52 protein-coding genes (2 of these 52 only partly in view) are annotated in these 55,910 nt (G+C 67.3%); 23 read left to right on the top strand and 29 right to left on the bottom strand.

From position 1 onward, the window contains the following. Positions 1–17, top strand: the 3' end of a protein-coding gene (locus tag QSJ34_RS09180; RefSeq protein ID WP_309568728.1) for a glutathione peroxidase. Its footprint begins 451 nt before the window's first position; only the last 17 of its 468 coding nucleotides appear in the window; the start codon falls outside the window, past its left edge; its stop codon occupies positions 15–17. Here QSJ34_RS09180 and QSJ34_RS09175 read toward each other — a convergent pair whose 3' ends face one another. Then, positions 18–725, bottom strand: coding sequence for a MarC family protein (locus tag QSJ34_RS09175; RefSeq protein ID WP_285574225.1), 708 nt, complete (start codon positions 723–725; stop codon positions 18–20). It abuts the gene before it with no gap. 6 nt (positions 726–731) lie between these two features. Between QSJ34_RS09175 and QSJ34_RS09170 the strand changes: the two genes are divergently transcribed. The 3 genes from QSJ34_RS09170 to QSJ34_RS09160 all read left to right on the top strand — a co-directional run bounded on the left by QSJ34_RS09170 (position 732) and on the right by QSJ34_RS09160 (position 2,173). After that, positions 732–1,346, top strand: coding sequence for an acyltransferase (locus QSJ34_RS09170; protein ID WP_285574223.1), 615 nt, complete (start codon positions 732–734; stop codon positions 1,344–1,346). A 175-nt stretch (positions 1,347–1,521) separates the two neighbouring features. After that, positions 1,522–1,827 (top strand): hypothetical protein, encoded by a 306-nt coding sequence (locus QSJ34_RS09165; protein WP_285574221.1) that lies wholly within the window; start codon positions 1,522–1,524, stop codon positions 1,825–1,827. 145 nt (positions 1,828–1,972) lie between these two features. Continuing rightward, positions 1,973–2,173, top strand: coding sequence for a hypothetical protein (locus QSJ34_RS09160; protein WP_285574219.1), 201 nt, complete (start codon positions 1,973–1,975; stop codon positions 2,171–2,173). 19 nt (positions 2,174–2,192) lie between these two features. Here QSJ34_RS09160 and ribF read toward each other — a convergent pair whose 3' ends face one another. The 3 genes from ribF to QSJ34_RS09145 all read right to left on the bottom strand — a co-directional run bounded on the left by ribF (position 2,193) and on the right by QSJ34_RS09145 (position 4,528). Beyond that, a complete protein-coding gene (ribF, locus tag QSJ34_RS09155; RefSeq protein WP_285574216.1) occupies positions 2,193–3,131 on the bottom strand; it encodes a riboflavin biosynthesis protein RibF in 939 nt (312 codons plus the stop codon). Beyond that, complete coding sequence (locus QSJ34_RS09150; RefSeq protein ID WP_285574214.1) at positions 3,128–4,072, bottom strand: TerC family protein; 945 nt, start codon at positions 4,070–4,072, stop codon at positions 3,128–3,130. Before QSJ34_RS09150 ends, ribF begins: the two co-directional genes overlap by 4 nt. Positions 4,073–4,171: 99 nt before the next feature. Next, positions 4,172–4,528, bottom strand: coding sequence for a hypothetical protein (locus QSJ34_RS09145; RefSeq protein WP_285574212.1), 357 nt, complete (start codon positions 4,526–4,528; stop codon positions 4,172–4,174). A 192-nt stretch (positions 4,529–4,720) separates the two neighbouring features. Here QSJ34_RS09145 and QSJ34_RS09140 point away from each other — a divergent pair, with 192 nt between their 5' ends. The 5 genes from QSJ34_RS09140 (at position 4,721) to QSJ34_RS09120 (ending at position 10,418) form a co-directional block, all read left to right on the top strand. Then, positions 4,721–5,449, top strand: coding sequence for an RsmE family RNA methyltransferase (locus QSJ34_RS09140; RefSeq protein WP_285574211.1), 729 nt, complete (start codon positions 4,721–4,723; stop codon positions 5,447–5,449). A gap of 234 nt (positions 5,450–5,683) precedes the next feature. Continuing rightward, complete coding sequence (locus QSJ34_RS09135) at positions 5,684–6,181, top strand: type 1 periplasmic-binding domain-containing protein (RefSeq protein ID WP_285574208.1); 498 nt, start codon at positions 5,684–5,686, stop codon at positions 6,179–6,181. 53 nt (positions 6,182–6,234) lie between these two features. Beyond that, entirely contained in the window at positions 6,235–7,845 is a 1,611-nt protein-coding gene (locus QSJ34_RS09130; RefSeq protein ID WP_285574205.1) for a M28 family peptidase, read from the top strand. A gap of 65 nt (positions 7,846–7,910) precedes the next feature. Continuing rightward, a complete protein-coding gene (locus QSJ34_RS09125; protein WP_285574203.1) occupies positions 7,911–9,230 on the top strand; it encodes a pentapeptide repeat-containing protein in 1,320 nt (439 codons plus the stop codon). Between the two features lie 36 nt (positions 9,231–9,266). Next, positions 9,267–10,418: a DUF2235 domain-containing protein gene (locus tag QSJ34_RS09120; RefSeq protein ID WP_285574200.1), complete on the top strand. Its 1,152-nt coding sequence runs from the start codon at positions 9,267–9,269 to the stop codon at positions 10,416–10,418. Here QSJ34_RS09120 and QSJ34_RS09115 read toward each other — a convergent pair. The 3 genes from QSJ34_RS09115 to zwf are packed head-to-tail and all read right to left on the bottom strand — an operon-like array spanning position 10,415 to position 13,412. Further along, a complete protein-coding gene (locus QSJ34_RS09115; RefSeq protein WP_285575175.1) occupies positions 10,415–11,257 on the bottom strand; it encodes a MurR/RpiR family transcriptional regulator in 843 nt (280 codons plus the stop codon). The two genes, QSJ34_RS09120 and QSJ34_RS09115, sit on opposite strands and share 4 nt — an antisense overlap. 2 nt (positions 11,258–11,259) lie before the next feature. Further along, complete coding sequence (pgl, locus tag QSJ34_RS09110; protein WP_285574198.1) at positions 11,260–11,949, bottom strand: 6-phosphogluconolactonase; 690 nt, start codon at positions 11,947–11,949, stop codon at positions 11,260–11,262. A gap of 2 nt (positions 11,950–11,951) precedes the next feature. After that, positions 11,952–13,412 carry a glucose-6-phosphate dehydrogenase gene (gene zwf / locus QSJ34_RS09105; protein WP_285574195.1) on the bottom strand — a complete coding sequence of 487 codons (1,461 nt, stop codon included), beginning with the start codon at positions 13,410–13,412 and terminating at the stop codon, positions 11,952–11,954. Positions 13,413–13,519: 107 nt separating this feature from the next. On the opposite strand from zwf, the gene edd reads away from it, so the two are divergent. The 5 genes from edd (at position 13,520) to QSJ34_RS09080 (ending at position 19,946) form a co-directional block, all read left to right on the top strand. Next, entirely contained in the window at positions 13,520–15,367 is a 1,848-nt protein-coding gene (gene edd / locus QSJ34_RS09100) for a phosphogluconate dehydratase (protein ID WP_285574192.1), read from the top strand. Continuing rightward, a complete protein-coding gene (locus QSJ34_RS09095) occupies positions 15,364–15,996 on the top strand; it encodes a bifunctional 4-hydroxy-2-oxoglutarate aldolase/2-dehydro-3-deoxy-phosphogluconate aldolase (RefSeq protein ID WP_285574189.1) in 633 nt (210 codons plus the stop codon). The genes edd and QSJ34_RS09095 overlap by 4 nt, the downstream gene beginning before the upstream one ends. A 29-nt stretch (positions 15,997–16,025) precedes the next feature. Continuing rightward, positions 16,026–17,024, top strand: coding sequence for a type I glyceraldehyde-3-phosphate dehydrogenase (gene gap, locus QSJ34_RS09090; RefSeq protein WP_285574186.1), 999 nt, complete (start codon positions 16,026–16,028; stop codon positions 17,022–17,024). A 68-nt stretch (positions 17,025–17,092) separates the two neighbouring features. Continuing rightward, positions 17,093–18,358, top strand: coding sequence for a glycosyltransferase (locus QSJ34_RS09085; RefSeq protein WP_285574183.1), 1,266 nt, complete (start codon positions 17,093–17,095; stop codon positions 18,356–18,358). A 115-nt stretch (positions 18,359–18,473) separates the two neighbouring features. After that, positions 18,474–19,946 carry an AGE family epimerase/isomerase gene (locus tag QSJ34_RS09080; RefSeq protein ID WP_285574180.1) on the top strand — a complete coding sequence of 491 codons (1,473 nt, stop codon included), beginning with the start codon at positions 18,474–18,476 and terminating at the stop codon, positions 19,944–19,946. 130 nt (positions 19,947–20,076) lie between these two features. Here the strand turns inward: QSJ34_RS09080 and QSJ34_RS09075 are convergent, their stop codons facing one another. From QSJ34_RS09075 to QSJ34_RS09025, 11 genes are all read right to left on the bottom strand, one after another. Continuing rightward, a complete protein-coding gene (locus tag QSJ34_RS09075) occupies positions 20,077–22,356 on the bottom strand; it encodes an alpha-amylase family glycosyl hydrolase (RefSeq protein WP_285574177.1) in 2,280 nt (759 codons plus the stop codon). Between the two features lie 15 nt (positions 22,357–22,371). Beyond that, the gene (gene glgP / locus QSJ34_RS09070) at positions 22,372–24,024 is read right to left on the bottom strand and encodes an alpha-glucan family phosphorylase (RefSeq protein WP_285574175.1); all 1,653 of its coding nucleotides are present in this window, start codon (positions 24,022–24,024) and stop codon (positions 22,372–22,374) included. 65 nt (positions 24,025–24,089) lie between these two features. Continuing rightward, a complete protein-coding gene (locus tag QSJ34_RS09065) occupies positions 24,090–25,787 on the bottom strand; it encodes an alpha-amylase family glycosyl hydrolase (RefSeq protein WP_285574172.1) in 1,698 nt (565 codons plus the stop codon). Positions 25,788–25,858: 71 nt separating this feature from the next. After that, complete coding sequence (locus QSJ34_RS09060) at positions 25,859–26,290, bottom strand: pullulanase-associated domain-containing protein (protein ID WP_285574170.1); 432 nt, start codon at positions 26,288–26,290, stop codon at positions 25,859–25,861. 52 nt (positions 26,291–26,342) lie between these two features. Then, positions 26,343–27,233, bottom strand: a complete 891-nt coding sequence (malG, locus tag QSJ34_RS09055) for a maltose ABC transporter permease MalG (RefSeq protein WP_285574168.1) — start codon at positions 27,231–27,233, stop codon at positions 26,343–26,345. A gap of 12 nt (positions 27,234–27,245) precedes the next feature. Further along, entirely contained in the window at positions 27,246–28,775 is a 1,530-nt protein-coding gene (gene malF, locus QSJ34_RS09050; protein WP_285574165.1) for a maltose ABC transporter permease MalF, read from the bottom strand. Positions 28,776–28,845: 70 nt separating this feature from the next. Further along, positions 28,846–30,042: a maltose/maltodextrin ABC transporter substrate-binding protein MalE gene (malE, locus tag QSJ34_RS09045; protein WP_285574162.1), complete on the bottom strand. Its 1,197-nt coding sequence runs from the start codon at positions 30,040–30,042 to the stop codon at positions 28,846–28,848. A gap of 57 nt (positions 30,043–30,099) precedes the next feature. Further along, on the bottom strand, positions 30,100–31,197 hold the full coding sequence (locus QSJ34_RS09040) for an ABC transporter ATP-binding protein (protein WP_285574158.1): 1,098 nt from the start codon (positions 31,195–31,197) through the stop codon (positions 30,100–30,102). Between the two features lie 81 nt (positions 31,198–31,278). Beyond that, a complete protein-coding gene (locus QSJ34_RS09035; protein ID WP_285574156.1) occupies positions 31,279–32,949 on the bottom strand; it encodes an alpha-amylase family glycosyl hydrolase in 1,671 nt (556 codons plus the stop codon). Positions 32,950–33,022: 73 nt separating this feature from the next. After that, a complete protein-coding gene (locus QSJ34_RS09030; protein WP_285574153.1) occupies positions 33,023–34,396 on the bottom strand; it encodes a maltoporin in 1,374 nt (457 codons plus the stop codon). A gap of 78 nt (positions 34,397–34,474) precedes the next feature. Then, positions 34,475–36,157 (bottom strand): alpha-glucosidase, encoded by a 1,683-nt coding sequence (locus tag QSJ34_RS09025; protein ID WP_285574150.1) that lies wholly within the window; start codon positions 36,155–36,157, stop codon positions 34,475–34,477. Positions 36,158–36,595: 438 nt separating this feature from the next. On the opposite strand from QSJ34_RS09025, the gene QSJ34_RS09020 reads away from it, so the two are divergent. Continuing rightward, the gene (locus QSJ34_RS09020; RefSeq protein ID WP_285574148.1) at positions 36,596–37,630 is read left to right on the top strand and encodes a glucokinase; all 1,035 of its coding nucleotides are present in this window, start codon (positions 36,596–36,598) and stop codon (positions 37,628–37,630) included. Positions 37,631–37,737: 107 nt separating this feature from the next. After that, positions 37,738–38,712 (top strand): LacI family DNA-binding transcriptional regulator, encoded by a 975-nt coding sequence (locus QSJ34_RS09015; RefSeq protein WP_285574146.1) that lies wholly within the window; start codon positions 37,738–37,740, stop codon positions 38,710–38,712. Positions 38,713–38,731: 19 nt separating this feature from the next. Here QSJ34_RS09015 and QSJ34_RS09010 read toward each other — a convergent pair whose 3' ends face one another. Both QSJ34_RS09010 and QSJ34_RS09005 read right to left on the bottom strand, forming a co-directional pair. Further along, positions 38,732–40,033 carry a transcription antitermination factor NusB gene (locus tag QSJ34_RS09010; protein WP_285574144.1) on the bottom strand — a complete coding sequence of 434 codons (1,302 nt, stop codon included), beginning with the start codon at positions 40,031–40,033 and terminating at the stop codon, positions 38,732–38,734. Positions 40,034–40,074: 41 nt separating this feature from the next. Beyond that, entirely contained in the window at positions 40,075–41,256 is a 1,182-nt protein-coding gene (locus QSJ34_RS09005) for a CsgG/HfaB family protein (RefSeq protein WP_285574141.1), read from the bottom strand. Between the two features lie 137 nt (positions 41,257–41,393). Between QSJ34_RS09005 and QSJ34_RS09000 the strand changes: the two genes are divergently transcribed. The 6 genes from QSJ34_RS09000 (at position 41,394) to ribD (ending at position 47,481) form a co-directional block, all read left to right on the top strand. Continuing rightward, positions 41,394–41,840 carry an OsmC family protein gene (locus QSJ34_RS09000; protein WP_285574138.1) on the top strand — a complete coding sequence of 149 codons (447 nt, stop codon included), beginning with the start codon at positions 41,394–41,396 and terminating at the stop codon, positions 41,838–41,840. Between the two features lie 14 nt (positions 41,841–41,854). After that, positions 41,855–42,439 carry a transcriptional regulator NrdR gene (nrdR, locus tag QSJ34_RS08995; protein ID WP_285574136.1) on the top strand — a complete coding sequence of 195 codons (585 nt, stop codon included), beginning with the start codon at positions 41,855–41,857 and terminating at the stop codon, positions 42,437–42,439. Between the two features lie 27 nt (positions 42,440–42,466). After that, positions 42,467–44,878 carry an endopeptidase La gene (gene lon, locus QSJ34_RS08990; protein WP_285574134.1) on the top strand — a complete coding sequence of 804 codons (2,412 nt, stop codon included), beginning with the start codon at positions 42,467–42,469 and terminating at the stop codon, positions 44,876–44,878. A gap of 105 nt (positions 44,879–44,983) precedes the next feature. Then, positions 44,984–45,361: a hypothetical protein gene (locus QSJ34_RS08985; protein ID WP_285574127.1), complete on the top strand. Its 378-nt coding sequence runs from the start codon at positions 44,984–44,986 to the stop codon at positions 45,359–45,361. Positions 45,362–45,386: 25 nt separating this feature from the next. Beyond that, on the top strand, positions 45,387–46,361 hold the full coding sequence (gene ftsY / locus QSJ34_RS08980) for a signal recognition particle-docking protein FtsY (RefSeq protein ID WP_285574125.1): 975 nt from the start codon (positions 45,387–45,389) through the stop codon (positions 46,359–46,361). Continuing rightward, on the top strand, positions 46,354–47,481 hold the full coding sequence (gene ribD / locus QSJ34_RS08975; RefSeq protein ID WP_285574123.1) for a bifunctional diaminohydroxyphosphoribosylaminopyrimidine deaminase/5-amino-6-(5-phosphoribosylamino)uracil reductase RibD: 1,128 nt from the start codon (positions 46,354–46,356) through the stop codon (positions 47,479–47,481). The genes ftsY and ribD overlap by 8 nt, the downstream gene beginning before the upstream one ends. Before the next feature lie 6 nt (positions 47,482–47,487). Here the strand turns inward: ribD and thiS are convergent, their stop codons facing one another. Genes thiS through rpmH form a run of 9 tightly spaced genes read right to left on the bottom strand, consistent with a single transcriptional unit; the run spans position 47,488 to position 54,550 of the window. Then, positions 47,488–47,688: a sulfur carrier protein ThiS gene (gene thiS, locus QSJ34_RS08970; protein WP_285574119.1), complete on the bottom strand. Its 201-nt coding sequence runs from the start codon at positions 47,686–47,688 to the stop codon at positions 47,488–47,490. Beyond that, positions 47,685–48,878: a trans-sulfuration enzyme family protein gene (locus tag QSJ34_RS08965; RefSeq protein ID WP_285574116.1), complete on the bottom strand. Its 1,194-nt coding sequence runs from the start codon at positions 48,876–48,878 to the stop codon at positions 47,685–47,687. The genes thiS and QSJ34_RS08965 overlap by 4 nt, the downstream gene beginning before the upstream one ends. Before the next feature lie 36 nt (positions 48,879–48,914). Then, positions 48,915–49,202 (bottom strand): hypothetical protein, encoded by a 288-nt coding sequence (locus tag QSJ34_RS08960; protein ID WP_285574111.1) that lies wholly within the window; start codon positions 49,200–49,202, stop codon positions 48,915–48,917. 21 nt (positions 49,203–49,223) lie between these two features. Continuing rightward, positions 49,224–50,684: an Asp-tRNA(Asn)/Glu-tRNA(Gln) amidotransferase subunit GatB gene (gene gatB, locus QSJ34_RS08955; RefSeq protein ID WP_285574108.1), complete on the bottom strand. Its 1,461-nt coding sequence runs from the start codon at positions 50,682–50,684 to the stop codon at positions 49,224–49,226. A gap of 19 nt (positions 50,685–50,703) precedes the next feature. After that, positions 50,704–52,008 carry a tRNA modification GTPase gene (locus QSJ34_RS08950; RefSeq protein ID WP_285574105.1) on the bottom strand — a complete coding sequence of 435 codons (1,305 nt, stop codon included), beginning with the start codon at positions 52,006–52,008 and terminating at the stop codon, positions 50,704–50,706. 9 nt (positions 52,009–52,017) lie between these two features. Next, a complete protein-coding gene (locus QSJ34_RS08945) occupies positions 52,018–52,482 on the bottom strand; it encodes a R3H domain-containing nucleic acid-binding protein (protein ID WP_285574102.1) in 465 nt (154 codons plus the stop codon). A 9-nt stretch (positions 52,483–52,491) separates the two neighbouring features. Beyond that, on the bottom strand, positions 52,492–54,042 hold the full coding sequence (yidC, locus tag QSJ34_RS08940; protein WP_285574099.1) for a membrane protein insertase YidC: 1,551 nt from the start codon (positions 54,040–54,042) through the stop codon (positions 52,492–52,494). Continuing rightward, on the bottom strand, positions 54,039–54,380 hold the full coding sequence (locus QSJ34_RS08935) for a ribonuclease P protein component (RefSeq protein WP_285575174.1): 342 nt from the start codon (positions 54,378–54,380) through the stop codon (positions 54,039–54,041). The genes yidC and QSJ34_RS08935 overlap by 4 nt, the downstream gene beginning before the upstream one ends. Before the next feature lie 35 nt (positions 54,381–54,415). Further along, positions 54,416–54,550 (bottom strand): 50S ribosomal protein L34, encoded by a 135-nt coding sequence (gene rpmH, locus QSJ34_RS08930; RefSeq protein ID WP_005035876.1) that lies wholly within the window; start codon positions 54,548–54,550, stop codon positions 54,416–54,418. A gap of 215 nt (positions 54,551–54,765) precedes the next feature. On the opposite strand from rpmH, the gene dnaA reads away from it, so the two are divergent. Continuing rightward, a protein-coding gene (gene dnaA, locus QSJ34_RS08925) for a chromosomal replication initiator protein DnaA (RefSeq protein WP_285574096.1) crosses the window boundary here: on the top strand, positions 54,766–55,910 show its 5' portion. The gene runs 235 nt beyond the window's last position; 1,145 of the gene's 1,380 nt are visible here — the first part of the coding sequence; it begins with the start codon at positions 54,766–54,768; the stop codon falls past the right edge of the window.

Here is a 55,910-nt window from a genome sequence, read left to right as displayed (position 1 = left end):
AGGCCGCCCTGAAGTAGTTACTTCATCGATACGACGGCCGTTGGAGGGCCCTGCTGCATCTCGATGTAGAGGGCCTTCACGCCGTTGATGAGGAACTGCATGGCCACGGCGGCCAGGATGAGGCCCATGAGCTTGTTCACCACCTTGGTGCCGATGGCGCCGATGAGGGCGAACACGGCCGGGGCCTTGCGCAGGAAGAGGTAGGTCGCCCACACGTTCAGCAGGATGGCCATGAGTACCACGCCGTACTCGCGCCAACTGGTGCCGGCGATCATGCCCATCACCGTGGAGATGGTGCCCGGGCCCGCCAGCAGCGGAATGCCGAAGGGGATGATGGCGAAATCCTCGGGCGCTTTGAGGCTGGCCTCGGCCTTCTCGTCCTCCGTGCTCCGCTCGCGGGGATCCTCGCCGTAGAGCATGGAGATGGCCCGGTAGAGCACGAGCACACCGCCGACGAAGCGCATGGCCAGGGCCGTGAAGCCGAAGAAGCTGAAGATGAACTGGCCCACGAGGGCGAAGACGATCATCGCCGCGCCGGCCGTCAGCGCGGCCTTGCGCGCGCTGCGCCGGAGGGCCGCCCGGTCCATGCCCACCGTGGCGCTGGCGAAGATCGCCGCCGCGCTGATGGGGTTGAGCACCGAGAAGAGCGACGTCGTCACGCCCAGGGCGAAGGACCAGGAGGGCAGGGGGCCGAGGTGGGGCATGCGGTACTGTAGCGCTAGCATGAACCCATGCGTGATCCGGAATCCCTGCGGGAACAGCACAAGCGACGCCTCTCCTGGATGCCCTGGCTCTACTTCGCGCTGAAGGCGCGGCACCGCGGCTGGGCCGAGGCCTGGCAGGCGGAGGTGCAGGCGCGGCTCCTGGCCCAGGAGACGGTGGAACTCGGTACGGGCTGCTTCATCGCGCCGGAAGCTGCCATCTTCGGCGAGCCGGGCCGGGCCGTCGTGCTCGGCGACCGCTGCGCCATCGCCGCCCAGGCCTTCCTTCACGGCCCCATCACGCTGGGGAATGAGGTGAGTGTCAACGCCGGCGCCCGGCTGGACGGCGGGCGCAAGGGGCTCATCGTCGGCGACGGCACCCGCATCGCCAGCGGCGCGGCCCTCTACGCCTTCGACCACGGCCTGAAGCCCGACCGCGACATCAAGGACCAGTCCGTGCGATCCCACGGCATCCGCATCGGGCGGGACGTCTGGATCGGCGCCAACGCGGGCGTCACCGATGGCGTCGTCATCGGGGATCACGCCGTCGTGGCCATGGGCGCCGTGGTGACGAAGGACGTGCCCGAATGGGCCATCGTGGCGGGCGTGCCGGCCAGGGTCGTGGGAGACCGTCGGGACAAGTGAGAGGGGTTTGCCCATTGGCGGACCGCCACACCGTGGCGATCCTCTGTTGCAATTCGCGAACACCTCTTCCGCCTAGACCTTGAAACCCCGCACAGAACCTCGCTTTGGGCTTTGGCACGGCTCGTGAATCTAGCTGCCATGGGGTGGTCGATCCCGCCCCGGCGAAGGAGGTCCCATGCGACGCCTGGTTCTGCTCACCCTCGTGGCCCTCGCGGCCTTTCCCCTCTCGGCTCACGACCACTGGCGGGGCCCCCGCCGCATCGTGGTGGTCGAAGCGCCCCGCTGCGCCCCCTACCGCGGCTGGGAAGAACGGCGCTGGGAGGCGCGCCACTGGGATGATCGTTGGGACGACCGCTGGGAGCGGCGCGAACGGTACGAACGGTATCGCCAGGATGGCTGCGGAGAAGGCCGTGTCGTCTTCATGCCCCTGCGGCCGCTGGAGGCCCCCTTCGAGGGCCGAGTGGAGCTCCGGTTCCGCTGATCGTTCGGATGCGACAACCACTGTCCAATGTGAATTCGAATACTGGGAGGGCGCCCGAATTTGCCCTCCCGTTTATTTTCGCTTTTGATCTTGACAAACACGAAAATAAAACGAATCATAGATGAACGGAACAGATGGAGCCCTCATGCGGACCCCTCTTCGCAGTTTCGGTTACAAACTCAGCGGCTACTTCATGGAATACGGCCCCATCGAGGCCGATAGCCTGGACGCCGCCAAAGCCCAGATCCGGCAGCGCCTGAGCGTGGGCCGCCTGCCCCAGGGCCTGCAGATCTGGGACCTGGCCGAGCGCCCCCTCACCCGCTGGCGGGTGGACGCCGCCAGCTGAGGCGTATCGAGCGGGTCGACTAGGCCTTGTGCGCCTTCCACCAGGCCCAACCCTCGGCCACATCCTGGCCGATCTGAACCCTCAGCTCGTCCACCGAAGCGAACTTCGCTTCGCCGCGGATGCGGTGGAGGAATCGCACGCTGAGACGGGCCCCGTACAGGTCGCCCTCGAAACCTGGCAAGTGCGTTTCCACCGTGAGACGGCGGCCGTCGAAGGTGGGCTTCTCCCCCACGTTCGTCAGGCCCAGGTGCATGCCCCCGTGATGAGGCAGCACGACCTCCGTGACATAGACGCCGTTGGCCGGCAGCTGCTCCTGCTCCCAGGCCAGGTTGGCCGTGGGAAAGCCCAGATGGCGACCCCGCCGGTCGCCTTCTACCACCACGCCCGTCAGCGTGTAGGGATGGCCCAGCAGCTGCGCCGCGCCCTCCGCATCGCCCAGATCCAGCGCCTCCCGGATCCGCGTGCTGGACAGGCGGCCCCCGTCGGGGGCGCGCAGCGCCAGGGTGTGCACGCGGCAGCCATGGGCCGCACCCCAGGCCTCCAGGGTTTCCACGGTGCCGCTGCGGTCGCGGCCGAAGCAGAAGGCCCGGCCCACGTGCAACTCCACGGGAGAAAGGATCCGTTCCAGCCGGTCCAGGAAGTCCATGGGACTCAGTTCGGAGAAGGTGCGGCTGAAGGGGATCACCCAGGCCAGATCCATAGCCTCGGCCTCGAAGGCCGCCAGCCGCTGGTCCAGGGTCATCAGCAGCTTCGGCCGGCGCTCGGGGGCGACGACGACGGCCGGATGGGGATCGAAGGTCACGACGGCCGCCCGGTGCCCCAGCGCCTTGGCGCGGCCCGAGGCCACCTGCAGCAGCTCCCGATGCCCCGCGTGGACGCCATCGAAGGTGCCCAGGGTCACGACGAAAGGTCCCGAGGCGGGGGCGGTCTCGAGGTCGTGGTGCCAGACCTCCATCATTCGGGACCGTCCTGTTCCAGGGGCCAGGCCAGGCTCGCGACGACGCTGCCCGCCAGGATGGCCGCGATGACCAGCAGGCTGTACTGCACGGGGATCTTCACCCATTCCGCGATGCACATCTTCACGCCCACGAAGGCGAGCACGACGGCCAGTCCCGTCTTCAGGCGGTGGAAGCGGTCCATCATCTTGGCCAGCAGGAAGTAGAGGCTTCGCAGGCCCATGATCGCGAAGATGTTCGACGTGTAGACGACGAAGGGATCCCGGCTCACGGCCAGCACGGCCGGAATGGAATCCACGGCGAAGACCAGGTCCGTCACCTCGATGGTGATGAGCACCACCAGCATGGGCGTGGCGAAACGGCGGCCCTGACGCACGGACCAGAAGCGTTCGTGACCTCCGGTTTCGTCGTAGGGCACGAAACGACGGAAGGCCCGCACCAGGGGGTTCTGGGTGGGATCGGCTTCCGCCTCTTCCACCAGCAGCATCTTCAGTCCGGTGTAGACGAGGAAGCCGCCGAAGACGTACATCATCCATTCGAAGCGGTTCAGCAGGGCCGTGCCCGCCAGGATCATGGCGGCGCGCATGACCAGCGCTCCGAACACGCCCCAGAAGAGCACCCGGTGCTGGTGGCGCAGATCCACCTGGAAGCTGCGGAAGACGAGGACGAAGACGAAGAGGTTGTCGACGCTGAGGGACTTCTCCAGCACGTAGCCCGTGAACCATTCCAGGCCCTTCTGCGTGCCCCCGGCCTGGAAGATCAGGCCGTTGAACAGCAGCGCCAGGCCGATCCACACGGCGCTCCAGATGCCCGCTTCACGCATGGTCGGCGCGTGGACCCGGCGGTTGAAGACGCCCAGATCCAGGGCCAGCATCAGGAACACAAAGGCGTGGAATCCGGCCCAAGCCCACCAGGGCGCGGCTTGGAGTAGGGCGTCGACCAAGGGTCCTCCAGAACCACCAGCTTATCTGGGTTGGCCAGCCCCGGCCCAGCGCCACGAGGAAGGGGCCCCGCGGGGCCCCATCCAGAACAAGCGCCTCGCCTACTTGGTGGTCTGGGCGTCGTGCTTCTGCCGGTGGATGCGGCGGCTTTCCTTGTTCTGCTCCTTCTGGATCTTGGCGGCTTCCTTCTTCGTGATCTTGCCGTCGGCCTCGGCCTTGGCGATGTCCTTGTTGACCTTCCCCTCCTGGCGTTCGAGGCGGGCGGTCTCCTTCGGGGTCAGCGAGCCGCTGGCCACGCCCTGGGCGATGCGCTTCTGCTGGCGCTCCGCGCGCTTTTCCGCGTGGGCCTCGCGCTTGGGGGTGCTGGTCTGGGTGCCCGGCTCGGGGCTCTGGGCGAAGAGCGAGGCGCCCATGAGGAGCATTCCGAAGGCGGCGACGGAGAAACGGCGAACGTTCATGGCGGTTCCTTTCGATCAGGGGCGACGGCCCCGGGGGTTCCTGGTCACAACCCGTGCCAGTCGGGTATCTGACTTGACCCCAAGCCTTCGCAAAAGGTTGAGGGAGGCCCGCGTGGAACCTTGCCTCAGCGGATGCTCCGCCTGTGGCAGCCTGCCTCGCCAGGAGGGCCCGGAATCGCCCATCATGTCCCCATGAGCCTGCCCCGCCTCTTCCTCGATGCCCAGCCCGCGGTCGAAAACACGCTGATCCCCCTCGGGCCCGAGGCCGCCCGGCACCTGAAGGCCCTGCGCCTGAGGCCCGGGTCGGCCCTGGAACTGGTGCTGGGGGACGAGGCTTGGACCGCGGACCTGGCGGAACTCGACCGGGGCCGCGCGACAGCCCGCCTCGTCACCCCCCTGCTCGAGGACCGGGAGCCGCCCTTCGCCCTCCAGGCCTGCCTGCCCCTTCCCGCCCAGCTCAGCCTCTTCGACGAATGGCTGCCGCCCCTGGTGGAGCTGGGCGTCACCCTCATCCAGCCCGTGGTCTACGCCCGCAGCGAGTACGACGCCGCCAAGACCGAGGCCCGCATGGAACGCTGGACCCGCCTCATCCAATCCGCCTGCGAGCAGAGCCACCGGAGCCGCCGCCCCGACCTCCGCGCGCCGCTGCCCTTCGCGTCGCTGCTGACCTGGGAGGCGCCCCAGAAATGGGTGGCCTACGAGCTGGCCACGGGCGAAGCCAATCCTACTTTCCGCGCCGAAGCCCTGGCCTTCACCAGCGGGCCCGAGGGCGGCATCAGCGACGAGGAATTCGCCGCCCTCCGCCAGTCCGGATGGCTGCCCGTCAGCCTGGGCCGCAGCATCCTCCGGGCCGTCACAACCCCCGTGGCCCTGCTGGGCGCCGTGCAGTTCCAGCTGGGCCGCTTGTCCGAGCCTCACTGAGTCAAGGGTCGCTGAGCCCTGCTCAAAAATTCAACCCAAACGAAATCTGTTTTTATGGCTTTCGTCCCAAGACAAGTCGACTGGTTTACCCGGATGAAGGTCACGATTTTTACCTTTTTTTTAAATTAAAATAAAACAACATTTAGTCTGTTCAAGAATTGTTTGCGGCGGCCGATGAGACTCCTTGTGCCCAGTCCGGCGTGTGTCCGGACAGCCCCTAGAGGAGATCCTTTCATGAAGCTTGTCACCCTTCTGTCCACTGCCGCCCTCCTGACCGCTCCCCTGGCCGCCGGCGACTACGATGCCCTCGGCAAGGCCATGCGCAGCGCCTGGCCCCAGGTGTCGACCGTGGCAGTGGTTTGCGATTCCGCCAGCAACCGGGGCGCCCTCGATTCGATCTCCGCGGCCATGCCCGGCATGAAGCTCATCGTCGTCGACGTGAAGGGCCCCCAGGACATGGGCAAGGCCCTGGGCACGCTCGGCACCCGCCGCCCGGACGCCGTGGTGCTCGTGGCCGGTGACCGCATCGCCGGGGATGGCACCAGCGCCGCCACCTTCCTCATTCAGCGCATGGCCGCCGCCAAGGTGCCCACCGTCTCGACGACGGAAGCCGGTGTCCGCCAGGGCGCGGTGCTCGGCATGGGCCCCGGCACCGGCGGCAAGCTCCTGGCGAATGCCAAGGTCGCGGGCGTGGCCGGCGTCAGCATTCCCTCGGGCGCCAGTCAGATCTAGCCCGAATTCACCACAGCTTGCGAGGTATGCTGAAGGCTCCCCCGGGAGCCTTCATGCGTTTCATGCTGCCTGTACTGGCCGCGGCCGGCCTGCTTGCCCAGGGGGCCGTGCCCGCCCCCAAGGTCCAGGAGGCGACCCTGCGCGCCCACCTCGCCTTCCTCTCCGATGACCTGCTGGAGGGCCGCGGCACCGGTCAGCGCGGCGCCGATCTCACGGTGCGCTACCTGGAGACCCAGCTCCAGGCCCTGGGCCTCAGCCCGGTGCGGGGTTCCTACCGCCAGGCCGTGTCCCTGCTGGGCCTGCGGACCCTCGTGCCGCGCAGCACCATCAGCTTCATGGGCGGGGGTGCCTGCGCCACGCCGCGGTTCGGATCCGAGATCGTCTTCGGATCGGGCCGGGCCGAGACCGAGCAGACCTTCGACGCGCCCGTCGTGTTCGTGGGTTTCGGCATCGAGGCGCCCGAGTACCGCTGGGACGACTACAAAGGCGTGGACCTGCACGGCAAGGTGCTGCTCATGATGGTCAACGAGCCCGCCCCCACCGCCGAGGAGCCGGGCCTCTTCGAGGGGCCGAACCTCAGCGCCTACGGCCGCTGGACCACCAAGTTCGAGATGGCCGCCCGGCGCGGAGCCGCGGGCGTGCTGCTGATCCACACGACGCCTTCCGCCACCTACGGCTGGTCCGTCGTGCGCACCGGATGGGACGCGGAACGCTTTTCCCTCGCCAAGGAGGCCGCGGGCGCCCCCCTCAAGGGCTGGGTCACCGAGGACACGGCCAGGGCCCTGGTGAAACAGGGCGGCCAGGACCTCGACACCCTGCGCGCCCGGGCCCTGCGGCGGGATTTCCAGCCCGTGCCCCTGGATCTGCAGATGAAGGGCCACCTCAGCAGCTCCGTGCGCACCCTCGAGCAGTTCAACGTGGCGGGCCTGGTGCCGGGCACCGATCCGGCCCTGAAGGATGAAGTCGTGATCTACTCCGCCCACTGGGATCACCTGGGCCGGGGCACCGATCTGGCCGTGGACACCCATCCCCAGTCCGAACCGGGCCACGAGGACGACACCATCTACAACGGCGCCATCGACAACGCCTCAGGCTGCGCGGGCCTGCTGGCCATGGCCCAGGCCGCCCGCCACGCGCCCGCGCGGCGCAGCCGGATGTTCCTCTTCGTCTGCGGCGAGGAGCAGGGCCTGCTGGGATCCAAGGCCTACGCGGCGGATCCCCTGTGGCCGCTGGCGAAGACGGCCGCGGACCTCAACCTGGACTGCCTCAACTTCGTCGCCCCCACCCGCGACATCGGCCTGCCCTTCGGCGAGCGCAGCACTCTGGGCGAGGTCGGCGCCGCCGTGGCCAAGGCTTCGGGCCTCATGATCGCCCCCGCCCGCCCGGATACGGGCGGCGGCTACTTCCGTTCGGACCACTACAGCTTCGTGCAGGCCGGCGTGCCCGCCCTTTCCGTGGGCGGAGGCCACGACTACCTCGGCGCCGATCCGGCGGCCTTGAAGGCCAAGGCCGCGACCTACGGAAAGCGCTACCACCAGGTGACGGACGAGTACGACCCGACCTGGGATCTGCGCGGCATGGCGCAGCAGGCCCAGTTCACCTTCGACCTGGGCCAGGCCCTGGCCAACGCCGACACCCGCCCCGCCTTCAAGCCCATCCGGTAGACATTTCTCACGGACTTTTCCCAGTCGCGCTCTGATAGGCTGGGCCGGATCACCCGGAGTCCGAGGTGCTGACCGATCCCAAATTCATCAAGGCCCTCGTGGACGCCGGCACCCTGGCGTTCACGATCCTGGCGGGATTCATCGGCGCCATTTGGGCGCTCGTCCGCTATTTCGATCAGAGGCAGCAGGACCGCGCGCAGCGGGCGAAGGCCGACAAGGACCGCCTGGACCAGCAGCGCCTCGACGAGGAGGGCCGCCGCGCCGAGCGGGTGGCCAACCTCCTCGCGGCCTTCAACCAGGCCCCTGACGCCGAGAAGAAGACCTGGATCATCCTCGCCCTGTCGCTCTACCCGAAGGAGACCGGGCGCCTCCTCACCATGTCCCTGGGCCGTTTCGACGAGGAGATCAGCAAGTCGGTGCTGCTGGCCCTCGTGAGCATGGGCCCCGAGGTGCTACCCGAACTGATCCGTCTGAACCGCATCGCCCAGGTCTTCGAGGCCGAAACCTCCAACACGATCCTTCAGGCCGGTGACATCTATGACGGCGAGCGCCTCGCGGCCCGGACCAAGGTGGCCATCCAGAACCTCCTGATCCAGGCGGATGGCGGCTCCACCCAGCAGTACGACCTCGCGGACGTGGACCTGTCCAAGTGCATCTTCCTCGGCCTCAAGCTCCAGGGCGCGAACTTCCGGAAGTGCAACCTCCGGGGCGCGGTTCTCAAGCAGGCCCGCATCCGGGAAGGCAACTTCCGCGGCGCCGTGCTCGAAGGCGCCGTCTTCACGGACGCCCACCTCCAGGGCTGCGACCTCACCGGGGCCAAGGGCCCCCTGCAGGCCGTCCACCTCGTGCTGAAAAAAGGCACCTTCGATCACGCCGATCTCGACCACTCGCATTTCGACGGCGCCCACCTGGAGGCCGCGACCTTCCTGAAGGCGAGCCTCGTCCAGGCCGAGCTGCCGGGCCTTCACGTCACGGGCTGCCGCTTCGACCAGTCCGACCTCCGGAAGGTCCACGCTCCAAAATCCCATTGGGTTGAGTCCGAATTCCGCCACGCCAAGCTCACCGCCTCGGACCTTTCGGAGGCCGAGTGGTCCCACGACCGCTTCGAGGACTGCGAGCTGATGGGGCTGAACGGACAGGCGGCCGTGGTCCAGAAGACCGCCTTCCTCCGTTGCGATTTCGGCGGCTCCAGGTGGCCCTCCGCCACCTTCACGGACGCCACCTTCGAAGGCTGCCGCTTCGGCGGTGCGGATTTCCGAACCTGCGCCTTCATTCACCCCACCTTCATCGACTGTGTCATCGACACGGGGCTCTTCGACCTCGATGTGGCCAGCCTGAACCGCACCCACCCCGGACGGCGGAAGACCGGATCCCACCCCCACTGACCCGCCCGCCCTCGAGCGGCCCCCCTGGAGACAGACATGTCGAAACAGATCGTCTTTTGCGCGGACGGCACCTGGAACAATCCGAACGAAGACGAGAACCACGATCAGACCTCGGATCCGACCAACGTCTACAAGCTCTTCGTGGGCCTGGATGGCGCCCTGTCCGACGCCTCCCTGCTGCTGGCGGACGAACAGGAGAAGGAACTGCAGCAGGACGGCGCCACCATCCAGATCGCCAAGTACCTCCACGGCGTCGGCGATTCCCGCAACCCCATCATCAAGCTCATGGGCGGCGCCTTCGGCGCAGGGATCATTTCACGCATCGTCCGCGGCTACACCTTCATCTCGCGCAACTACGCGCCGGGCGACGCCATCACCATCCTCGGCTTCAGCCGCGGTGCCTACACGGCCCGCGCCCTGGCGGGCCTGATCGCCTCCCAGGGCCTGCTCAATCCCGCCCTCACCGCCGATCACGAGAAGGCCTACCGCTGCGGCGCCGAGGCCTGGTACCGCTACCGGCGCGCCGCCCTGCGCAATCCCTTCAGCCTGGCCTGTCTCGGCGAGATCATCGCCGACCTGCCGGCCTTCCTCTCCCAAGGTTCCCTCAAGGACGCGGACCTCGTGCCCGTGCCGACCCTGGCCGCCGTCGGCGTGTGGGACACCGTCGGGGCCATGGGGATTCCCGATTACGACGCCGGGCAGCGCCAGGACGCCTTCCGCTTCGCCGACACCAAGCTCAGCGACAAGGTGCTGAACGGCTTCCACGCGGTGGCCCTGGACGAACGGCGCGACGACTTCGTGCCCACCCTCTGGGATCCGGCCGACCGCATCCGCCAGGTGCTGTTCCCGGGCGCCCACGCGGATGTGGGCGGCGGCTATCCCTCGGCCAACGGTGAAAGCGGCCTGTCGGATGGCGCGCTGAAATGGATGGCCCAGCAGCTCGGCCAGGTGGGCCTCACCTTCCGCCCCGGATGGCTCGATGGCATCCAGCCCAACGCGACGGCGACGGCTCATCAACCCTGGGCCGCCCTGCCCTGGTGCCTGCCGGGCGTGCGCCTCGGGCCGCGCACGTTCCCAAGCGGGTTGAGCCTGGACGCTTCGATCCAGGAACGCCAGTCCGCCTCGGCGGTGCTTTGCGAACCCGACCGGACACCGGCGCCCTATCGTCCGACCAACCTTCCGGCCTAGCGGGGCTCGCGCGTGGCCTGGAGCGAGGCCTTGGCCACTTCCATGCGCGTGATGGCGGCGGGCCCTTTGCGCAGGGCCAGGGCCACCGTCAGCACATCGATGATGGCGAGGTGGACGAGGCGCGAAACCATGGGCGCGTAGACTTCCGGATTCTCCTGCACGTCCGCGGGCAGCAGGATGTCGGCCGCCTCGGCCAGGGGCGAGTCCGAGCGGGTGAGGGCGATGATCGTGGCCCCTGATCGCCGGGCGAGGGCCGCCACGTCGAGGAGCGATTTCGTCCGCCCGGAGTTCGAGATGACGAGCACCGCGGCATCCCCGGGCAGCAGGGCCGCGGCGACGCGCTGGATCTGCGAATCCGTGCAGACCACCGTGGCCGTGCCCAGGCGGAAGAGCTTCATCTGGGCGTCCTGGGCCGTGATAGCCGAATTGCCCAGGCCATAGCACTCGATGCGGCTGGCCCGGTCGAGGGCCTCCACCGCCCGGTCCACGGCCTCGGGCGGCAGGGCGTTCCGGCCCCGGGCCAGGCCCGCCACCGCGTGATCGAAGACCTTTCCGATGAGCTGGCTCAGGTCGTCCCCGGGCGCGAGACTCGCATGGACGAAGGGGATGCCCGCGCCCAGATCGCCCGCCAGCTTGAGCTTGAACCCGGGCAGGCCCGGACATTTCAGGCGGCGGCAGAAGCGGATCACCGTCGGCTGGCTCACGTCGGACCACTGGGCGATCTGCGAAATGGGCGCCGAGACCACCTCCACGGGCCGGTTCAGCACCAGCTCCGCCACCCGCTTTTCGGAGGGCGGGAGGTCGGGGAGGAGGGCCTGGATGCGGCTGAGAAGGGACATACTCACGGGGCCCAGAATACCGAAACCGGCACGCCGTTCTGGCGCAGGATGGCGCGCACAGGCAATTCCTCCTCGGACCCCTGGCCCAGCGCGCGCTCGTAGACGCGCCGCTTGGCTTCGCCCGTGATCAGCAGCACGATGTCGCGGGTGTTCAGCAGCGCATGCAGCGACAGGCTCAGGCGTGCGTGGGGCGCGAGCGTCGGATTGACGGCCAGGGCCGAGGCCCGGGTCGACAGCCCCGCGGCCAATTCGGGCGCCCCGGGGAAGAGGGAGGCGATGTGGCCATCCTCGCCCATGCCCAGGATGACTTCGCTGAAGGGGTGCGGCAGCGCGTCCAGCACCCGGGACAGGGCCGGGGCGGCCGTCTCGGGCACCGCGTCGCCGTTCCAGAAGGGCACCATGAGCGCCGTCGCCGCGCGGTCCTTCAACAGGTGGGTGCGGACGAGGGCTTCGTTGCTGTCGGGATGATCGGGCGGCACCCAGCGCTCGTCGGCCAGGGTGACGGCCACGCGGCTCCAGACGAGGGACTGGGCCGACAGGGCGTCGAAGAGGGGCACCGGGCTCTTGCCGCCGGAGACCGCCAGCACCACCTGCTCGTGCTGAGCCAGATCGTCGCGCAGGCGCCACGCCACGCGCTCGGCCAAGGCGGCCGTGAGCGCGGCCATGTCCGCGAATTCGTGCAGCCTTGCCACCTTCAGTCCTCCTCGTTCCAGGCGAGCCCATCGCGGGACAGCAGGGCGCTGGAGGCCGCTGGTCCCCAGCTTCCCGCCGTGTAGTACTTGGGCCGCTCCTCGCTGCTAGCCCAGTTCTCGAGGATGGGCTCCACCCAGCGCCAGGCGGCCTCCTGCTCGTCGCGCCGCACGAAGAGCGTGAGCTTGCCGCGGATGGCATCCATGAGGAGGCGCTCGTAGGCCTCCAGGCGGCGGGCGCGAAAGGATTCCGCGAAGTCCAGGTTGAGGTTCACGGGCTGCAGCGTCATGGCATCGCCGGGCTGCTTGGCCACAAGGTAAAGCCGCATGCTTTCGTCGGGCTGCATGCGGATGATGAGCCGGTTGGCGCGGCCCCCGTGGGCGGCTTCGCCGAAGATGGGATGGGGCACGGGGCGGAAGTTGATGACGATCTCCGCCAGCTTGTCGGGCATGCGCTTGCCCGTGCGCAGGAAGAAGGGCACGCCGGCCCAGCGCCAGGTGTCGATCTCCGCCTTCACCGCCACGAAGGTCTCCGTGCGGCTGTCCGGTGCCACGCCCGGCTCCTCCACGTAGGCGCTCACGGGCCCGCTGCCCACGGCCCCGGCCTTGTACTGGCCGCGCACGGTCTTGGTGGCGACATCCATGGGCGTGAAGGGCTTGAGGGAGCGCAGCACCTTCAGCTTCTCGTCGCGCACCGCGTCGGGATCGCTGCCCGTGGGCGGCTCCATGGCGACGATGCAGAGCAGCTGCAACAGGTGGTTCTGCAGCATGTCGCGCAGGGCCCCCGTGTGCTCATAGAAGTCGCCGCGGCCTTCGACCCCCAGCTGCTCGGCGACGGTGATCTGCACGTCCTGCACCCATTCGCGGCGCCAGAGCGGCTCGAAGAGCACGTTGCCGAAACGCAGCGCCAGCAGGTTCTGCACGGGCTCCTTGCCCAGGTAGTGATCGATGCGGAAGATCTGCCGCTCGGCGAAATGCTGGCCCACCGCGTCGTTGATCTCCCGCGAGGATTCCAGGTCGTGGCCCAGGGGCTTCTCCACCACCACCCGCGAGCGCGCGGTGATGAGGCCCGCATTGCCCAGGTGGGCGGAAATGGCGGCGAAGAATTCAGGCGCGGTGGAGTAGTAGAAGACGCGCACGCGGTCAGGATGCTGACCCAGGGCCTCGCCCAGCACCGCGTAGCTCGCCGCGTCCTGCGCATCCACCGAGAAGTAGCTGACGCGTTCGGCGAAGGCCTTCCAGGTGGCCGCGTCGTAGGCCTCGCCCAGGAAGGGTTTGCAGGAAGCCTCCGCCAGGTCGAGGAATTCGGCTCTCGAAAGCTTGCGCCGCGCGGCGGCGAGGATGCGCGACGCGGGGCTGACCGTGCCCGCCTTCACCTGCTGGTAGAGGGCCGGCAGCAGCTTGCGCATGGCCAGGTCGCCGGTGCCGCCGAACAGCACCATGTCGAAATCGGGCAGGGGTTTCATGCGCACTCCGAATGTAGAAATACTACGATATTTGTGATGGAATCGGCGTCGCGAAGTAATAATATTACATCCGCCGAGGCGTTGCCGGGCACCAGAAGGAACATGTCATGGCCTTGAATCCCCACGTGGCTGCCATCACAGACCGCATCCGCGCGCGCAGCCGGACGAGCCGGGAGGCCTACCTGGCGCAGATCCGCGACGCCGCGTCGGCCACGCCCCACCGCTGCGAGGTCTCCTGCGCCAACCTGGCGCACACCTTTGCCGCCTCGGGCCCCGACAAGCCCGCCCTGCGCGAAGGCAAGCAGCCCAACCTCGGCATCGTGACGGCCTACAACGACATGCTCTCGGCCCACCAGCCCCTGGGCGACTACCCGGCCTGGATCAAGGAGGCAGCCCGCGCAGCCGGCGCCACGGCCCAGGTGGCCGGCGGCGTGCCCGCCATGTGCGACGGCATCACCCAGGGCCAGCCGGGCATGGAGCTCTCACTCTTCTCGCGCGATGTCATCGCCATGTCCACGGCGGTGGCCCTCTCCCACAACGTCTTCGACGCGGCCCTCTGCCTGGGCGTCTGTGACAAGATCGTGCCGGGCCTGCTCATCGGCGCCCTGCAGTTCGGGCACCTGCCCGTGATCTTCGTGCCCGGCGGCCCCATGGTCACGGGCATCTCCAACGAGGAGAAGGCCAAGGTGCGCCAGCGCGCCGCCGCGGGCCAGGCGGACCGCACGGAGCTCCTGGAGACCGAGGCCAAGTCCTATTCGGCGCCGGGCACCTGCACCTTCTACGGCACGGCCAACAGCAACCAGATGCTCATGGAGATCATGGGCCTCCACCTGCCGGGCACGGCCTTCGTGCCCGCGGGCAGCGCGCTGCGCGAGGCCCTCACGCGCCGCGCCGCCGAACGCGTCGCGGCCCTGGTGGCGGGCGGCCCCGAGTACACGCCCCTGGGCCTCGTCATCGACGAGCGGGCCATCGTCAACGGCATGGTGGGCCTGCTGGCGACGGGCGGTTCCACCAACCACACCCTGCACCTCGTGGCCATCGCGCGGGCCGCAGGCATCCAGATCGACTGGAGCGACTTCGATGCGCTCTCGGCGCAGGTGCCCCTTCTCACCCGCGTCTACCCCAATGGCCAGGCGGATGTGAACGCCTTCCACCGCGCCGGGGGCATGGGCTACCTCATCCGTGAGCTGCTGGAGGCGGGCCTGCTGCACGGCGACGTGCTGACCGTGGCCGGGCCGGGCCTGAACCCCTACACCCAAGCTCCTGAGTTGGCACCCGAGCTGGGTCCCGGCGGTCTCGTCTGGCGCGAGGCGCCCGCCACCAGCGGCGATGAGGAAGTGCTGCGCCCCGCACTGCGGCCCTTCTCTCACAACGGCGGCCTGCGCCTGCTCACGGGCAACCTGGGACGCTCGGTCATCAAGGTGTCCTCCGTGAAGCCCGAGCACCGCCACATCCTCGCCCCGGCGCGCGTCTTCGACAGCCAGGAGGCGCTGCAGGAGGCCTACCGCGCGGGCGAACTCAACCGGAACGTCGTGGCCGTCGTGCGCTTCCAGGGGCCCCGCGCCAACGGCATGCCCGAACTGCACCAGCTCACGCCGCCCCTCGCCAACCTCCAGGACCGCGGCTACCGCGTGGCCCTCGTGACGGATGGCCGCATGTCCGGCGCCTCGGGCAAGGTGCCCGCCGCCATCCACGCCTCGCCCGAGGCCCTGATGGGCGGCCCCCTCGCCAAGATCCAGAACGGCGACCTCATCGAACTGGATGCGGAGCGCGGCACCCTGGAGATCCGCGTGGATCCCGCCGAATGGGCCGTGCGCCCCCTGGCCCAGCCGCCCACCTCAAGCCAGGGACGGGGCAGCGGCCGCGAACTCTTCGGCCTCTTCCGCGCCCACGCGACCACCGCCGAGGCCGGGGCGACCTCCTTCGGATCCAGCTTCGACCGGAGCCTGTCATGAGCGCCGGGCAGCTGGAGCAGATCCTCCGCGCCTCCCCGGTGATGCCCGTCATCGCCCTGGACCGCCTCGACCAGGCCCTGCCCTTGGCCGAAGCCCTGCTGCAGGGCGGGATCTCCACGCTGGAAGTCACGCTGCGCACCCCCGTCGCCCTCGAGGCCATCCGCCTCATCAGCCGCACCTTTCCCAAGGTCCACGTGGGCGCCGGCACCGTCACCACGCCAGAGGCCCTGCGCCGGGTGGAGGACGCGGGCGCGGCCTTCGCCGTGAGCCCGGGCCTGACGGACCCCCTCGTCACCGCCGCGGCCCAGGGCGCCATCCCCCTGCTGCCGGGCGTCATGACGCCGTCTGAAGTGATGCGCGCGGTGGATGCGGGCTTCCGGTTCCTGAAGCTCTTCCCCGCCGAGCAGGCGGGCGGCCTCGCCATGCTGAAGGCCCTCGCGGGACCCTTCCGGGAGCTGCACTTCTGCCCCACGGGCGGCATCACGCCGGCCTCGGCCCCCACCTACCTTTCCCAGCCGAATGTGATCTGCGTAGGCGGATCCTGGCTGACCCCCAAGGCTTCACTGGACGCTGGCGACTGGAAGGTCATCATAGATTTGGCCCGTCAGGCCTCCGCCCTCGCCCACTGAACGACCTTTCTTTTTCTAGGAGAAGACGCATGGCGATCAAAGTCGGCATCAACGGTTTCGGCCGCATCGGACGCATGGTGTTCCGCGCGGCGGTGCAGAACTTCCAGGACATCGAGATCGTGGGCATCAACGATCTGCTCGAGCCCGAGTACCTGGCCTACATGCTTCAGTTCGACTCGGTGCACGGCCGCTTCAAGGGCACCGTCGCCGTGGAGGGCAACACCCTCATCGTGAACGGCAAGAAGATCCGCCTGACGGCCGTCAAGGATCCCGCCGAGCTCAAGTGGAACGAGGTGGGCGCAGAGATCGTCGTCGAATCCACGGGCCTCTTCCTCACGAAGGAGACCGCCGAGAAGCACCTCGCCGCGGGCGCCAAGAAGGTGATCCTGTCGGCCCCCAGCAAGGACGACACGCCCATGTTCGTCTTCGGCGTGAACGACAAGACCTACGCGGGCCAGACGATCATCTCCAACGCCTCCTGCACGACGAACTGCCTCGCGCCCGTCGCCAAGGTGCTGCACGACACCTTCGGCGTGAAGCGCGGCCTCATGACGACGGTGCACGCCACCACCGCCACCCAGAAGACCGTGGACGGCCCCAGCAATAAGGACTGGCGCGGCGGACGCGGCATCCTGGAGAACATCATCCCCAGCAGCACCGGCGCGGCCAAGGCCGTGGGCAAGGTCATCCCCGAGCTGAACAAGAAGCTCACGGGCATGTCCTTCCGCGTGCCCACGTCCGATGTCTCCGTGGTGGACCTGACCGTTGAGCTGAACAAGGAAACGACCTACGAGGCCATCTGCGCCGCCATGAAGGCCGCCTCCGAAGGCCCCATGAAGGGCATCCTCGGCTACACCGATCAGAAGGTCGTCTCGACCGACTTCCGCGGCGAAAGCTGCACCTCCGTCTTCGACGCCGAGGCCGGCATGGCCCTGGACGGCACCTTCGTGAAGGTCGTCTCCTGGTACGACAACGAGTGGGGCTACTCCAGCAAGGTGCTCGAGATGGTGCGCGTCATCGCGAAGTAGTCACCGCCTGATCTGAGGGACGTTCAACCCCTCCCTGGATCCGAGGGTCCATGGGAGGGGTTCTTCTTTTGCGCATCCTTCTCACCAACCACACCCTGGCGGGCCGCACCGGCACGGAGACCTTCATCCGCGACCTGGCCCTGGGGCTGCTGGGCCGCGGCATGCACCCCATCGTCTACTCGCCGGATCTGGGGCCCCTCGCCGAGGATCTGAGGCAGGCCACCGTGCCCGTCGTGAGCCACCTCGGCGACATCTCCGAGGCGCCGGAGATCATCCACGGGCACCATTGCGAAGAGACGGCCCGGGCCCTGCTGCGCTTTCCGAAGGCGCCAGCCCTCTTCGTCGTCCACGATTGGCACAGCTGGCACGACACGCCCCTCGCCTTTCCCCAGATCCGCCGCTTCGTGGCCGTGGATCAGACGCGGCGGGACCGCCTCGTCTTGACCCAGGGCGTTCCGCCCGAGCTCGTCACCATCCTGCCCAACACCGTGGACACGCGGCGCTTCAGCCCCAGGACGCCCCTCCCATCCAGGCCCCAGACGGCGCTGCTCTTCAGCAACTACATCCGCTCCCACGCGGACTACCGGGATCTCGAGCGGGCCTGCCAGCGCCAGGGCCTCTCCCTCAGCCTGGCGGGCGCGGGCTTCCAGCGTTCGCTGGCCCGTCCCGAAGACGAACTCGGCCGCTACGACCTCGTGTTCGGCCTGGGACGCAGCGCCATGGAGGCCATGGCCAAGGGCAACGCCGTCATCGTCTGGGGCCTGGAGGGCCTGGGCGGCTTCGTCACAGACGGGCGCTTCCAGACCTTCCTGAACTGCAATTTCGGACGGCGCCTCCTCCGACCCGCGACGCCGACGGATCTGGAGCGGGCCATCGCCGAATACGATCCCCAGGAGGCGCGCAGCGTGCAGGCGCGGGTCCGCGAGGCCTTCAGCCTCGAACACATGGTGAGCCATTACCTCGCCCTCTACGAGGAGCTGCTGGCGGAAAGCAGCGCCAAGCCCGTCCCCCTGGAGCTGACCCTGAGGGCCGCGGCGGATTACCTCGATCACTGCGTCTCGCGCCCCCAGGTCGAAAGCCTGCTGGGAAGGAAGGGCGCCAAGAGCGCGCGCCGCATCCGGCGCCTGATGGACGCCTTCGTCTACCTGGGCAGCCTGGCCGTCCTCCTCTGCGGCTGGGCCCTGCTTTCCGAGCGACAGCCCACCTGGCTGCGCGTCGCCATCCCCGCCGCCTGCGCCGCCATGATCGGCACCCTCGCCTACTTCGGCGCCCTGGTGCGGGCCCGCTCCGGCCAGTTGGGACTACTCGGTTGGCGGCGGCTGCTGCAGCTCTGAGCGGCTTCCGGGAGCCGACCTCCCGCGTTCCGCGCCGGGAACCGGAGTGGTAGGTTGGGAGCACCCCGTGCGATCCATTCCACCTTTTCGGTGCCCCGAGCCCCCGGAGCCGACGATGCTGAAACCCACGCTTTGCCTATTACTCGTGCTCTCCGGCGCCGGACTTCCGGCTCAATCTCCGGCCCCTTCCGCGCAGGCCCAGCTTCCCGCAGACCTGCCCACGGGCGAGCGCTGGCTGAAGCACTTCAACGAGGACCTGCTGCCCTTCTGGAATCAGCCGGACGCCTGGGGCCAGCCCCGGGGCGACTTCCCCACCTTCCGCTCCAACGATGGCCACGCCGTGGATTGGACGAAGCCCCCTGAAGAACTCGCCACGGCGCCGGGCTGGATCAAGGAGAACTTCGGCCGCGAGTACGTGCGCATGAAGTCCCGCCAGACCTACTTCTACGGCGTCGCCTACCACCTCACGGGCGACCCCAAGATGCTGGAGCTGGCGCGGGACGGCGCGACCTTCATCCGCAAGAAGGCCCTGGATCCGAAGACCGGTAGCGCCGTCTCCTACTGGGAGAAGGGCGAAGCCAAACCCGAGGTACTCGCGCGCACCACGCAGGATCTCGCCTACGCCGAGCTGGGCCTGGCGATGTACTACTACCTCACCCGCGACGAGGCCATGCTCCGCGACATCAAGAGGCTCAAGGCGCACATCTTCACCGAATACTGGAACCCCCAGTGGCAGGCCCTGCGCTGGGTGAAGAAGGCATCCCCCGACGGCGAGCACCTGCGCCAGGAACTGGTGGCCCAGCTGGACCAGGTCAACGCCTACATGCTGCTGCTCACGCCCATCCTGCCGGAGCGGGACCGGAAGGCGTGGACCGCGGATCTGAAGCGGCTCGCCCAGGTGATGGTGCGCGACTACCAGGACGCCGACCGCCACCTGTTCTGGGGCACCCTCCACGATCCCGCCCAGAAGAAGCTGGGCTCGCGACACACGGATTTCGGCCACAGCGCCAAGGCCTACTGGATGCTCGAGCGCATCGGCCGCCTCACCAAGGATCCGGCCCTGGTGGACCTCGCCACCACGGGTGCCCAGGCCGTGCTGAAACAGGCCTACCTGCCGGATTCAGGCACCTGGGGCTCGCGGCTTCGGCCCGATGGATCCGTGGATTCAGGCAAGGAGTGGTGGATCTACGCGGAGCTCGATCAGCTGGCCGAAACGCTGGCGCTGCGCGACCCTGCCCAGGCCATGCCCCTGCCGCGCACGGCGGACTTCTGGTTCCGCGTGATGGTGGATCATCAGGGCCACGAAGTCTGGGGTGGGGCCGGTGGCCCCGACATGCAGCCCTGGGAGGGCCCCAAGATCCATCAGTGGAAGAGCGGCTACCACTCCGCCGAGCACGCCCTCGTGGGTTACCTCACGGCCCAGGCCCTGCACGGACAGCCGGCCCATCTCTATTTCGCGCCACCCAGCGCCAAGGCCCTCCTGCGCCCCTACTTCTTCGAAGGCACCGTCGGTAGCCGCAGCAGCCAACCCCTGCCGGGCTTCCCCGGACACCAGAAGGTGGATGTGGCCTTCACGGGGCTGCAGTAGCGCCCAAAGGAATTCAATAAGCGGAGGAGAGCGGAGAGGCTGAGGAAAGCTGAGGAATCATTTTCTCCGCTTTCCTCCGCTCCTCCGCATCCCTCCGCTTGAAGCTTCCTTCCTCGCCTTACCTCAGCCCCTACTTGCGCAGGATGGCCGAGGTCAGAGGCTGGAGCGTGACGGTGCTGGCGCCGGCCGTGGTGACGACGGATACGCCCGTGGGCGCGGCGATGGGCGTGAGGCCCGCCTGGGCGCCATCCACCAGCAGGGCGGCGGCGTTCAGATCTGCGCCCACATTGAAGGACTTCGCGGTGGTGTCGGCGTTGTGCAGCACGTAGAAGGCCGTGCCGTCCGTGGCCACGGCCTTGTAGCCGAAGGCGAGGGTGCTGCTGCCGAGGCCGAAGGGATCGATGCGACTGAGGTTGGCCGCGCGCGAGGCATCCGGCAGCCGGAAGGCGTTGCTGCTCTTGCGCAGGGCTGCCAGCCCCTGCACGTAGGCGTAGAGCTTGTATCCGTTCGCCGTCGTGTCGTAGTTCGTGAAGCCACCGGCCATGGGATCGCTGGCGTAGACGTTGGACCACTTCACCAGGTTGATGGCGTCCGAGGCGTTGTAGGAGTTGTCCACGAAGGAACGGAACGAGGTCGAATTCGACTTGGTGTTGGCGTAGCCGCCCGTCGTCTCCTTGGTGCGGAACATCTCGTCGCCCGCATGAATGAAGGCCAGGCCCTGAGAGGTCAGCAGCACGGCGTAGCCCATCTTGGCTCGTTTGAGGATGTCCGCATCGCCCGCGGCGCCCTTCAGGGCCCCCGTGCCCATGGCCAGGACATCGTAGAGGCAGAGGTTGTCGTGGCAGGTGAGGTAGCTCACCACGCTGTTGGTCGATCCCGGCGCGAAGGTCGGGTTGGTGTTGGTGGGCAGGCCCGCCACGTTGGAGAAGAGGGCGGCCGGATTCTGGGGCGTGCCCGTGAGGAAGGCCGGGGCGCCGTCATTGGGATAGCCGTTCTTGAAGATCTGGCGGTAGCTGTCGGAGAACATGGCGATGTTCAGGCCGTTGAACTGGGCCGAGTTCCCCTGGTCGGCGCCCGTGATGGGGTCGCCGTTGTAGTCCGTGGTGGGGCCGGTGTAGAAGCCGTTCCAGCCCTCGCCGAGGAAGAGCGTGTTGGGATTGAGGGCCTTGGCCGCGCCGTAGGCCGCCTTGAGGGTCTGCGAATCCAGCACACCCATGAGGTCGAAGCGGAAGCCGTCCACCTTGTACTCGCCCACCCAGTGCACCACCGAATCCAGGATGAGCTTGCGCATCATCTTGGCCTCGGACTTCACGTCGCGGCTGCCCGCGCCGTTGTTGGAGCTACTGCGGTAGAAGTAGCTCTGGATGCCCGTGTCGCCCAGCACGGCGTTGTTGGCCGTGTGGTTGTAGACCACGTCCAGGATGACGCCCATGCCCTGCTTGTGGATCTCGTTGATGAGCGTCTTCAGCTCATTGATGCGCGCCGCTGCGTTGTCCGGTGCGGCCGAGTACATGCCCGTGGGCGTGAAGTAGTTCTGGGGATCGTAGCCCCAGTTGTAGTTGGCGCCCGAGGTCCTGGTGATGTCGAGTTCCCGCGTGCCGATCTTGGTCTGGTCGTAGTTGTAGTTGGCCAGGGGGCAGAGCAGCTGGACGTGGGTGACGCCCAGCTTCTGGATGTGGGGCAGCAGGTCCACCAGGCCCTTGTAGGTGCCCCAGGGATGACCTGATGAGAAACCTGTGAGGACCGGATCCACCGTGAGATCGCGCACCCCGGCCTCGTAGACGATGGCGTCGCGGTTGGAGGCGTAGGCGTAGGGCGCGGCGGTGGCTCCGTCCGGCCCCTTCATCCTCGAGCCGTCGAAGTAGTTGGCCGATCCCGCAAAAGCCCAGCCGCCGTCGGGTGCCGAGGCCCCAGGGTCGAGGATGGCGCCCTTGCCGATGCTGTCTCCAGCGATGGCGCTGCCGTTGGCATGGACCCACTGGGCCATGGACTTCGCGTAGGGATCCAGCACGTAGTCGCTGCCGATCTTGTAGACGTAGTAGGGCTGGGCTGGGACGGACATTGGCCCCGTCGTCCAAACGCCTCCCGCTCCCCGCGTGAGGGCCTGGGTGGCCGCGGGCGCGTTGAGGGCATCGTTCCAGTGGGCGTAGAGGCAGAGCGTGACGCCGCTGGCATTGGCGTTCCAGTAGTTGAAGGTGACCTGGCCGCCACTGAAGAGAACGCCCAACGGGTTGCTCGGCACCTTGAAGTAGGCCGCATCCGCCGTCGGCGTGGCGTTGGGATCGTTGTCGATGGCCAGGGCCGGCGGGGGCGGCGCCGACGCGGAAGATCCTCCGCCACCACAGCCGCAGAACAGCACCAGGCCTGAAGCAAACAGGGGGGCAAGCAGGGAGGCGGGGCGGCGGGTCATGGGAGCTCCGATCGGCTAGCGGGTGGTGCGCCGGTACATCCGGCTGTAGTACTCGTCGAGCATGCGCTGCATGCCGAAGGCGTCGCGGGTGCTCTGGATGGAGGCCACCATCATGTCCATCCAGGCCTCGCGGCGCTCGTAGTAGGTGGGCAGCACCTCGTCGGCCAGCACCTTCTTGAAGGCCTTGAAGTCGTGCTTGTCCAGCACGGCCTCGTCCTCGCTCTCGAAGCCGTCGCCGAACTGCCAGCCGTTCACGCCGTGATTGCAGGCCTCGGGCCACCAGCCGTCGAGGATGGAGAGGTTCAGCACGCCGTTCATGGCGGCCTTCATGCCCGACGTGCCCGAGGCCTCCTTGGGGCGGCGCGGGTTGTTCAGCCACACGTCCGAGCCGCGGGTCAGCATGCGGCCGATCTCCATGTCGTAGTTCTCCAGGAACACGACGCTGTTCGGATACTTCTGGGTCATCTCCAGGATGTTCTCGACGATCTTCTTGCCGTTGTCATCCAGCGGATGGGCCTTGCCGGAGAACACGATCTGGAGCTTGCCGCTCTTGAGCAGGGGCTCGATGAACTTGCGGTCCGTGAAGATGAAGTTCGACCGCTTGTAGGGCGCCGCGCGGCGGGAGAAGCCGATGAGCAGCTTGTCGGCGTCGAGCTTCACGCCCGTGCGACCCTCCACGAAGGTGATGAGCTTCTTCTTGTTGTCCATGTGCGCCTTCCACAGCGCCTCCTTGGCCTTCTTCGAGCCGTCGCAGGCGGCGGACAGATCGAGCATGCGTTGGTCCACCCAAGTGGGCCGGTGGATGGCGTTGGTGATGCCGATGATCTCGCAGCGGCCCTCCACCTTCTTCCACATGCTGTTGGCCGTGACGCGGTGAAGATCCGCCACTGCATTGGCGATGCGCGACATCCGCAGGGCGCCCACCGTCATGTTGAAGGGGCTACCGCCGAGCTGCTTGAGCTGGGCCTTGCTGATGCCGAGGTTGGCGCCCATGTAGAGGAAGCGGTCGATGGGGTGGGATTCGTTGCCCTGCACGATGGGCGTATGGGTGGTGAAGACCACCTCGTCGCGCGTCTTGGCCAGGGCCGCCTCGAAGGTGGCGCCCTTGGCCATGCGCTGGTGGATGAGCTCGAAGCCCGCGAAGAGGGCATGCCCTTCGTTGAAGTGGTAGACCTCGGGCTTGATGCGCAGGGCCTGCAGGGCCCGCACGCCGCCGATGCCGAGCACCATCTCCTGGGCGACGCGCTCCTCGCCGAACCAGCCGTAGAGCTGGCCCGTGATCCAGCGGGATTCGCCGTCGTTCTCCTCGATGTCGGTATCGAGCAGATAGAGGGAATCCACGCCGAAGCTGTTCACGCGCCAGACCTTGATCTTCACGGGCTTGCCCTTGATCTCGATCTCGACGATCACGCCCGTGTCTTCCAGGAACTCATGGTTGCCGTTCTTGTAGGCGTCGTAGACCTTGCCGGACTGTGCGTCCACCATCTGCTCGCCGTAGCCCTGCTTCCAACGGATGCCGATGCCCACCATGGGGTAGCCGTGATCCTTCACGCCCTTCAGGTAGTCGCCGGCCAGGATGCCGAGGCCCCCCGCATAGATCTTGAAGGGGCTGTCGAGGGCGTACTCCATGCAGAAATACGCGACCCGGGAAAGTTTCTTGGTGGCCATGCGGGCTCCTTCGTCATGCATCAAAGCTGTGCGCTGCGCCGTCCAGTCGGACGGGGATGATTCCATCAATGGGTTTCGACCTGCACGCGTTCGAGCAGGACCGTTTGTTCGGCCTGGAGGGCGACCTTGCCGCCCACCACCTTGGCCGTGCGGCCCGTGTAGGCATCGAGCACGGTCTGGCCCTCTTCGAAGACGCCAGCCACGGGGAGGCTGACGGCGCCCTTGGCGCCGAGGGCTACCACCACACGGTCGCCGCTGGCGGGCTCCACGCGGCTGAAGGTGTAGGGGGCGTCGCCCAGTTGCTTGTGCTCGCCGGTAGCGAGGGCGCGATGGCGGGCGCGGAAGCGGCCCAGCTTGCGCCAGTGGGCGAGCACCTTCGCATCGGGACTGGCCCAGTTCATGTCCGAGCGCGTCGCCTGCTGCGGGTCCGTGCGAGGCACCACGCCCAGGGGCCGGGCCGTTTCGTCGCCGTAGAAGATCTGCACGCCGCCCGGGGCCAGCAGCAGGGCCGAGCCGCCCTCGATGAGCCGCTCGCGTTCGAAGAGCTCCGTATCGTGCGAAGAAAGGTAGTTCAGCATGTGGACGGGCCGGCCGGCCTGCTCCTTGGCGTAGCCACGGAACAGCTTCTCGGGCTTGGCGTAGTCGCCCTCCTGTTGCTGGAAATCGAAGTTGATCATGGCGTCGAAGCCGAAGCCCGTGAGCTTGTGCTTGGCGGGGCCCGCGCCCCAGTACTCGCCGACCATCCAGAAGGGCGCGTCGTCCACCTTGCGGGTGGGGTTCTTGGCCTTGAACTCCGCCAGGGCCTTCGCGGCCTCGGCCTTCAGGGCGGCCCAGGCCGCGGGTTCCACGTGCTTCACCGTGTCACAGCGGAAGCCGTCGACGCCGAACTCGCGCACCCAGTCCGTCAGCCACTTGATGAGATAGCCGCGCACCGTGGTGTTGGGTAGGTCCACGGCCTTGGTGTCGGCCTTCTCTTTCAGGAATTTGGGGAGCTTCACCGCCTCCGTGCTTTCCGTGCGGAAGTCCGGCAGGTAGGCCAGCTGCATGGTGAGGTCGTCGCGGCCGCCGTCCATGTAGCCCGGCAGGCCCGCGCGCACCCAGGGGCGGCCCCACCAGTCGCCGAACTTCTCGGAGTTGTAGTCGATGAAGTTGTGGTAATTCCGCAGCAGGTTCGAATCCTTCTCCCAGTCCGGCCACAGCACGTCGATCTTCATGTCCTTGGCGGTCTGGATATCCAGGTAGCCAGGGTGGTTCATGACGATGTCGAAGAGGATGCGGATGCCCTGGGCGTGGGCCGTGTCGACCAGCTCGCGCAGCTCCTCGGGGGTGCCCATGTTCTTATCGAGCACGGTGTAATCCAGGGCGTAGTAGCCGTGGTAGGCGTAGTGCTTGAACTCCTTCTGGCCGCCCTGCACCCAGCCGTGGATCTGCTCGTAGGGCGCGGTGATCCAGAGGGCATTGACGCCCAGATCCCTGAACCAGCCTTCTTTCAGCTTCAGCGTGAGGCCCTTCAGATCGCCGCCATGGAAGGTGCCCACGTCATCTTTCGGCGTCTTCTCCCGATGCCGCCCGTAGCTTTCATCGTTGGCCGGATTGCCGTTGTAGAAGCGGTCCGTCACGACGAAGTAGACGATGGGGTTTTCCGCGAAGGTGCCGGGGATGGCCACGGGTGTCTGAGCGAACACGGGCAGCACGACCGCGGCCATCCCCGCCACCAGAACCAGGGCACGAACGGAAGTTGTCAGGAGTCGATCAAGGGCCATGGAAACACTCCGCAGGGCAGGCCAAAACTATGGGCACATCAGGGGCAGGTGCCCCTGATGTGCCGCTGAAACTATTTCTTGCAGACGTGATCCTTCATCGCGTCTTCCTTGGAGAAGTAGATGGCGCGATCGTTGTTCACCACCCAGATGGCCTTGTGGGCGCGGCCGTCGAAGGCCATGTCCTTGGCGCCCTGCTCCTTGATGTCGCCCTTGTGGATGATGTAGTTCACCTGGGACTTGGAGCCCGTGTTGAACTCCTCCAGGTCCACGTGCCAGTAGACGCCGAAATCATTCTTGCCCGTCGGCATCATGGGATTGGGCCACTCGATATCGGGCAGCGGCATGTTGGGGCTCTTCCAGAGGTGCACGCCCCACTTGGTGTAGTTGCCGTCGCAACGGTGGTAGTTGATCTCGATCTTGCCCGCGGGGGGCTCGGCGAGAAGGGGAGTGAAGGCCAGGGCGATCACGGCGATCGCCTTGAGGAGGCTAGAGCGGAGGCTCATGCATGACTCCTTGGGGGAAGGGAGGGCCGGGGCCCTCGGGGTGGGGGAGAGGTCAGCCCTTGTTGGCGCCGGAGGTAAGGCCGGAGATCATCCAGCGCTGGGCGAGGATGAAGACGATGGAGATGGGCAGGCCCGAGAGGATGGCGGCCGCCGCGAAGTCGCCCCAGAGGTACTTCTGGGCGTAGAGGAACTGCTTCATGCCCGCGGCCATCGTGAGCTTGTCCTGGCTGCGCAGCAGGACCGAGGCCTGGGGGTATTCGATGATGGCGCCGATGAAGGCGAGCAGGAAAATGACCATGAGGATGGGCAGGGACATGGGCAGGAGTACCCGCCAGAAGGCCTGCCAGGGCGTGGCCCCATCGACCGTGGCGGCCTCTTCGATCTCGCCGGGGATGGTTTCGTAGAAGCCCTTGATGGTCCAGATATGCAGGGCGATGCCGCCGGAATAGGCCAGCACCAGGGCCCAGTGGCTATCGACGCCGAAGAGCGGGAAGACGTGGCCGATGCGGGAGAAGATGGCGTGGATGGCGATGAGGGCCAGCACCGTGGGGAACATCTGCATGAGCATCAGGCCCAGCAGCGCGGCCTTCTTCCCGGCGAACTTCATGCGCGCAAACGCATAGGCCGCCGTGGTGGAGAGGAAGAGCGCCACCGTGGCCGAGATGGTGGCCACCTTCACGGAATTCCAGAGCCAGAGCAGCACGGGCAGGTCGGGCTTGATCATCTGCCCGTCGGGGCCCATGGAGGGGATGCCCAGGGCGAAGCGCCAGTGCTCGAGGCTGATGGTCTCGGGGATCAGCTTGCCCGTGGCGAAGTTGCCGGGCCGTAGCGAGATGGAGATCACCATGAGCAGGGGGAAGATCACCAGTGCGCAAAGCACGATGAGGAAGAGGTGGGCCGCGAAGACGCGCCAGCGCTGGGATTTGTCGATGACGATGGCCATGGTTGCCTCCTCTCAGCGTTTGTCGTCTTGGGTGATCTTCGTGGCCCGGATCTGCACGATGGAAATCACCGCCACCATGAGAAAGATCAGTGTGGAGATGGCCGCGGCGAGGCCGAACTGCTGGCCCTCACCCTCAAACGCGATGCGGTAGGTGAAGGTGGCGAGGATGTCCGTGGTGCCCGCTGACAAGCTGGTGTTGAGGATGTCCGGCCGCCCGCCCGTGAGCAGGCTGATGAGTACGAAGTTGTTGAAGTTGAACGCGAAGGACGAGATCAGGAGCGGCGTCATCGGCTTGATGATCAGCGGCACGGTGATCTTGAAGAAGTTCGTGATGGGCCCCGCGCCCGCCACCGCCGAGGCCTCGTAGAGGTCCTGCGGGATCGCCTTGATGAGGCCCATGCAGACCACCATCATGTAGGGGAAACCCAGCCAGGTGTTGACGATGAGGATCATCGTCTTGGCGAGGAAGGGATCCGAGAACCAGGCCGGCTTGATGCCGAACAGCGAGCTAAGGACGATGTTGATCTCGCCCAGGTTGTTGTTGAAGAGCCCCTTGAACACGAGGATGGAGATGAAGCCCGGGATGGCGTAGGGCAGGAAGAGCAGCAGGCGGTACACGCTGCGGAAGCGCAGGGATTCCCAGTTCAGGAGCACGGCGAGCAGCATGCCAAGGCTGGTGGCGAAGACCACCGTCAGGGCCGCGAAAGTGATCGTCCAGATGAAGATCTGGCCGAAGGGTTCCCGCACGCCCGGATCCTTGAGGATGTCCACGTAGTGCTTCCAGCCGATGTCCACCTGGAAGCCCGGCTGCACCTGTTCCCCGTCGGAGGTTTCATAGAAGCCGCTCTTCAGGTTGGGACGGATGACGCTGTGATCCTGGTTGTTGGTGAGGCTGCCATCGGGGTTGCGCGCGTACTGCAGGCGCGAGGGCGCGAACTCCCGCAGGCCCGTCATGCGGACCAGGGCGCCGTCCGGCATCTGCACGGTGATCGCCTTCAGAGCCGCCTGCCGGTCGATGAGATCCTTCATCGCCATTTCCTCGCCGGGAAGCGACGCGGGAGAGGGGCTGGCCTTCAGGGTCAGGTGCTTTTCGGCGCTGAGGTCGAGGGGATCCGTCGCGAAGGCCGCGCCGCTGTCCGCGTCCTCCAGCCGGAGGCGCCAGCGGCTGCCCTCGGGATACAGGCTCGAGTTGTAGGTGGCGCCCTCGGCGCGGTAGGTCTCCTCCAGCAGGTACTGGGTGGCGCGCTTGAAGGTGAGCAGGTTCTTGGAGCTGTAGTTCGTGAACCCGATGCGCACGGTGTAGAGCATGGGGAAGACGACGAAGATCAGCGCCGCGCCGATGCCCGGGAAGAGGTAGCGGTAGGCGTAGGTCTTCGGCGAGGTGTAGATCCATACGAAGCAGGCCAGGGTCACCAGCATCACGCAGGCCAGCAGGCTTTCGCCCGTGGCGTAGACGAGGGTGACGATGTAGAGCCCCGCCAGGCCCAGGAGGATCATCAGGGCGGGGTGGAGGAATCGCTTCAGGGCCTGGGGCATCGACATGGGGTGTTCCAGCTTCGAGGTCAAATCAGCTCCAGAAGCGGGCCGGGCCCGCTTCTGGAGAGGGGAACGACTACTTCAGGATCCGCTTGGCGGCGGCGTCCAGAGCTTCCTTGGGGGTCTGCCGGCCTTCGGTCATGTTGTTCAGCGCCGAGACCATGGCGGCCCAGAAGCGGCCCATCTGCGGGTTGTTGGGCATGACGACGCCGTCCTTGGCGCTGGCCATCGATACCTGGATGAAGGGATCGGCCTTCATCTTGGCGAAGGCGGCCTTGCTGGCGGGCGTGCCGATGGCCACGTCGGCGTTGATGGTCTCCAGGCCCTTGAGGCTCAGCATGTTGTTCTCGATGAACTCGCGGGCGATGTCGACGTTGCCCACGCTGGAGGCCGCCTTGGTGATCATGGCGCCCAGGTAGCCCACGAAGGGCGAAGCGGCCTTGCCGCCCACGCTGGGGATCTTGGCCACGCCGAAGTTGATCTTGGCCTTCTTGAGGTTGTCCCAGGCCCAGGGGCCGCTGATCATCATGGCCAGCTTGCCCTGGGCCATGTTGGACTCCATGTCGGCGTAGGTGGCGCCCTTGGGCATCACCCCTTCCTTCACGAGGCGGGTGAGCATCTCGGCGCCCTTGAGGGCCCCGGCGTTGTTCACGCCCGTATCCTTGGGATCGTAGGTGCCGTCGGCCTTCATCTTGAAGGCGTAGCCGCCGTTGGCCGCCAGCATGGGCATGGTGAAGTAGGTGTTGGTGTAGTCCCAGAGGATGGCCTTCTTGCCCTTGGCCACCAGGGCCTTGTCCAGGGCGAAGATCTCTTCGAAGGTTTTCGGCGGCGTCTTCACCAGGTTCTTGTTGTAGATGAGTGAGACCGCTTCGATGGCCACGGGGTAGGCCCAGACCTTGCCCTTGATGGTGAAGGCCTGCCAGGCGCTGGGCTCGATGTCGTCCTTGATCTTCTTGCCGGGGTTGATGGCGTTGATGACGCCGCTCTCGGCCCACTCGCCCACGCGGTCGTGCGCCCACATCCAGATGTCGGGGCCCTTGCCTTCTTCGGCGGCCTGCTGGAACTTGCCGGGCGCGTCTTCGGGATGCTCGACGATGACCTTGATGCCCGTCTTCTTGGTGAACTCGTCGCCCACCTTCTGCAGGCCGTTGTAGCCCTTGTCGCCGTTGATCCAGATGAGCAGCTTGCCCTTTTCGGCGGCCTGCATCGAAACGCCGGCGACGAGGGTCAGGGCCGCGGCGGTCACCAGCTTGCGGAGGTTGGATGAAGTCATGGTGTCTCCTTGGTTGGATGGCGGCCCGAGGGCCCCCTGATGAGGAAGTGGTGCGGATCAGGACGTGCGGGGAAGGGTCCGGTCGTCGGGACCGAAGAGGTAGCCGTGTTCCGGCGGGAAGCTCAGGTGGGCCGGGTCGCCCATGCCGAGCCGGTTTTCGGGCAGCGCCTTCACCGTCAGCGATTCGGGCGACCCCGGCGATTCCACGTAGAGGAAGACCGTATCGCCCAGGTGCTCGGCCACGCGGACCGCCGTGCGGGCGCGGCCTTCGCCGGCCTCGCTGCCGGCCAGGAGGTGCTCGGGGCGGATGCCCAGCGTGAGCGCGGCGCCGTCGCCGAGCCCGCGAGCGTCCGCAGATACGGTCACCGGGGTGCCATCCTTCAGGCGCACGGTGGCCAGGCGCTCCGTGGCCGACACCAGCGTGCAGGGCAGGAAGTTCATCTTGGGCGAGCCCATGAAGCCCGCCACGAAGCGGTTGGCGGGTCGGTGGTAGAGCTCCAGCGGCGCGCCCACCTGTTCGATTCGGCCCTGGTTGATGACGACGATGCGGTTGGCCAGGGTCATGGCCTCCACCTGGTCGTGGGTCACGTAGATCATGGTGGTGCGCAGGTCCGCGTGCAGGCGAGCCAGCTCGACGCGCATCTGCACGCGCAGGCCCGCGTCGAGGTTGGAGAGGGGCTCGTCGAAGAGGAAGACGCCGGGCTTGCGCACGATGGCCCTGCCGATCGCCACGCGCTGGCGCTGCCCCCCAGACAGCGCCTTCGGGCGGCGATCGAGCAGGGATTCGATCTGGAGGATCTGGGCGGCGCGCTGGACGGCCGCGGCGATCTCCGTTTTCGAATGGCCGGCCAGCTTCAGACCGAAGGCCATGTTCTCGGCCACAGTCATGTGGGGATAGAGCGCGTAGCTCTGGAACACCATGGCGATGCCGCGCTTGGAAGGCGGCACCTCGTTCACTTGCTGGCCGCCGATGAACAGCTCGCCCTCGCTGATCTCCTCCAGACCCGCGATGCAGCGGAGCAGGGTGGACTTTCCGCAGCCCGAGGGCCCCACGAACACGACGAATTCGCCGTCCTGGATCTCGAGGTCGATCCCATGGAGGATCTCCACATCACCAAAGGATTTGCGCAGGGCTTTGAATTGAAGGTTGGCCATGGGATGAGTCCGACGAAAGCAGAAGAGGGTGGTGCTTGAGGGATAGGTCCGCGGAGCGGGTGGTGCAAGGTCAGGGCAGAGTCAGGGCAGGTCGCCGTGCAGGGTGGTCTGGAAGCCCGTGCCCGCCACGTAGAGCACGCGCACGCCGTAAGCCGGGAGACAGGTGGCGGTGTAGGTATCGCCGGAGAGGGCATCCTGGCCCTTCAGGTCGCCGAGGATGGCCTGCACGGGGCCGCCCGCGGGCACGCCCTGGCCGGTCAATCCGGACACGGTGATGGTCTGACTGACCGCGCTGAGGTTGGCCACCACGAGCACGCGCTCGGTGCCCGCGTTCCGCAGGTAGGCGAGGGCCTTCGTGGGCCCCAGGTCCGTGCTCAGGGTGGTGTAGCCGCCCCGCAGCGCGGGATAGGCCCTGCGGGCCTGGATCAGGTAGCGGCACCAGCTGAGGATGGAATCCGGCTGGCTGGTTTGCGTCGCCACGGCGGCCCAGTCCATGGGCTGGCGCAGGTTGAGGTCCGTTCCCGACTGGCCGGTCATGCCGACCTCGTTCCCGTAGTAGAGGATGGGCGTGCCGGGCGAAAGCAGGGTGAGGGCCTCGGCCAGGATGATCTTCGCCTTGGCGCCGCCGTACTGGGTGCCGGGCCGCGAGATCAGGTTGTCGTGGTTCGAATCGAAGGTGGCTGACCGCGTGCCCGCCGGGTAGGTCCTCTGTTCGAACTCCCAGAGCGAGCTCACCTGGGTGGCATCGCCCTTGGTGATGGCGTTGGCGATGGCCCACGGCGCGCTGAAATCCAGGCACATGTGGAATTCGTTGGCGCCGTTGCCGTAGTAGGGCGTCACGCCGGAGGCGTCGTTGGTCCAGGCCTCGGCGATCATGGCCTTGGCGCTGTGCTTGGCCGCGTCACCGCCGGGGTGCGGATGCAGGTCGCCGGTGCTGTACTCGTCCAGGAGGCTTCGGAAAGCCTGCAACCGGGTGTGCGTGTCCGGCTGATCCGCCTGCTGGCCCGGGCCCGATTCGCAGAGGTAGCGCGCGGCATCCACGCGCATGCCGTCGAAGCCGCGGTCCAGCCAATAGGCCTGCACCTTGCGCATCTCCGCCTGCACCGCCGGATTGTAGAAGTTCAAATCCGCCAGGCTGTCCGTGGCGAAGGAGGTGTAGAAATAGGCTCCGCCATTGGGTTTCCAGACATCCTGCGAAGAGCCGCCGCCCCAGGGCAGGCCCCAGCCGGCGGGTTGGGCGCCCTTCCAGACGTACCAGTCGTTCCGGGTGGATCCCTGGGTGAACCAGGGATGCTGGGTCGACGTGTGGTTCGGCACGAAGTCGAAGAGGATCCGCATGCCGCGGCCATGCACGGCGTCGATGAGCGCCCTCAGATCCGCGCGAGTGCCGAAGCGGTCGTTGATGGCGTAGTAGTCCGTCGTGTCGTAGCCGTGCATGTTGTCGCCCTTGTAGGCGCACTCGAAGATCGGCGACAGCCACAGGGTGTTCACGCCCAGGGACTGGAGGTAGTCCAGCTTGGACTGGATGCCAGGCAAGTCGCCGATGCCGTCCTGGTAGACGCCATCGGCGAAGGCCTTCACCCAGATGTGGTAGATCACGGCATCCCCGTACCAGCCCGGCGCGCTTTCCAGCTGCTGGCCCGGCTCGATGGTCGTGGTGTCCACCGGGTAGCGGCTGTGGGCGTCCGAGTTGGGCCCTTGGCAGGCCAGCCCTGCCAGGAGCAGGGCGACTGCGGTCAGAACGGGGCGCATCCTCACATCCATTCCTTTCTTGAATCGGGCAGGAAACGGCCCGTCCAAAGACGGGCCGTTTCAACCTTCGAACTCACCACCAGGCTTCGATCTGGGCGCCGAAGGTGGTGCCGGCCTGGGAGCCCTGGAACACGCCGAGGCCGCTGGGGGTGCCCCAGGCCGTGGCGTACTTGTTCCAGTTGGCCTTGGTGACGAAGAGGCGCAGCACGGGGCGCGACCACCAGCTCGCCTGGGGGCTGAACTGCAGGGCCAGCGTCTTCTTCAGCATGCTGCGGGTCTGGCCGTCGGCGGCGGAGCCGTCGCCGCTGACCTTGAAGTGATCCATGCCCACTTCGGCCGCCAGGCTGATGTGCTTGGTGAAGAAGTAGACGGGACGGGCGCCGATGGAGTCCCAGATCATTTCGCGATGGCCAGCCTGGGTGGGATCCTCGGTCTGCACGCGGTGGATGGCCACGGCGCCGATGCCCAGCTCCTTGATGGGTTGGACGAAGAGGTTGTCCATCACCATCCACCAGTTGTTCTTGGTGTTCACCTCGGGGTTGTACCAGTTCCAGAAGGTGGAGCCGTCGCCCTTGGTGAAGTAGAGCTTGTTGTCGCCGCCGAGGATGTTGGACTGCTGGTACTCGAAGGTGTAGCGGCGACCGAGGTTGGTGAAGGCCTGGTTGCCCGTCCCCTTGCGCACGCTGGGCTCGTTGTACTGGAACCCGAACGTGAAGGAGGAGCCCTGCCAGGCGGAAAGGCCCGACCAGCGCAGGTCGTGGGATGCCACCACCACCTTGCCGTTGTAGTTGAAGACGTCGGTCTGGATGGCGCCGGGGAAGTGGCCCGCGCCCCAGCCGCCGTCGACGTTGTTGCGGTCGGCCTGGATGTAGGCGTAGCTCAGCTTGCCGAGGCCCACGTTCATGTTCTCGATGCCGACGCCGTCGCCGCTGTTGTTCCAGTAGTAGAGGTCGAGCATGTGGATGTCGTGGCGCTGGTAGAAGCGGCGGCCCATCCAGAGGCTGGCGTCCTTCAGGATGGACGAGTTGCCGAGCACGCCGTTCGCCTCGCCCCAGCCCTCACGCAGGAAGACCATCTGGTTCTGGGGGGCCGAGTGGGAGTAGTCCACGTTGCCGCCCGCGTCCACGCTGGCGTCCCGAGCGTCGTACCACTGGCGGAAGGTGGGACGGAAGTGAAGCTTGAAGTTCGTCTCGCCCTTCTCGTAGGCCTTCACGTCGATGGCCAGCTCGAAGTAGTTGTCCTCTTCGTTGCCGAGGCGGTAGCCCGGGCCGCCCGAGGGGTTGTTGGGCGTGCCGGGAAGGTAGAAGCTTCCCTGCTCGCCGCCGTTGGAGGAGCGCCCGGCGCCGGCGCGCATGTACCCGTGGATGTCGAACACGTCCTGGGAGAGCAGGGGGCCACAGACCAGCGCCATGGGCAGCGCGGCCTTGAGTAGGGAGAGACGCTTCATTGTCTTGCCTCCGGTGTGAGTTGCCGCGGCGCGGCGTGTGGGGGTGGGGGGTTGGTTTGGGGGGCTCGGCGCCGGGCCTCAGGCCAGGTGTCCGAAGAAGCCCCCCCAGGGGGGAAGGAACAGGTCGCGGCCGTCCAGGCGCCCGGCGTCCAGGCCGTGCCCATCAAGGGGTCGGACCTGGGCGGAGAGCGTGTGGCGAAGGGGTTCGGCGCTGAGGTTGAAGGCTGCGAGCACACGCTCGGACCCGGCCTGGCGTCGCAGGAGGAGCAGGGGTTCCGGCGTGACGTCGAAGCGGATGCTTCCACGGCAGAGGGCTTCCGAACCCTTCCGCCAGGCGAGGAACTGCCGGTAGAAGCGCAGCACCGAGGCTGGGTCCGCGGACTGCCGAACCACGGAGCGGCGCAGGTGATCCGGCGACATGGGCAGCCAGGGCTCCACCTCCGAAAAGCCGCCGCGCGGCGCCTCGTCGGTCCAGGGCATGGGCGTCCGGCAGCCGTCGCGCCCCTTGTAGTCGGGCCAGAAGGCGCGTCCGTAGGGATCGATGAGCCGGTCGAAGGGCACTTCCGCCTCCGGCAGCCCGAGCTCTTCGCCCTGGTAGATGCAGAAGCTTCCCCGCAGCGATCCCAGCATGGCCAGCAGCAGCTTGGCCAGCGCGGGATCATCCACGCCCTTGCCCCAGCGGGTGACCACGCGCACGCAGTCATGGTTGGACAGGGACCAGCAGCCCCATCCGCCGCCGCGGCGGATGCGCTTCTCGTACTCCTGCACCACGCCGCGGATGCGGGCGGCGGTGAATTCCTCGGTGAAGAGGCTGAAGCCGTAGGCCATGTGCAGCTTGTCACCGTCCGCCGTGTATTCGGCCATGGTGGCCAGGGCGCCCTCGTCGCCCACTTCGCCCACGCTCATGGCGCCGTACTCGTCGATGAGACTGCGGAGCCGCTTGAGGAAACCCAGGTTCTCGGGACGGCTCTTGTCGTAGCGGTGAATCTGCAGTCCGTAGGGATTGCCTTCGCGCACCGAGGTCAGTTCCACCTGCCCGGGCTTGGCGGACGGGTTGTTCCTCAAGAGCTTGTCGTGGAAGTGGAAGTTGCAGGCGTCGAAGCGGAAGCCGTCCACGCCGCGCTCCATCCAGAAGCGCACTTCCTCGAGCAGCTGGTCCTGGACCGGCTCGTGGTGGAAGTTCAGGTCCGGCTGGGATTCCAGGAAGTTGTGCAGGTAGTACTGGCGTCGCCGCGGCTCCCAGGACCAGGCGGATCCGCCGAAGACGGACTGCCAGTTGTTGGGCGGGGTGCCGTCGGGCCGGGCCTCGGCCCAGACGTACCAGTCGGCCTTGGCATTGGTGCGGCTCGTGCGGCTTTCCTTGAACCAGGCGTGCTGGTCGGAAGAGTGGGATAGCACCTGATCGATGAGCACCTTCAGGCCCAGGCGATGGGCCTCGGCCACCAGATGGTCGAAATCCCCCAGGGTGCCGAAGGTCGGATCCACGTCCCGGTAGTTGGAGACGTCGTAGCCGAAATCCTTCATGGGCGAGGTGAAGAAGGGCGAGATCCAGATGGCATCCACCCCCAGATCGGCCACGTAGGGCAGGTGCCTGGTGATGCCCGGCAGGTCCCCCACCCCATCCCCGTTCGTGTCCTGGAAGCTCCGGGGATAGATCTGGTAGATGCTCGCGCCCCGCCACCACTCGGAAGCCGGTCGCTGGTCCGGGGCCTCCGAGGTGGGCCTGCGCGCAGGGATTCGGGATGGGGGGGGAAGTGACATGAGGGAAAGGTCCGGGGCGTGATGGGTCGAATCGGCGGGGGGGCTGGGTGGCCTTCGAAATGATCGTTGTAACCGGTTACAAAGTTAAGGCGCGAAAGAGCGGCCTGCCTGGCTGGGGTGCCCGCGGAACGCGGACAAGCGGGTATGGATTGAGAAAAATGTAAACGGTTACAAGAAGGTCCCAGGTATGGTCGACCCGGGTCACAGGTCTGTCAAGTGGGGAATCAGGCGGGATCCCTCGCGTTTTTCGACAATTTAAGTCGCAACAAATAAACAGATGCCGTGTTTCGCATCCAAATCAACCTGATTATGACAAGAATCACATAATGGGGATCCGGGAGACACTCAAGCTTCAAGCAAAGAACCGGCCTCTCCGCGACGGGGAGGCATGGAATACCGTATTTCAGTCATATTCTGTTTCAGCGAGGCCCTCCTTTCATGATTGCAAGCGCTAACAATCCGGTTCTGGTCGCCGATGTGGGCGGCACCAACCTCAACCTGGCCCTTCTCGCTCCCGAAGAGGGCCGCTTCCGCCTCCTTCGCAAGGCGCGCTTCAGCACCCAGGACGAACGGTCCCTCCTGGATCCCATCCGTCGTTTCCTGGCGGCCAGTCCCGCCCTCCAGCCTGGACGGGCCTGCTTCTCGGCGGCCGGCCCCGTGCTCCAGCGCTGCATCCGTCTCACCAACGCCCCCTGGGACATCGACGGTGCGGCCCTGGAGCGGGAGCTCGGCATCCCCGTCCACCTGGTGAACGACTTCATCGCCCTGTCCTGCGGCGTCATCCAGCTGGACCTGACCGACCCCCGCCAGGTCACGCCCCTGCCTCATGGTGACGGCAGCCTCCCGGCCGCCGACCCGCGGGGCCTGGCCCTCGTGGTGGGCGCCGGCACGGGCCTGGGCGTAGGCTTCATCACCCGGACGGCGCAGGGGACCCGCGCCTTTCCCAGCGAGGGCGGACACATCGGCCTGCCCCTCTTCGACGCGGAGACCCTCGCCCTATGGCAGTACCTCCAGGAGGGACTGCCCGGGCCTCCGGGCGCGGAAATGGCGGTCTCGGGCATGGGGATCGGACACCTCTTCCGCTTCCTCCTGGATTCGGGACGAGTCGCCCGCACACCGGAGACGGCGGCCATCCTGGCCCTTCCTGTCGCGGATCAGCCCGCCGCCATTTCCGCGCAGGCCACCGCCAATCCGGCCTGCGCCCGCACCATGGCCCTCTTCGTGGACCTCTACGCGCGGGTCTGCGCCGAACTCTGCGCCGCCTTCCTTCCCACCGGCGGGCTCTTCCTCGCCGGCGGCATCGCCGCGAAGAACCGCGAGCACTTCCTGAACGAAGGCCGCTTCATGGCCCGCTTCGAACGGAACTACCGCGCGCACCTCGATGGACTGACGCGGGCCACGCCGGTCTACCTGGTGCACGACTACGACCTCAGCCTCTACGGCGCGGCCCACGCGCCGGACTGCACCTCCTGAGCCGCGGTGTCTCCCGGCGCGGCGCCAACGCTTCATTGACAGTGGCGGAAAGCGAACGGTATTCATGGGAACCGCTTTCTTCCTCTGCCCCTTTCCCCCGGCCACCCATGAAGATCACCATCGGCGAGATCGCAAACCAGGCCGGCGTGTCCACGGGCACCGTGAGCCGCGTCATCAACGGCAAGCCCACGGTCGCCTCGGAGACGCGGGCCACGGTGCTCGCAGTGATGAAGAAGCTGGGCTACGAGCCCGATCCCGTGGCCCGCGAGCTCTCCCGGCGCACGAAACACACCCTCGGCATCTGGGTGGGCGCGGGCGAGAACCGCCTCTCGCCCTACTTCAACGTCATCTGGCGCGCGCTCATGCGCGAGATGCAGCTGCATGCCACCCAGTTCGTCGAGCTGCCCGTCGACATCACCCAGGTGCGGCGGCGCATGGACGCGGTGCTGCTCTTCCACTGCGCCGACATCGATCAGCGCCTGGACACGCTCTGGCGGCGCGGCGTGCCCGGCGCGCTCATCGGGCATCATCCCGGCGTCTCCTGCGTGGCCCCCGACGACATGGGCGGCGGACGCATGGCCGCGGCCAAACTGCTTTCGCTCGGCCACCGGGACCTGTTGCACCTCACGGTGTCCGACGAGCACCAGTGGGCCGTCGACCGCGCCGCCGGCTTCGCCGCCTCCCTCGCCGAAGGTAGCAGCGCCTCGCTGGCGCCCGTGATCCTTCGCGGCGGCGGGTCCGTGCTGGGCGGCTATCGCCTGATGCGCGACGCCTGGCAGCAGGGCCACCGTCCGACGGGGATCTTCTGCGCCACGGATGAAATGGCCGTGGGCGCCCTCGGGGCCCTGGCCGACCTCGGCGTCTCCGTGCCCGGCCAGGTTTCCGTGCTGGGCTTCGACGGCCTGGTGGACCTCTACCCGGGCCTGGCCTCCGTGGCCCAGGACATTCCCGCCATCGCCCAGGAAGCCGTCACTCTCGCCCTGGGCGCCATCGAGCGGGAAGTGGTGCGACACGTCGTCGTGCCCGTGCAGATCATCGAAGGCACCACCCTGGGGCCCGCCCCGGGAAAGCGGCCTCACTAGGCCCAAGCAAGCATCGGGCTCAGAGGCTCCGGCTCGTCGCGAAAGCCTGGAAGCCTTCCCCCTCCCATTGCAGGGGATGGGGCCTGAAGAACGATGTCGCCTCGTTCTCCGCTTCAGAAGCGACACCCAGGGACGCGGGCCAGACGGCCTCGGGACGGAACTCGGGGCGGGCCTCCCTCAGCCATTCGCGGTGGGCCGCGCCCTCTTCCGGCAGCCAGGAGCAGACGGCGTAGATAAGGAGCCCTCCGGGGGCCAAGCGATCCGCGGCGGCGGCCAACAGGCGGCGCTGGAGACCCGTCAGACGGGGCAGATCCTCGTGCTTGAGCCAGGGCCACTCGGGATGCTTCTGCAGGGTGCCGCTGCCGCTGCAGGGCGCGTCCAGCAGGATGAGGTCGAAGGTCCCTTCATTCCCCTCCAGCCATTCGGCCGCGTCCGCCTGGATCACCTGAGCCTCAAGGCCGCGCTGCTGCAGGGTCTGGCGCAGGCGGGCGGCGCGCTTGGGGTGCACCTCAAGGGCCGTGATCGCCGCACCGGGATGACGCAGGGCCAGGGTCGTCGTCTTGCCGCCGGGGGCCGCGCAGGCGTCCAGGATGCGAGCGACGGGACGCTCCCACCGGTAAGCCAACAAGGCCTGGGAGCTTCGGTCCTGCACCATGCCCTGGGCGGATTCCAGCCAGGGGCGGGGGAAGGGAGCGCCATCCTCCAGACGCAGACAGCCCGGCAGCCCGGCTTCGGGCACCAGGCCCTCGGGCACCTCACCCTTCAGCAGGCGGAAATCCGGGCGGGGGGGCTGCTGCAGCCGCGCCCAGAGCGTTTCCAATTCCGCCTCGGCGCCCCCCTCTTGGCAAACATGGGGCGCGAGAGCCGCCTTCAACACGCGATCAGCCGCGGGGCTGCGATCCAAGGCCGAGGGCAGGGCTTCAAGCTCGGCGGCCAGGGCCGAGCGATCCTTGGAGGCCTTGCGCAGCAGTGCGTTCACCAGTCCCTTGTGGGGCAAGAAGCCCAGGTCGCGGTTGGCGGCCAGGTCCACGGATTCGTTCACGGCGGCGTGGTCGCTCACACCCGGCAGCCAGGCCAGCTGGGCGAGGCCCATGGCCAGGCACACGCGGGTGCCCAGCGGCACACCGCGATCCGGATCCTTCAGCTTGGGCTTCACCCAGGCCTGGAGGCGGCCCCATCGGCGCAGGCAGAGGCCCAGCAGGGCCTGGGCCAACTGGGCGTCCTCGCCGAGGTCGCGGTCCCAGATATCGGGCACCCGCCCCCCCTCCCCAAAGACTTCGTGCAGGGCGTGGGCGACATGGATGCGGGCGGGCGTGGGCATGGGGCTCCGGAAGGCAGAACCCCGATTATCTCGCGTCGGGGCTACAACTCCTTCAGGATCTCCGCCTTCTTGGCTTCGTACTCCTTTTTGTCGAGCAGACCCTTCTTGTAGAGCTCCTGCAGCTTCTGCAGGCGCTCCTCGGGGCTGGGCTTGGCGAGCGCTTCGGGTTTGCGCTGGACCGGAGGATCGTAGGGCGGGGGGGCGGGACGCGATTCGACGGAACGCTCACCCTGGCGCTCGGCCCGCCGCATCGCCCCCTGCAGGTCGATGGCCTCCTGGCATTCCCGCAGCGCGGTCTGGAAGATGCTCGCATCGGGCTGCATGTCCAGGGCCGCGCGAAGGTAGGGCAGGGCCTCACTGTACCTGCCCTGGGCGAAGAGGATGATGCCGACGTTGTACTGGACGCGCGGATAGTACTTGGGCTTCCGGCCCGTATCGCGCTTGGACTGGTCCAGCCCGTCCAGGGCCTGGTCCAGCGCACCGCGGAGATCGCCGGCCTTGAGGCGGCTGTGGGCCCGGTCCATGCCGAAGGTGTCGTCGTCGAAGAAGGTGAGCTTGCGCGGTTCGCTCCAGGTCAGCAGCAGGTGCAGCACCTTCACCTTGGCGGTTTCGAAGGCCAGGCGCCGCACGTCGGCATCCGGCGGATAGGCCGGAAAACCTTCGTACGAGGTGTTGCTGAGGTTCGGCGCATCCTCCATGCGCTGGGCGGCGAAGACCCGCCCGGTGCTGAGGTCCACCACCTGCACGGTGGCGCTGAAATCGAGGCTGGTGATGCTCGTGTGCTTGCGGCGGACGATCTCCTGCTTGGTCTTGTAGTCGGTGCTCCGTTCTTCCTTGGAGGACTGGTTGCGGCTGAGGTCCGAGCGGTTCACGTTCACGATCACGAGCACGCTGGGGCCCAGCAGCTTGCCCAACCGCGCGATGGTGGCGGGCTCCACGTAGCCGCTGGCCCCCAGTTCCTGCTCCTTCAGCACCGCATCCAGGTGGGCGCGGTCCACCACCTCCACCTGGCGGCTCTGCACCAGGTCCGCCGTGAGAGCGTCCACCAGCTCGCGGGAGTTCCGGTCATGCGAGGGCGCGAAGGCCAGGCGCTCCACTTTCAGACCCAGGCCCGGCGGATGGACCAGCGTGACCTCCACCTTGGGGTTGGCCAGTTCGCTCCAGAACTGGGCCTGGACGGGCAGGGCGAGCAAGGCCAGGGAGGCGGTCATCAACGGGCGCATGGGGACTCCGGACAGGCCGGTCCAGGCTAGCATCCATCGTTCTCCGGGGGGACCGCCCGGCTTTGCCTCTGCGTCCCCCCGCTTCGGAGGCAGGCGCGCAACGGTTACTCTGTCCAAGGCAACGACAAGGAGATCCCATGGCCCACCACTACCCCCTTCAGCTGAACTGGACCGGCAACACCCTGGAAGGCAGCTACACCCGCAACGCCACCGTCACCACCGACGGCAAGCATCCGCTGTCCGTGAGCAGCGCGCCGGAATACGCGGGCGACCCCACCCGCTGGAACCCCGAGGATCTGCTGGGTTCGGCGCTCTCCACCTGCCACATGCTCACCTTCCTCGCCCTCTGCTCGAAGGCCAAGGTGGAAGTCGTGGGCTACGAGGATCACGCCGAAGCCGTGCTGGACACGATCGACAAGGTCACCCGCGTGACCGAGATCCACCTGCGCCCCGTCATCCGCGTCACCCGCGGCACCAGCATGGCCAAGGTGGTCGAGCTGTTCGAAAAGGCTCACAAGTACTGCTTCGTGGCCAACTCCATCACCAGCAAGGCCGTCATGGCGCCCCGCGTGGTGGAAGTCTAGACACCGGGAGATTCATGCGCTGTCCCTTCTGCGGACACCTCGAGGACAAGGTCGTGGATTCCCGTGAATCCCGCGAAGGCGACTCCATCCGTCGCCGCCGCGAATGCCTGTCCTGCGCCCGCCGCTTCACCAGCTACGAGCGGGTGGAGGAGGTGCCCCTGGTGATCCTCAAGAAGGACGGACGCCGCGAACCCTTCGATCGGCAGAAGCTCATGAAGGGCCTGCTGCTGGCCTGCCAGAAGCGGCCCGTCTCACTGGCCCGCATCGAAGAACTGGTAGGCGACCTCCAGGCCCGCCTCATGGAGCGCCCTGACCGGGAGATCCGCAGCCGCGAACTGGGCGAACTGATCATGGACGAACTCAAGGGCCTCGATCAGGTCGCCTATGTGCGCTTCGCCAGCGTGTACCGCGATTTCAAGGACCTGCCCGATTTCGTGAAGGCCCTCGAAGGCCTCATGCACAAAGAGGCCGCCGCGGGCCGCCATTCCGTTCCACCCTTTCCGCCCTCCACCCCGCCCATCGAGCCGGCGAAACCCGTGCCCCAGGCGCTTTTCCCCGGAGAAGCGGACGCCCCGATCCTGAGGACGCGCAAGAAGTAGGGGTATTCTGAAATACCGAGGTTTTCCGTGGCTGACGATGTTCTCCTGCCCCCCCCATCCGACGAGATCCCCAAGCTGCCGGAAGAACTGCCCGTGCTTCCGCTTCGCGACGTGGTGGTCTACCCCTATGTGATCCTGCCCCTCAGCATCAGCCGCGAGAAATCCATCCGCGCCGTGGACACGGCCCTGGTGGAGAACCGCATGATCCTGCTGCTCTCCCAGAAGCAGACGGAGATGGACAATCCGCGGCCCGAGGACCTCTACCAGGTGGGCACGGCGGCGCTCATCATGCGCGTTCTGAAGCTGCCGGACGGCCGCATCCGCGCCCTCGTGCAGGGCCTCCAGCGCGTGCGCGTGGAATACTTCACCGAGACCGAGAACCTCTTCAAGGCGCGGGTCGAGCCCCTGGGCGAGCCCGAGATGAAGTCGCCGGACCTCGAACAGGACGCCCTGCTGCGCAGCGTGAAGCAGACCCTCGAAAAGGCCGTGGCCCTGGGCAAGACGCTGCCCCAGGAGGTGCTCGTCATCGCGGGCAACCTCGACAACCCCGGCCGCCTGGCGGACCTGGTGGCCTCGAACCTGGACCTCAAGCTGCAGCAGACCCAGGAAGTGCTGGAGATCGCCCACCCGGGCCTGCGCCTCAAGCGCGTGAACGAACTGCTGCAGCGGGAAATCCAGCTGCTGGAAGTGCAGCAGAAGATCACCATGGAAGCCCGCGGTGAGATGGACAAGAGCCAGCGGGAGTACTACCTCCGTCAGCAGCTCAAAGCCATCCAGCAGGAGCTCGGCGAAGGGTCGGAACTCGGCGAGGAGGTGGCCGCCTTCCGCGACAAGCTCGCGAAGATGAAGGTGCCCGAGGAACCCCTCGTCGAGATCGAGCGCAACCTGAAGAAGCTCGAGCGCATGCATCCCGATTCCAGCGAGACCGCCGTGACGCGGACCTACCTGGAGTGGATGACCGAGCTGCCCTGGGGCCAGGCGACCGAAGACAACCTGGACCTGAAGCAGGCCAAGCGCGTGCTCGACGAGGACCACTTCGGCCTCGCCAAGATCAAGGACCGGCTGCTGGAATTCCTCGCCGTGCGCAAGCTGAAGCCCGATCTCCGGGGCACCATCCTCTGCTTCGTGGGCCCTCCGGGCGTCGGCAAGACCTCGCTGGGCAAATCCATCGCCCGGGCCCTGGGCCGCAAATATTCGCGCATTTCATTGGGCGGCGTGCACGACGAAAGCGAGATCCGCGGCCACCGCCGCACCTACGTGGGCGCCATGCCCGGACGCATCGTGCAGGCCCTGCATCAGGTCAAGAGCATGAACCCCGTCATCATGCTCGACGAGGTGGACAAGATCGGCCGCGACATGCGCGGGGACCCGAGCGCCGCCCTGCTGGAAGTGCTCGACCCTGAGCAGAACCACACCTTCCGCGACCACTACCTGAACGTGCCCCTGGATCTGAGCCAGGTGCTCTTCCTTGCCAACGCCAACGAGCTGGAGCCCATCCACCCGGCCTTCAAGGACCGCATGGAGATCATCTACCTCAGCAGCTACACGCTGGAGGAGAAGCTCGGCATCGCTGAGCAGCACCTGGTCCCTAAGCAGCTGGAGAAGCACGGCATCACCCGCAAGCAGTTGTCCATCCCGAAGAAGGCCCTCAAGGCCATCATCACGGGCTACACGCGAGAGGCCGGCCTGCGCCAGCTCGAACGCGAGATCGGCGCCGTCTGCCGCAAGGTGGCCCGCCGCGTCGCGGAAAACAGCCTCAAGAAGAAGCTCACCCTGGACGACGGAAGCATCCACGAGCTGCTCGGCCCCGTGAAGCTGCTGCAGGACGAGCGACTGAAGGCGCCCCGCGTGGGCGTGGTGACGGGCCTGGCCTGGACCTCCGTGGGTGGCGACGTGCTCTTCGTCGAGGCCCTGAGGATGCCCGGCAAGGGCCTGCTCACCCTCACGGGCCAGCTGGGCGATGTCATGAAGGAAAGTGCCCAGGCCGCGCTGAGCTACATCCGCAGCCGCGGCGAAGCCTTCCAGATCGATCCCGAGGTGTTCCAGAAGCAGGACATCCACGTCCACTTCCCCGAGGGCGCCATCCCCAAGGACGGCCCCAGCGCCGGTCTGGCCATCGCCACCGTGCTGCTGTCGGTGCTGAAGGGCGTTCCCGTGAAGAACACCGTGGCCATGACCGGCGAGATCGACCTCCGGGGCGAGGCCCTGGCCATCGGCGGCCTCAAGGAGAAATCGCTTGCCGCCCTGCGTGTGGGCGTCAAGGACATCCTCATTCCCTTCGCCAACCAGAAGGACCTCGAGGAGATCGACCCCGAACTCCGCAAGCAGCTGCGCTTCCACCCCGTGAAGCACGTGGAGGAGGTCTTCGAGCAGGCCCTGGTGGGCTGGAAGCGACCCGAAGCCGCGAAGCCCAGCCCCAAGGCCCGCCGCAAGCGTTGAATCCCCGGCACCTGTCAAGTTCGCAGTGATTCCGAGTGCCTTAAAAACAACCCGAACCTTGTTCCACGCATTCCAGAGGGTTACATTCCCAACCGGGAGATCCTCATGTGGATTGAGGCTTTCGCATTCCTAATCCAGCTCCCGCCCCTGGCCTTCGGGCCGGCCCTGCCGCCGCCCGCCTTCGCCCTTCCGAGGGCGCTGACCTGCGAGATCCGCGACCTGGGACGGATCCAGGAACCCGTCCGGCCGCCCTGGCCGGCCCAACGGAAGCTCCTCAGGATCCCGGCCGTGGGACCCGGACTCGATCGCCACTTCACCCATCCTGCCCTGGAAGCCGCCCTCATCCTGGGCGCCCTTGCCGCCACCCGGGGAGGCTGGGATGACCGGCCCTGGGGGGTGAGAGCCTGGGATGCCACCGGGGCCGTCACGCCGGTCCTGATCCCTCCGATGGCGCCCCCCTCCTGGGGCATGACCCACCGGTAGTTCCACGTGGAACATCTCTGGGCCCATGAAAAGAAGGCCGCCGGGAAGAAGCCTCCGCCTGGGTAAACTGGACCTTCGCGAGGTGCCCGTGGGTCTGCTTGACGGCCTGTTCAACCAGTTCAAAAAAGGCCTGAAGCGCACCCAGGAATTGGTGCTGGCGCCCATGGGGCGCCTGCTCGGGCTGAGGCGGCTGGACGAAGCCCAGTTGGAAGAGCTGGAAGACCTGCTCCTCCAGGCCGACCTCGGGGTGAAGGCCGTGGACCAACTCATGACCCGGCTCCGCGCTGAACTGAAAAGCCAAACCGAAATCGATCCCAAGGCCGTGCTGAAGGATGAATTGCTGAAGCTGCTCCGCCAGCGACCGGCCCGGCCCTTCGCCGAATCGGGCACCCAGATCGTGTTGCTGGTGGGCGTCAACGGCGTCGGCAAGACGACGACCCTCGGCAAGCTGGCGGCCCACCTCAAGGCCCGCGGCGAGGGTGTGCTGGTGGTCGCCGGTGATACCTTCCGTGCCGCCGCCATCGACCAGCTGGAACGATGGGGGGAGCGGGCCGGCGTGCCCGTGATCCGCAACCAGATGGGCGGGGATCCGGCGGCCATCGCCTTCGACGGCGCCACCAGCGCCAAGGCCAAGGGCACGCCCTGGGTGCTCATCGATACCGCGGGCCGCCTGCACACCAAGGACCACCTGATGAAGGAGCTCGACAAGATCCGGCGCAGCCTCCAGAAGGTGATCCCCGAAGCCCCCCACCGCGTGCTGCTGGTGCTGGATGCCACGACGGGCCAGAACGGGCTGGTGCAGGCCGAAGCCTTCGCCCAGGTGGCGGGCGTCACGGACCTGGTGCTCACGAAACTGGATGGCAGCGCCAAGGGGGGCGTGGTGGTGCCCATCCTCGACCGCCTCAAGCTCCCCATCGCCTTCGTGGGGGTGGGGGAAGGGGTGGACGACCTGATCCCCTTCGATGCCGAAGCCTTCGTAGACGGTCTCCTCAATGCCTGACCCGATCCTCACGCCTGACAGCGCATGGGCCCTGGCCACGGGCGGCCCCTGGCCGAACCCCGCCGACCTACAGGGCGACGCCCATTTCATGGCCCTGGCCCTCCAGGAGGGTCTCAAGGGCGTCGGCCTCTCCAGCCCCAACCCTCCCGTGGGATGCGTGTTGGTGAAGGAGGACCGGATCCTGGGCAGGGGGGTTCATACCCGCGCCGGGGATCCCCACGGCGAGATCATGGCCCTTCGCGACGCCGAATCCCGTGGCGAGGATCCCGTGGGTGCCACGGCCTACGTCACCCTGGAACCCTGCTGTCATCAGGGCCGTACCGGGCCCTGCACCCTGGCCCTTCTGCAGGCGGGCGTAACCCGCGTCGTGGTGGGCGTCCGGGATCCCAATCCCAGGGTCGACGGGGGGGGTCTGGCGATCCTGCGTGCCCAGGGTGTCTCCGTCCAGGAGGGGGTGCTCGGCGAAGCCTGCGGCCGCTTCCACGCCCCCTTCTTCAAGTTCATCCGCACCGGGTTGCCCTGGGTCACCCTCAAGCTGGCCCTGGGTTCGGACGGGTCCCTTGGCCCCGCGGGACAGACCACCCAGGTCACCCCGCCTGACGTCCAGCGCCTGGCCCACGCCCTCCGGCGGGCCTCCGAAGCCATCGTGGTCGGGCGCCACACCATCGAGGTGGACGACCCCCAGTTGACCGATCGCTGGCCCGCCCCCACGGCCCCCCACCGGACCTTCGCCCGCGTGGTGATGGATGAGGACGGCCGTATTCCCCTCACCGCCCGCGTCTGGGCCCCCGTTGCCGGCCAGCCGGCCTACCGCGCGGTGACCGGTGATCCCACGCCGCTGCGGGGCGTCGAGGACCTGCACCTTCCCCCGGATGGGCGGGGCTGCAGTCTGCGCCACCTCCTGCACGAGCTCGTCGCCCTCGGGGTGGGGCGGGTCCTCGTGGAAGGCGGGGGTACGCTGGCGCGCGGATTCCTCAGCCAGGGCCTGGTGGATGAATTCCACCGCTTCCAAAGCGACTCGCCGGCCGGCGGCCCCGTGCTGCCCCTTGAGCTTCCCCCCACCTGGACCCGATCGGCCTCGGCCCGCTGGTCCACGGGACAATGGGAAGTCTGGCGTTAGCCGCGATCAGCCGCCGCCCACCAGCCGGACCACCTCCAGCCGGTCGCCTTCGCTCAGGGCCGTGGCCGGGTGATCGGCCCGACGGATGACCTCGCCGTTCAATTCGATGGCACTCCCGAAGTCGGGCAGTTCCAGCCAGGCGGCCAGATCGGCCAGGGTGCCCAGGGCCGGCGTCTCGCGGACATCGCCGTTGATGTGCAGCCTCATCGCGCCCCCGCCGCAGCCTGGAAGCCCTTTTCAAGGTCGGCGATGAGGTCGGGCTGATCTTCGATGCCCACCGAAAAGCGCAGCAGCCCATCGGTGATGCCCAGGCGGGCCTTCACCTCGGGGGCCGTCTTCAGATGGCTCATGCTCGCCGGATGCTGGATGAGGCTCTCCACACCCCCTAAGCTCACACCGCGCGTGATGACCTCCAGGGCCTCGCAGAAGCGCTGGCCCGCCAGAAGACCCGCGGCCAGTTCGAAGCAGACCATGCCGCCGAACCCCTTGTCCATTTGCCGCGCCGCCACCACGTGGCCGGGGTGGGTGGGCAGGCCCGGATAGTCCACCCGCGCCACATGGGGCTGCCACAGCAGCCACTGGGCGAGGGCCTGGGCGTTGTCGGAGGAGCGCCTCACCCGGAGGGCGAGGGTCTTCAGCCCCCGGTGCAGCAGCCAGGCGGCCATGGGATCCAGGGTCGGCCCCCAGATCTTGCTGAGGTGCCAGCAGGCCACCACATCCGCTTCGCGGCCCGCGAGAACCCCTGCCACCACATCCGAATGGCCCGCCAGGTACTTGGTGGCCGAGGCCACGCTCAGGTCGATGCCGAAGTCCAGGGGCTTCGTGTGAATGGGGCTGGGAAAGGTGTTGTCGGCCACAGTCCGGATGCCGTGCTTTCTGCCCAAGGCCGCCACGGCCGCGAGGTCCGTGAGGGCGAGCGTTGGATTGGATGGGGTCTCCACCCAAATCAAACGTGTCTCGGGACGGATCGCCGCCTCCCATTCGCCCTGGTCCAGCGTGTTCTGCACCCAGGTCACCTTCAGGTCCCGTTCGGCCTCCCAGCGCCGGATCAGTTGTTCCGTTCCCAGGTAGATGGCCGATGGCGCCACCAGGTGATCCCCCGTCTTCAGGAAGGCCTCGAAGACGAGGGCAAAGGCCGCCATGCCCGAGGCCGTCACCAGGGCCCGTTCCGCCCCTTCGAGTTCAGCCAGCACCGCCTCGACTTCGCTCTGGTTGGGATTGCCCCAGCGGGTGTAGAAGGCCGGCGGCTCGACGCTGGCCGCGAACTCAGCGCCCTCGCGGTTTTCCAGCAACTGGAACACGGAGGTCTGGAAGATGGGCGTCGTCACGGCCCGCGTCGGATTGAAGCGCCTACCGGCGTGGATGGCGGTGGTGGTGGGTCCCCAGGGTTTGGGCATCGGAAGGCTCCACTTCCCAGGATAGTGCGCGCAGGCCTATCGCTTCCAGAACACGATGGCCAAGGCCACCACGGCGAAGGTGATCACCACCACGAGCCGCCAGACGGTGGGGCGGTCCTCGGGCATGTCGAAGGGTCCCCGGTCCTCCAGGGCCGCCCGGGTGAGCTCGTCCTCGGGAGCCGGCACCAGCCCCCGGCAATCCGTGCAACGGAAGGGTTCACCGGGCGTTTCCACCGCATCGATCACCGAGCAGCCGCATCGCGCGCAATGATGCACCACGCCCGGATGATAGGCTTCGAGCGCGGAAGGGATCTCGTTCGTCATAGGCCCAGCATGGGGCGGAAATCAAGGTTTGGCTAGGGCTTCCGTCAGCACTTCCTGCACGATCCGGGCATCCAGCCGCCCCCCCCCCGATTTGAGCACCTGGCCCACCAGGAAGCCCCGGAGGCTCTCCTTGCCGGCCCGGATCTGGGCCACGGGACCCGGATTTGAGGCCAGGGTTTCCTCCACGAGGGCGAGGATGGCGACCCTATCGCCCACCTGGGCGAGTCCCCGCTCGGCCACGATGGCCTCGGCGCTCGGCGCTCCAGCCAGGAGGGCGGGGAAGACCTGATCCTTGGCCGTGCCGAAGGCAAGGGTCCGCGCTTCCACCAGGCGCACGAGACCCGCTAGGGTTTCCGGCGCGAGCGGGAAGGCCTCGATCCCGATCCCCCGCTCGTTGAGGGTCCGACTGACCTCCCCCAGCATCCAGGCGGCCGCCCCCCGGCCCGTCCCGCTCGCCTCGGCCAGGGCCTCGAAGTAGGCCGCGAAGGCCGGACTCTGGGCCAGGGTCTGGGCCTCTTCCAGGCCAAGCTCGTGGGTTTCGCACCAGCGCTTGATGCGCTGATCGGGCAGTTCGGGCAGGGCCGCCTTGGCGGCCTCGATCTCGGAGGAGTCCACCACCAGCAGGGGCAGGTCCGGCTCCGGGAAATACCGGTAGTCCATGGCCGCCTCCTTCGTGCGCTGGGCCCGGGTCTCGCCAGCGGCGGCGTCCCAGCCCCGGGTCTCCATGGCCACGGAACCGCCCGCCTCCAGAAGAGTCACGTGCCGATCCACCTCGTAATCCAGCGCCTGGCGGACGAAGCGGAACGAGTTGAGGTTCTTCACCTCGACCCGCGTGCCGAAGTCCGCGTCACCCTGCCTCCGAACACTCACGTTGGCGTCGCAGCGGAAGCTGCCTTCCTCCATGTTCCCGTCGCAGATGCCGAGGGCCACCACCAGCCGGTGGAGGGATTTCAGGTAGTCCGAGGCCTCCTGGGCGCTGCGCAGGTCCGGGGCCCCGACGATTTCCAGGAGGGGCAGGCCGGCGCGGTTCAGATCCACGTGGCTGGCCTTCCCATCCAGATCGTGATGGCTCTTCCCGGCATCCTCCTCCAGGTGGGCCCGTTCCAGACGCACCCGGACCGGTCCTCTCCCTCCCCGCACGCGCTCGTCGCCAGGGATGTCCAAGTGACCCTCCTCCACCAGGGCCACGGGACCCTGGGTGATCTGATAGCCCTTGGGCAAGTCCGGATAGAAATACTGTTTCCGGTAGAAGGCGCTCTCGGGCCGGATCCTCGCCTCGACCGCCAGGCCCAGGGTGATGGCCATGCGGACCGCCTCCGCGTTGAGGACCGGAAGGGCCCCGGGAAGGCCGAGGCACACGGGGCAGGTGCGGCTGTTGGGGGCCTCGCCGCTGGCGTTCGGACAAGCGCAGAACATCTTGGAGCGCGTCCTCAACTGAACGTGCACTTCCAGGCCGATCACCGCTTCATAGCCAGGCTTCATCGCGACTCCTTGGTCCAGTCTACTTGCCCAGACAGAACCCGCTGAAGAGCGCGTCCAGGGCCGTTTCGGCGCGGTCCTCTCCCGTGAGCCGGGCAAGCAGACCCCAGGCCCCCTGGAGCATGGACGCCGGCAGTTCCGGCGGGCATCCCGGCTCCAAACCGAGCAGCAGATCCAACTGCTCCGTCAGATCATCCAGCAGGCGCACCTGCCGATCCGTGGCCAGGGCACCGAAACAGGCATCCGGAGCCAGGCCGCCCAGCAACCGTTCCTTCAGAGCGGACTCCAGAGCATCCAGGTGCCCCAGGTTGGCCGCGATGGCGATGCCCGAAGACTCCGCCAGGTCCGCGAAGGTTCGGATCTCGACCACCTTGCCTTGGTAGGGGGCGAGGGTGGTTTTGGACAGGCTGGAGCCTTCTTCGCCGGCCGGAACCAGGTGCAGTACCAGGTCGGCGGATTCGAGGATCGGCCCCACGCGGGCGACGCCCAAACGCTCCACGGGATCCTCCGTCTCCCGCAGGCCGGCGGTGTCGTACAGGCGAAGGGGCAGGCCGCGCCATTCGCAGCGCACCTCCAGGACGTCCCGCGTGGTTCCCGGAATGTCGGTGACGATGGCCCGGTCCTCCCCGGCCAGAGCATTGAAGAGGGTGCTCTTCCCGGCATTGGGCCGGCCCACGAGGGCCAGGCGGATTCCATCCTGCAGGTGCCTGGCCGCCCGGGAACGCCTTTGTTCCACGTGGAACCGCGCGCGAAGCGGCTCCAATTCAGCGGCCAAGTCCTTGAGATTCAACAAAATTCCTTCTTCCTCCCCGTAGTCCACGGCCGCTTCGGCCCGGGCCATCCAGGGGGCGAGGGCGCGGCGCGCCTCCGTGATCCACCCGGGTTGGGCCCCCGCACGCGCCTGAGCCAGGCGGATCTGGGTGTCCGTTTCGGCGGCCACCAGGTCCCGCAGGGCTTCCGCCTCCAGCAGATTCTGCTTGCCATTCAGCAGGGCCCGCCGGGTGAACTCGCCGGGCTCCGCCTGCCTCACACCCAGGCAGGCCAGGTGGCCGAGGAGACGGCGGACCAGAAGTGGATTCCCGTGCACCTGGAATTCCACCAGGTCCTCGCCCGTGTAGCTGGCCGGCCCCGGGAAGAACAGCACCAGGGCGCGCTCGGCGAAGCCGCCCCAACGCAGGGTGCGCAGGGTCGCCACCCGGGGTTCGGGCAGCTTCAGGAGGGAACCCAGGCGGGACGCCAGGCCGGCTCCTGACACCCGCACCAGGGCCACCGCCGAGGGGAGCAGGGGCGAGGCGGGCGCGCAGATGGGATCAGAGGCCGGGTGCACCGCGCCAGTCTACTTCCGGAACACCTTCACGGGCTTGAACGTGCCCGTGCCTTCGCTTTCCGTGCCCAGGCCCGCTTCGCGGCTCACCACCAGGTGCACCCAGCGGCGCTCGCGGGCGCTGAGGGCACCGAGGGTGTGGCTGCCCAGCTCCCGGGCCTTTTCGGCCGCGAACTGGCCCATGGCCATGACTTCCTGCATGCGGAAGAGGCGGGCGCCCTTGACGTCCAGGTAGGCGAGCTTCTGATCCTCCCGTTCACCCTGGGCCTCGTGCACGAGGAACTGCAGGGCATCCAGGGCCGCGCCGCGATTGGCGGCGAGGAAGGAGGCATCGGGGCCGGCCACGGCCACGCGATTGGGGAAGGCCTCCTCGTCCCCGGAGGGGGCGAAGCGGGCCTCCAGGCCGAGGCCCAGATGCGCGCCCCAGCGGACGATGAGCTCGGGAACAGACTCCAGCGTGGCGCCACTTTTCCGCATGACGACCTCCTACACAGTGATGGGCTGGGGCTGGTAGGACCGCATGATCCACCAGGTCTGGGCAAGGCCGATGAGGTTGAAGACGAAGTAGTAGATCGTAAGACCGGCGGGGCTCTGCGCGAAGAAGAAGGTCATCATGACGGGCATGAGGACCATCATCATCTTGCGCTGGGCCGGGTCACCCACGGCCGGCGTCATGGCCTGCTGGGCGAACATCGAGGCGCCCATCAGCACCGGGAAGATGTAGAAGGGATCCTTGGCCGACAGGTCGGTGATCCAACCGAAGAAGGCCGCGTGGCGAAGCTCGAAGACGTTGTTGAGCATGGACCAGAGGGCCAGGAAGATGGGCATCTGGAGCAGCATGGGCAGGCAGCCGCCCATGGGGTTGTGGCCGTTCTTCTTGTAGAGCTCCATGAGCTCCTTCTGCATCTCGGCCTTCTTCGTCATGTCGCTGCCGAACTTCTCGTACTTGGCCTGGATGGCCTTCTGGTGCGGTTCGAAGTCCTTCATGCGCAGCATGGAGATGGTCTGCTTCGTGTTCAGGTGCCAGGTGGCCAGGCGGATGATCACGGTGAAGAGCACGATGGCCCAGCCCCAGTTGCCCACCAGGGCGTGGACCTTCTTCAGGATCCAGAAGAGCAGGTGGGAGACGGCGCCGAAGAAGCCGTAGTCGATGACCTGGGTGAAGGGCTTTTCGAAGGCGAGGAGGTGCTCGGCCTGCTTGGGGCCGAGGTAGAGGGAGGCTTCCAGGCGACCGTTCTGGGGCAGCAGCTCGTAGCCGGACGTATCCCGTCCAGCGGGGCGGGGCAGCTTCCAGAGGGCGGCGAAGTAGTGGTTGCGCTGGCTCTTCACATCCTTTTCCAGACCCGCGTCCAGGCCCAGGCGTTCTGCCACGGGCGGCAGGACCTTGCGCTTGGCACCCAGGAAGCTGAAGAAGGGATCGTGCAGGGTCTCGGCCCAGGTCACGGCCTCGACACTTTTTTCGGTGAGCGTGAACACGCGGCCCAGCTGCTTCACGGGCTCGTCGGAGGCGGGGGCCGACAGGAGCTGCAGGGAGGCGTTGCGGGGGGAGACGGCCTCGACCTTCAGGACATGGCCATCGGTCGGAACGAGGTAGCTGAGGCGTTCTCCGGCCGCATTCTCGAAGATGACCGCGGTGCCGTTCGGGCCCCGCTCATCGCGCACGGTTTCAAATCCTGCGCCCTTCAGGGCGCCGAGGCCCGCGAAGGCCTGGGGGAAGAACAGGGTGCCGTCCTGATGCCAGCTCACCTGCTTGAGGGCGCCGGTGGCCACCTGCCAGGTGAGGGTGAATTCCCCGGCGGTCAGGGTGTGGGTGGCCGCGGGATCCGCCGCCTTCACGCCGTTCGTGACCTGGGCCGTGGAGATCGCCGCGGGCGCGGCTTCCGGAGCCGCTGGCGTCGCGGGCTTCACCGTCACGGGGCCCGCCTGCTGAAGTTCAGCCTTGGGGAGGGGCTTGGCATACCGCGACGACAGCCAGAACTGGCCGCCGAGCAGGATCATGCTGCCAATGACGAAGAGGAGGACGTTGCGGTTGTTCATGGGGTATCCAAGGCTGGAAGGCGCTGCAGGGCCAGTTGGAGCTGGCTTTCAATGACCTGGAAACTGATCGTATCGAGCGGAGGGGCCGTTCGGCCAGGCCGCACCCACACCACCCAGGGAAGGTTCAGCAGGGGCTCCACGCCAGCCAGGAAGGCCATCCTCACGCGGCGGCGGAACCGGTTGCGCTGCACCGCGCCGCCGGTCCTCCGGGGCGAGGTCACGAGAAGCAACGGCCCCTCAGCATCCGACCGGTGCCAGGCGCGAATATCCAAACACGACGATTGCCCCAGCAAGGGCCGGGGCAAGGGGGTCGGAACGGCGTGGTCTTTGTGCCGCACCGTGCGGAAGCGGCCTCTGTAGATCACGGAAGGGGCTAGAGCGCCAGGACGTGGCGACCCTTGGCGCGGCGGCGCTTGAGCACCAGGCGGCCGTTCTTCGTCTTCATGCGGCTCAGGAAGCCATGGGTCTTGGCGCGGCGACGGTTGTTGGGCTGAAAGGTCCGCTTCATGATTCCACCTCAGGGGTCCCCTCCCTGGGAGGAGGACGAACCTTCGAGCCTACCAGCGAGGAGGCTCGCCCTCAAGGGGATTTCCACTCTCCCATCCCCGCCGAGGGATGCTAGATTGGGTTCCCCCCCGCGAGCCTGGCGTGGACGGAGCGTGCGATGCACCCTCCGCCAACGGCGTGTGCCCCGCGATCCGTCCCGCCCTTGCTGGTGAACCCATGCCATCCGCCGATCCCACAACCCTTTGGGACACCATCCGCCAGGGCCTGTCCAAGCAGTTGCCCGAGGCCAGTTTCAGAGAGTGGGTCGCCCCCTGCGAACCGCTGCGGGTGAAGGACGGCGTACTCTGGATCCAGGTGCCCAGCGCCGCCGCGAAGCTCTGGATCGAGCAGCAGCTGCCGGAAGAGTTCAGCGATGCGCTGGCCCAGGGCGGGCTGGCGGACCTGCGCCTCGAATTCCACGTCAACGGCACACCGGCCGTCCTTCCCAAGGTGGCCTCCAAGAAGGCCGCACACACGGCTTCCGGCCCCGCACCCGAGCCACCAGCCTCGTTTCCACACCTCTTCAACCGCTATACCCTCGACCGCTTCGTCGTGGGCCCGGGCAGCCAGCTGGCCTTCGCCGCGGCCAAGGCCGTGGTGGACAGCTACGGCAAGGCGGCCACACCCCTCAGCATGAACCCGCTGTTCATCTACGGCGGCGCGGGCCTGGGCAAGACCCACCTCATGGTCGGCATCGGCAAGGGCCTGCTGGAGCGCGATCCCAAGCTGCGGGTCGTCTACCTCAAGGTGGACAACTTCTTCAACGAACTGACCGTGGCCATCCGGGCGAAGAACACCGAGCCCATGCGCAAGAAGTACCAGCAGAACGACGTGCTGCTGCTCGATGACGTGCAGACCCTCGGGAAGATGGAGCGCACGCAGGAGGAGATCTTCCACATCCTCGAGCACCTGCTTCAGCACGGGAAGCAGATCGTCATCACTTCCGACAAGCCTCCGCAACGCCTGGAGGGATGCCACGAACGACTCATCACGCGCTTCAAGTGGGGACTCACGGCTGACATCCAGCCGCCCGACTTCGAAACGCGCATCGCGATCCTGAAGAAGAAGCTCGAGGATGTGGATTTCCGCCATGTCCCGCCCATCCCCGAGGACGTGCTGACCTTCATCGCCCACAAGGCCAAGGGCAGCGTGCGCGATCTGGAAGGGTTCCTCACCCGCGTCATCTTCCAGGCTAGCCTCATCGGCGTGCCGCCCTCTCTGGAGGTGGCTCACGCGGCCTTCCAGGGCCAGAGTGGGGAAGAGCCCACGGCCCCCATCCATCCCGACCGCATCTACCGCATGACGGCGGAGACCTTCAATGT

Source organism: Geothrix limicola (assembly GCF_030268085.1).
Taxonomy (GTDB): Bacteria; Acidobacteriota; Holophagae; order Holophagales; family Holophagaceae; genus Geothrix; species Geothrix limicola.
The sequence above is the reverse complement of the archived record's forward strand: the minus strand, read 5'-3'. Positions and strand labels throughout refer to the sequence as shown.

Excerpts from the sequence above, each read along its gene's own strand:
- QSJ34_RS09175 (WP_285574225.1), bottom strand. The coding sequence starts at position 725 with ATGCTAGCGCTACAGTACCGCATGCCCCACCTCGGCCCCCTGCCCTCC.
- QSJ34_RS09170 (WP_285574223.1), top strand. The coding sequence starts at position 732 with ATGCGTGATCCGGAATCCCTGCGGGAACAGCACAAGCGACGCCTCTCC.
- QSJ34_RS09165 (WP_285574221.1), top strand. The coding sequence starts at position 1,522 with ATGCGACGCCTGGTTCTGCTCACCCTCGTGGCCCTCGCGGCCTTTCCC.
- QSJ34_RS09160 (WP_285574219.1), top strand. The coding sequence starts at position 1,973 with ATGCGGACCCCTCTTCGCAGTTTCGGTTACAAACTCAGCGGCTACTTC.
- ribF (WP_285574216.1), bottom strand. The coding sequence starts at position 3,131 with ATGATGGAGGTCTGGCACCACGACCTCGAGACCGCCCCCGCCTCGGGA.
- QSJ34_RS09145 (WP_285574212.1), bottom strand. The coding sequence starts at position 4,528 with ATGAACGTTCGCCGTTTCTCCGTCGCCGCCTTCGGAATGCTCCTCATG.
- QSJ34_RS09140 (WP_285574211.1), top strand. The coding sequence starts at position 4,721 with ATGAGCCTGCCCCGCCTCTTCCTCGATGCCCAGCCCGCGGTCGAAAAC.
- QSJ34_RS09135 (WP_285574208.1), top strand. The coding sequence starts at position 5,684 with ATGAAGCTTGTCACCCTTCTGTCCACTGCCGCCCTCCTGACCGCTCCC.
- QSJ34_RS09130 (WP_285574205.1), top strand. The coding sequence starts at position 6,235 with ATGCGTTTCATGCTGCCTGTACTGGCCGCGGCCGGCCTGCTTGCCCAG.
- QSJ34_RS09120 (WP_285574200.1), top strand. The coding sequence starts at position 9,267 with ATGTCGAAACAGATCGTCTTTTGCGCGGACGGCACCTGGAACAATCCG.
- QSJ34_RS09115 (WP_285575175.1), bottom strand. The coding sequence starts at position 11,257 with ATGTCCCTTCTCAGCCGCATCCAGGCCCTCCTCCCCGACCTCCCGCCC.
- zwf (WP_285574195.1), bottom strand. The coding sequence starts at position 13,412 with ATGAAACCCCTGCCCGATTTCGACATGGTGCTGTTCGGCGGCACCGGC.
- edd (WP_285574192.1), top strand. The coding sequence starts at position 13,520 with ATGGCCTTGAATCCCCACGTGGCTGCCATCACAGACCGCATCCGCGCG.
- QSJ34_RS09095 (WP_285574189.1), top strand. The coding sequence starts at position 15,364 with ATGAGCGCCGGGCAGCTGGAGCAGATCCTCCGCGCCTCCCCGGTGATG.
- gap (WP_285574186.1), top strand. The coding sequence starts at position 16,026 with ATGGCGATCAAAGTCGGCATCAACGGTTTCGGCCGCATCGGACGCATG.
- QSJ34_RS09080 (WP_285574180.1), top strand. The coding sequence starts at position 18,474 with ATGCTGAAACCCACGCTTTGCCTATTACTCGTGCTCTCCGGCGCCGGA.
- QSJ34_RS09075 (WP_285574177.1), bottom strand. The coding sequence starts at position 22,356 with ATGACCCGCCGCCCCGCCTCCCTGCTTGCCCCCCTGTTTGCTTCAGGC.
- glgP (WP_285574175.1), bottom strand. The coding sequence starts at position 24,024 with ATGGCCACCAAGAAACTTTCCCGGGTCGCGTATTTCTGCATGGAGTAC.
- QSJ34_RS09065 (WP_285574172.1), bottom strand. The coding sequence starts at position 25,787 with ATGGCCCTTGATCGACTCCTGACAACTTCCGTTCGTGCCCTGGTTCTG.
- QSJ34_RS09060 (WP_285574170.1), bottom strand. The coding sequence starts at position 26,290 with ATGAGCCTCCGCTCTAGCCTCCTCAAGGCGATCGCCGTGATCGCCCTG.
- malG (WP_285574168.1), bottom strand. The coding sequence starts at position 27,233 with ATGGCCATCGTCATCGACAAATCCCAGCGCTGGCGCGTCTTCGCGGCC.
- malF (WP_285574165.1), bottom strand. The coding sequence starts at position 28,775 with ATGTCGATGCCCCAGGCCCTGAAGCGATTCCTCCACCCCGCCCTGATG.
- malE (WP_285574162.1), bottom strand. The coding sequence starts at position 30,042 with ATGACTTCATCCAACCTCCGCAAGCTGGTGACCGCCGCGGCCCTGACC.
- QSJ34_RS09040 (WP_285574158.1), bottom strand. The coding sequence starts at position 31,197 with ATGGCCAACCTTCAATTCAAAGCCCTGCGCAAATCCTTTGGTGATGTG.
- QSJ34_RS09035 (WP_285574156.1), bottom strand. The coding sequence starts at position 32,949 with ATGCGCCCCGTTCTGACCGCAGTCGCCCTGCTCCTGGCAGGGCTGGCC.
- QSJ34_RS09030 (WP_285574153.1), bottom strand. The coding sequence starts at position 34,396 with ATGAAGCGTCTCTCCCTACTCAAGGCCGCGCTGCCCATGGCGCTGGTC.
- QSJ34_RS09025 (WP_285574150.1), bottom strand. The coding sequence starts at position 36,157 with ATGTCACTTCCCCCCCCATCCCGAATCCCTGCGCGCAGGCCCACCTCG.
- QSJ34_RS09020 (WP_285574148.1), top strand. The coding sequence starts at position 36,596 with ATGATTGCAAGCGCTAACAATCCGGTTCTGGTCGCCGATGTGGGCGGC.
- QSJ34_RS09015 (WP_285574146.1), top strand. The coding sequence starts at position 37,738 with ATGAAGATCACCATCGGCGAGATCGCAAACCAGGCCGGCGTGTCCACG.
- QSJ34_RS09010 (WP_285574144.1), bottom strand. The coding sequence starts at position 40,033 with ATGCCCACGCCCGCCCGCATCCATGTCGCCCACGCCCTGCACGAAGTC.
- QSJ34_RS09005 (WP_285574141.1), bottom strand. The coding sequence starts at position 41,256 with ATGCGCCCGTTGATGACCGCCTCCCTGGCCTTGCTCGCCCTGCCCGTC.
- QSJ34_RS09000 (WP_285574138.1), top strand. The coding sequence starts at position 41,394 with ATGGCCCACCACTACCCCCTTCAGCTGAACTGGACCGGCAACACCCTG.
- nrdR (WP_285574136.1), top strand. The coding sequence starts at position 41,855 with ATGCGCTGTCCCTTCTGCGGACACCTCGAGGACAAGGTCGTGGATTCC.
- QSJ34_RS08985 (WP_285574127.1), top strand. The coding sequence starts at position 44,984 with ATGTGGATTGAGGCTTTCGCATTCCTAATCCAGCTCCCGCCCCTGGCC.
- ftsY (WP_285574125.1), top strand. The coding sequence starts at position 45,387 with ATGAAAAGAAGGCCGCCGGGAAGAAGCCTCCGCCTGGGTAAACTGGAC.
- ribD (WP_285574123.1), top strand. The coding sequence starts at position 46,354 with ATGCCTGACCCGATCCTCACGCCTGACAGCGCATGGGCCCTGGCCACG.
- thiS (WP_285574119.1), bottom strand. The coding sequence starts at position 47,688 with ATGAGGCTGCACATCAACGGCGATGTCCGCGAGACGCCGGCCCTGGGC.
- QSJ34_RS08965 (WP_285574116.1), bottom strand. The coding sequence starts at position 48,878 with ATGCCCAAACCCTGGGGACCCACCACCACCGCCATCCACGCCGGTAGG.
- QSJ34_RS08960 (WP_285574111.1), bottom strand. The coding sequence starts at position 49,202 with ATGACGAACGAGATCCCTTCCGCGCTCGAAGCCTATCATCCGGGCGTG.
- gatB (WP_285574108.1), bottom strand. The coding sequence starts at position 50,684 with ATGAAGCCTGGCTATGAAGCGGTGATCGGCCTGGAAGTGCACGTTCAG.
- QSJ34_RS08945 (WP_285574102.1), bottom strand. The coding sequence starts at position 52,482 with ATGCGGAAAAGTGGCGCCACGCTGGAGTCTGTTCCCGAGCTCATCGTC.
- yidC (WP_285574099.1), bottom strand. The coding sequence starts at position 54,042 with ATGAACAACCGCAACGTCCTCCTCTTCGTCATTGGCAGCATGATCCTG.
- rpmH (WP_005035876.1), bottom strand. The coding sequence starts at position 54,550 with ATGAAGCGGACCTTTCAGCCCAACAACCGTCGCCGCGCCAAGACCCAT.